Origin of the sequence: Rhizobium sp. MHM7A (genome assembly GCF_005862215.1) — a bacterium.
GTDB lineage: Bacteria > Pseudomonadota > Alphaproteobacteria > Rhizobiales > Rhizobiaceae > Rhizobium > Rhizobium bangladeshense.
This window is the reverse complement of sequence record NZ_VCHT01000010.1, coordinates 168,412-224,400: the sequence shown is the minus strand read 5'-3', so window position 1 is coordinate 224,400 and position 55,989 is coordinate 168,412. Positions and strand designations below refer to the sequence as shown.

The 55,989-nt window shown below is 61.1% G+C and carries 56 protein-coding genes and 3 pseudogenes (2 of these 59 cut by a window edge); 27 read left to right on the top strand and 32 right to left on the bottom strand.

The annotated features are described in order from the left end of the window. From FFR93_RS27855 to flgF, 9 genes are all read right to left on the bottom strand, one after another. On the bottom strand, positions 1 to 325 hold the beginning of the coding sequence (locus FFR93_RS27855; RefSeq protein WP_138395523.1) for a flagellar basal body P-ring protein FlgI. 797 nt of this gene lie to the left of the window's left edge; 325 of the gene's 1,122 nt are visible here — the first part of the coding sequence; it begins with the start codon at positions 323 to 325; its stop codon lies off the left edge, out of view. Continuing rightward, on the bottom strand, positions 322 to 804 hold the full coding sequence (gene flgA / locus FFR93_RS27850; RefSeq protein ID WP_138395522.1) for a flagellar basal body P-ring formation chaperone FlgA: 483 nt from the start codon (positions 802 to 804) through the stop codon (positions 322 to 324). The genes FFR93_RS27855 and flgA overlap by 4 nt, the downstream gene beginning before the upstream one ends. 15 nt (positions 805 to 819) lie before the next feature. Then, on the bottom strand, positions 820 to 1,608 hold the full coding sequence (gene flgG, locus FFR93_RS27845; RefSeq protein ID WP_064709865.1) for a flagellar basal-body rod protein FlgG: 789 nt from the start codon (positions 1,606 to 1,608) through the stop codon (positions 820 to 822). Between the two features lie 19 nt (positions 1,609 to 1,627). Beyond that, the gene (locus FFR93_RS27840) at positions 1,628 to 1,969 is read right to left on the bottom strand and encodes a flagellar hook-basal body complex protein FliE (RefSeq protein WP_138395521.1); all 342 of its coding nucleotides are present in this window, start codon (positions 1,967 to 1,969) and stop codon (positions 1,628 to 1,630) included. A 3-nt stretch (positions 1,970 to 1,972) separates the two neighbouring features. Then, positions 1,973 to 2,389 (bottom strand): flagellar basal body rod protein FlgC, encoded by a 417-nt coding sequence (flgC, locus tag FFR93_RS27835; protein ID WP_064693821.1) that lies wholly within the window; start codon positions 2,387 to 2,389, stop codon positions 1,973 to 1,975. A 5-nt stretch (positions 2,390 to 2,394) separates the two neighbouring features. Further along, complete coding sequence (flgB, locus tag FFR93_RS27830) at positions 2,395 to 2,787, bottom strand: flagellar basal body rod protein FlgB (RefSeq protein WP_064709863.1); 393 nt, start codon at positions 2,785 to 2,787, stop codon at positions 2,395 to 2,397. A gap of 159 nt (positions 2,788 to 2,946) precedes the next feature. Next, on the bottom strand, positions 2,947 to 3,489 hold the full coding sequence (locus tag FFR93_RS27825) for a flagellar protein (protein WP_138395520.1): 543 nt from the start codon (positions 3,487 to 3,489) through the stop codon (positions 2,947 to 2,949). Between the two features lie 2 nt (positions 3,490 to 3,491). Continuing rightward, entirely contained in the window at positions 3,492 to 4,889 is a 1,398-nt protein-coding gene (gene fliI, locus FFR93_RS27820) for a flagellar protein export ATPase FliI (protein ID WP_064709861.1), read from the bottom strand. 95 nt (positions 4,890 to 4,984) lie between these two features. Further along, positions 4,985 to 5,719 (bottom strand): flagellar basal-body rod protein FlgF, encoded by a 735-nt coding sequence (gene flgF / locus FFR93_RS27815; protein WP_138395519.1) that lies wholly within the window; start codon positions 5,717 to 5,719, stop codon positions 4,985 to 4,987. Between the two features lie 254 nt (positions 5,720 to 5,973). On the opposite strand from flgF, the gene motA reads away from it, so the two are divergent. The 6 genes from motA (at position 5,974) to FFR93_RS27785 (ending at position 11,265) form a co-directional block, all read left to right on the top strand. Next, entirely contained in the window at positions 5,974 to 6,846 is an 873-nt protein-coding gene (gene motA, locus FFR93_RS27810) for a flagellar motor stator protein MotA (RefSeq protein WP_064709943.1), read from the top strand. 5 nt (positions 6,847 to 6,851) lie between these two features. Continuing rightward, positions 6,852 to 7,796 carry a FliM/FliN family flagellar motor switch protein gene (locus FFR93_RS27805; RefSeq protein WP_138395518.1) on the top strand — a complete coding sequence of 315 codons (945 nt, stop codon included), beginning with the start codon at positions 6,852 to 6,854 and terminating at the stop codon, positions 7,794 to 7,796. 54 nt (positions 7,797 to 7,850) lie between these two features. Then, entirely contained in the window at positions 7,851 to 8,438 is a 588-nt protein-coding gene (gene fliN, locus FFR93_RS27800; protein ID WP_064710777.1) for a flagellar motor switch protein FliN, read from the top strand. A 27-nt stretch (positions 8,439 to 8,465) separates the two neighbouring features. After that, positions 8,466 to 9,506: a flagellar motor switch protein FliG gene (gene fliG / locus FFR93_RS27795; protein WP_064709857.1), complete on the top strand. Its 1,041-nt coding sequence runs from the start codon at positions 8,466 to 8,468 to the stop codon at positions 9,504 to 9,506. Positions 9,507 to 9,739: 233 nt separating this feature from the next. Continuing rightward, the gene (gene flhB, locus FFR93_RS27790; protein WP_138395517.1) at positions 9,740 to 10,819 is read left to right on the top strand and encodes a flagellar biosynthesis protein FlhB; all 1,080 of its coding nucleotides are present in this window, start codon (positions 9,740 to 9,742) and stop codon (positions 10,817 to 10,819) included. 5 nt (positions 10,820 to 10,824) lie between these two features. Beyond that, positions 10,825 to 11,265: a hypothetical protein gene (locus FFR93_RS27785; RefSeq protein ID WP_064710776.1), complete on the top strand. Its 441-nt coding sequence runs from the start codon at positions 10,825 to 10,827 to the stop codon at positions 11,263 to 11,265. 59 nt (positions 11,266 to 11,324) lie between these two features. Here the strand turns inward: FFR93_RS27785 and FFR93_RS27780 are convergent, their stop codons facing one another. The 13 genes from FFR93_RS27780 to FFR93_RS27720 form a co-directional block, all read right to left on the bottom strand. Then, complete coding sequence (locus FFR93_RS27780; protein ID WP_064709854.1) at positions 11,325 to 12,071, bottom strand: helix-turn-helix transcriptional regulator; 747 nt, start codon at positions 12,069 to 12,071, stop codon at positions 11,325 to 11,327. 8 nt (positions 12,072 to 12,079) lie between these two features. Further along, positions 12,080 to 12,826 carry a helix-turn-helix transcriptional regulator gene (locus FFR93_RS27775; RefSeq protein WP_064710775.1) on the bottom strand — a complete coding sequence of 249 codons (747 nt, stop codon included), beginning with the start codon at positions 12,824 to 12,826 and terminating at the stop codon, positions 12,080 to 12,082. Positions 12,827 to 13,232: 406 nt separating this feature from the next. Then, a complete protein-coding gene (fliF, locus tag FFR93_RS27770; RefSeq protein WP_138395516.1) occupies positions 13,233 to 14,918 on the bottom strand; it encodes a flagellar basal-body MS-ring/collar protein FliF in 1,686 nt (561 codons plus the stop codon). A 201-nt stretch (positions 14,919 to 15,119) separates the two neighbouring features. After that, entirely contained in the window at positions 15,120 to 15,509 is a 390-nt protein-coding gene (locus FFR93_RS27765; protein WP_064709851.1) for a hypothetical protein, read from the bottom strand. 16 nt (positions 15,510 to 15,525) lie between these two features. Continuing rightward, positions 15,526 to 16,080 (bottom strand): chemoreceptor glutamine deamidase CheD, encoded by a 555-nt coding sequence (cheD, locus tag FFR93_RS27760; RefSeq protein WP_064709850.1) that lies wholly within the window; start codon positions 16,078 to 16,080, stop codon positions 15,526 to 15,528. Further along, positions 16,077 to 16,466, bottom strand: a complete 390-nt coding sequence (locus FFR93_RS27755) for a response regulator (RefSeq protein WP_004672258.1) — start codon at positions 16,464 to 16,466, stop codon at positions 16,077 to 16,079. The genes cheD and FFR93_RS27755 overlap by 4 nt, the downstream gene beginning before the upstream one ends. After that, complete coding sequence (gene cheB, locus FFR93_RS27750) at positions 16,467 to 17,510, bottom strand: protein-glutamate O-methylesterase CheB (protein ID WP_138395515.1); 1,044 nt, start codon at positions 17,508 to 17,510, stop codon at positions 16,467 to 16,469. Continuing rightward, positions 17,507 to 18,415: a protein-glutamate O-methyltransferase CheR gene (gene cheR / locus FFR93_RS27745; protein ID WP_138395514.1), complete on the bottom strand. Its 909-nt coding sequence runs from the start codon at positions 18,413 to 18,415 to the stop codon at positions 17,507 to 17,509. The genes cheB and cheR overlap by 4 nt, the downstream gene beginning before the upstream one ends. Continuing rightward, the gene (locus tag FFR93_RS27740) at positions 18,412 to 18,879 is read right to left on the bottom strand and encodes a chemotaxis protein CheW (RefSeq protein WP_138395513.1); all 468 of its coding nucleotides are present in this window, start codon (positions 18,877 to 18,879) and stop codon (positions 18,412 to 18,414) included. The genes cheR and FFR93_RS27740 overlap by 4 nt, the downstream gene beginning before the upstream one ends. Positions 18,880 to 18,883: 4 nt before the next feature. Then, entirely contained in the window at positions 18,884 to 21,166 is a 2,283-nt protein-coding gene (locus FFR93_RS27735; RefSeq protein ID WP_138395512.1) for a chemotaxis protein CheA, read from the bottom strand. 17 nt (positions 21,167 to 21,183) lie between these two features. After that, the gene (cheY1, locus tag FFR93_RS27730) at positions 21,184 to 21,549 is read right to left on the bottom strand and encodes a chemotaxis response regulator CheY1 (RefSeq protein ID WP_003570362.1); all 366 of its coding nucleotides are present in this window, start codon (positions 21,547 to 21,549) and stop codon (positions 21,184 to 21,186) included. Next, positions 21,546 to 21,842: an STAS domain-containing protein gene (locus FFR93_RS27725; protein WP_064709845.1), complete on the bottom strand. Its 297-nt coding sequence runs from the start codon at positions 21,840 to 21,842 to the stop codon at positions 21,546 to 21,548. Before FFR93_RS27725 ends, cheY1 begins: the two co-directional genes overlap by 4 nt. Positions 21,843 to 21,905: 63 nt before the next feature. Beyond that, complete coding sequence (locus FFR93_RS27720; RefSeq protein ID WP_138395511.1) at positions 21,906 to 23,537, bottom strand: globin-coupled sensor protein; 1,632 nt, start codon at positions 23,535 to 23,537, stop codon at positions 21,906 to 21,908. 645 nt (positions 23,538 to 24,182) lie between these two features. On the opposite strand from FFR93_RS27720, the gene FFR93_RS27715 reads away from it, so the two are divergent. Next, a complete protein-coding gene (locus FFR93_RS27715) occupies positions 24,183 to 25,604 on the top strand; it encodes a glycosyltransferase family 39 protein (protein WP_138395510.1) in 1,422 nt (473 codons plus the stop codon). A gap of 6 nt (positions 25,605 to 25,610) precedes the next feature. Here the strand turns inward: FFR93_RS27715 and FFR93_RS41610 are convergent. After that, positions 25,611 to 25,742 (bottom strand): annotated as a pseudogene (locus FFR93_RS41610) (transcriptional regulator); the annotation flags it as partial. Between FFR93_RS41610 and FFR93_RS27705 the strand changes: the two are divergent. From FFR93_RS27705 to FFR93_RS27690, 4 genes and pseudogenes are all read left to right on the top strand, one after another. Further along, a pseudogene (locus tag FFR93_RS27705) lies at positions 25,735 to 26,176 on the top strand (NAD-binding protein); the annotation flags it as partial. The pseudogenes FFR93_RS41610 and FFR93_RS27705 sit on opposite strands and share 8 nt — an antisense overlap. Before the next feature lie 54 nt (positions 26,177 to 26,230). Further along, entirely contained in the window at positions 26,231 to 26,611 is a 381-nt protein-coding gene (locus FFR93_RS27700; RefSeq protein ID WP_138395509.1) for a hypothetical protein, read from the top strand. 86 nt (positions 26,612 to 26,697) lie between these two features. Continuing rightward, positions 26,698 to 29,247 (top strand): protein translocase subunit SecD, encoded by a 2,550-nt coding sequence (gene secD / locus FFR93_RS27695; protein WP_138395508.1) that lies wholly within the window; start codon positions 26,698 to 26,700, stop codon positions 29,245 to 29,247. A 173-nt stretch (positions 29,248 to 29,420) separates the two neighbouring features. Next, complete coding sequence (locus tag FFR93_RS27690) at positions 29,421 to 30,137, top strand: ATP-binding protein (RefSeq protein WP_138395507.1); 717 nt, start codon at positions 29,421 to 29,423, stop codon at positions 30,135 to 30,137. Positions 30,138 to 30,232: 95 nt separating this feature from the next. On the opposite strand, the gene FFR93_RS27685 is transcribed toward FFR93_RS27690, so the two are convergent. The 3 genes from FFR93_RS27685 to FFR93_RS27675 form a co-directional block, all read right to left on the bottom strand. After that, complete coding sequence (locus FFR93_RS27685) at positions 30,233 to 30,670, bottom strand: response regulator (RefSeq protein ID WP_064709838.1); 438 nt, start codon at positions 30,668 to 30,670, stop codon at positions 30,233 to 30,235. 29 nt (positions 30,671 to 30,699) lie between these two features. Beyond that, a complete protein-coding gene (locus FFR93_RS27680) occupies positions 30,700 to 31,404 on the bottom strand; it encodes a helix-turn-helix transcriptional regulator (protein WP_138395506.1) in 705 nt (234 codons plus the stop codon). A 478-nt stretch (positions 31,405 to 31,882) separates the two neighbouring features. Next, positions 31,883 to 32,260, bottom strand: coding sequence for a response regulator (locus FFR93_RS27675; protein WP_064710768.1), 378 nt, complete (start codon positions 32,258 to 32,260; stop codon positions 31,883 to 31,885). A gap of 195 nt (positions 32,261 to 32,455) precedes the next feature. Here FFR93_RS27675 and FFR93_RS27670 point away from each other — a divergent pair, with 195 nt between their 5' ends. Genes FFR93_RS27670 through FFR93_RS27655 form a run of 4 tightly spaced genes read left to right on the top strand, consistent with a single transcriptional unit; the run spans position 32,456 to position 38,313 of the window. Then, positions 32,456 to 34,600 (top strand): PAS domain-containing sensor histidine kinase, encoded by a 2,145-nt coding sequence (locus tag FFR93_RS27670; protein WP_064710767.1) that lies wholly within the window; start codon positions 32,456 to 32,458, stop codon positions 34,598 to 34,600. Then, complete coding sequence (locus FFR93_RS27665) at positions 34,587 to 35,012, top strand: response regulator (RefSeq protein WP_064709834.1); 426 nt, start codon at positions 34,587 to 34,589, stop codon at positions 35,010 to 35,012. Before FFR93_RS27670 ends, FFR93_RS27665 begins: the two co-directional genes overlap by 14 nt. Before the next feature lie 4 nt (positions 35,013 to 35,016). After that, positions 35,017 to 36,612, top strand: coding sequence for a response regulator (locus FFR93_RS27660; RefSeq protein WP_138395505.1), 1,596 nt, complete (start codon positions 35,017 to 35,019; stop codon positions 36,610 to 36,612). Between the two features lie 21 nt (positions 36,613 to 36,633). After that, positions 36,634 to 38,313, top strand: a complete 1,680-nt coding sequence (locus tag FFR93_RS27655) for a VOC family protein (protein ID WP_246661366.1) — start codon at positions 36,634 to 36,636, stop codon at positions 38,311 to 38,313. Here the strand turns inward: FFR93_RS27655 and FFR93_RS27650 are convergent. The 3 genes and pseudogenes from FFR93_RS27650 to FFR93_RS27640 form a co-directional block, all read right to left on the bottom strand. Continuing rightward, positions 38,279 to 39,184 (bottom strand): DMT family transporter, encoded by a 906-nt coding sequence (locus FFR93_RS27650; protein ID WP_138395503.1) that lies wholly within the window; start codon positions 39,182 to 39,184, stop codon positions 38,279 to 38,281. The two genes, FFR93_RS27655 and FFR93_RS27650, sit on opposite strands and share 35 nt — an antisense overlap. A gap of 111 nt (positions 39,185 to 39,295) precedes the next feature. After that, positions 39,296 to 40,779 (bottom strand): annotated as a pseudogene (locus FFR93_RS27645) (FAD/NAD(P)-binding protein). 47 nt (positions 40,780 to 40,826) lie between these two features. After that, positions 40,827 to 41,261 carry an OsmC family protein gene (locus FFR93_RS27640; RefSeq protein WP_138395502.1) on the bottom strand — a complete coding sequence of 145 codons (435 nt, stop codon included), beginning with the start codon at positions 41,259 to 41,261 and terminating at the stop codon, positions 40,827 to 40,829. A gap of 138 nt (positions 41,262 to 41,399) precedes the next feature. Here FFR93_RS27640 and FFR93_RS27635 point away from each other — a divergent pair, with 138 nt between their 5' ends. The 4 genes from FFR93_RS27635 to ligD all read left to right on the top strand — a co-directional run bounded on the left by FFR93_RS27635 (position 41,400) and on the right by ligD (position 45,342). Then, positions 41,400 to 41,660: a hypothetical protein gene (locus FFR93_RS27635; RefSeq protein ID WP_138395501.1), complete on the top strand. Its 261-nt coding sequence runs from the start codon at positions 41,400 to 41,402 to the stop codon at positions 41,658 to 41,660. A gap of 72 nt (positions 41,661 to 41,732) precedes the next feature. Beyond that, positions 41,733 to 41,963 (top strand): DUF2188 domain-containing protein, encoded by a 231-nt coding sequence (locus FFR93_RS27630; RefSeq protein WP_138395500.1) that lies wholly within the window; start codon positions 41,733 to 41,735, stop codon positions 41,961 to 41,963. An 18-nt stretch (positions 41,964 to 41,981) separates the two neighbouring features. Beyond that, positions 41,982 to 42,830: a Ku protein gene (locus FFR93_RS27625; protein ID WP_138395499.1), complete on the top strand. Its 849-nt coding sequence runs from the start codon at positions 41,982 to 41,984 to the stop codon at positions 42,828 to 42,830. Between the two features lies 1 nt (position 42,831). After that, positions 42,832 to 45,342, top strand: a complete 2,511-nt coding sequence (gene ligD, locus FFR93_RS27620) for a DNA ligase D (protein ID WP_138395498.1) — start codon at positions 42,832 to 42,834, stop codon at positions 45,340 to 45,342. A 17-nt stretch (positions 45,343 to 45,359) separates the two neighbouring features. Here ligD and FFR93_RS27615 read toward each other — a convergent pair whose 3' ends face one another. Beyond that, positions 45,360 to 46,163: a Ku protein gene (locus tag FFR93_RS27615; protein ID WP_138395497.1), complete on the bottom strand. Its 804-nt coding sequence runs from the start codon at positions 46,161 to 46,163 to the stop codon at positions 45,360 to 45,362. Positions 46,164 to 46,254: 91 nt separating this feature from the next. Beyond that, positions 46,255 to 47,400: a right-handed parallel beta-helix repeat-containing protein gene (locus FFR93_RS27610; protein ID WP_138395496.1), complete on the bottom strand. Its 1,146-nt coding sequence runs from the start codon at positions 47,398 to 47,400 to the stop codon at positions 46,255 to 46,257. A gap of 390 nt (positions 47,401 to 47,790) precedes the next feature. On the opposite strand from FFR93_RS27610, the gene FFR93_RS27605 reads away from it, so the two are divergent. The 8 genes from FFR93_RS27605 to FFR93_RS27570 all read left to right on the top strand — a co-directional run bounded on the left by FFR93_RS27605 (position 47,791) and on the right by FFR93_RS27570 (position 55,880). Then, positions 47,791 to 48,522, top strand: a complete 732-nt coding sequence (locus FFR93_RS27605) for a FadR/GntR family transcriptional regulator (protein WP_138395495.1) — start codon at positions 47,791 to 47,793, stop codon at positions 48,520 to 48,522. After that, positions 48,519 to 50,105, top strand: a complete 1,587-nt coding sequence (locus FFR93_RS27600; protein WP_138395494.1) for an ABC transporter substrate-binding protein — start codon at positions 48,519 to 48,521, stop codon at positions 50,103 to 50,105. The genes FFR93_RS27605 and FFR93_RS27600 overlap by 4 nt, the downstream gene beginning before the upstream one ends. A 73-nt stretch (positions 50,106 to 50,178) precedes the next feature. After that, positions 50,179 to 51,138 (top strand): ABC transporter permease, encoded by a 960-nt coding sequence (locus FFR93_RS27595; RefSeq protein WP_138395493.1) that lies wholly within the window; start codon positions 50,179 to 50,181, stop codon positions 51,136 to 51,138. A 3-nt stretch (positions 51,139 to 51,141) separates the two neighbouring features. Then, positions 51,142 to 52,017, top strand: coding sequence for an ABC transporter permease (locus tag FFR93_RS27590; RefSeq protein WP_138395492.1), 876 nt, complete (start codon positions 51,142 to 51,144; stop codon positions 52,015 to 52,017). Positions 52,018 to 52,035: 18 nt separating this feature from the next. Next, positions 52,036 to 52,953 (top strand): dihydrodipicolinate synthase family protein, encoded by a 918-nt coding sequence (locus FFR93_RS27585; RefSeq protein WP_138395491.1) that lies wholly within the window; start codon positions 52,036 to 52,038, stop codon positions 52,951 to 52,953. An 8-nt stretch (positions 52,954 to 52,961) separates the two neighbouring features. Beyond that, positions 52,962 to 53,981, top strand: coding sequence for an ABC transporter ATP-binding protein (locus FFR93_RS27580; RefSeq protein WP_138395490.1), 1,020 nt, complete (start codon positions 52,962 to 52,964; stop codon positions 53,979 to 53,981). Continuing rightward, positions 53,978 to 54,931 carry an oligopeptide/dipeptide ABC transporter ATP-binding protein gene (locus tag FFR93_RS27575; protein ID WP_138395489.1) on the top strand — a complete coding sequence of 318 codons (954 nt, stop codon included), beginning with the start codon at positions 53,978 to 53,980 and terminating at the stop codon, positions 54,929 to 54,931. The genes FFR93_RS27580 and FFR93_RS27575 overlap by 4 nt, the downstream gene beginning before the upstream one ends. 10 nt (positions 54,932 to 54,941) lie before the next feature. After that, positions 54,942 to 55,880: a dihydrodipicolinate synthase family protein gene (locus FFR93_RS27570; protein ID WP_138395488.1), complete on the top strand. Its 939-nt coding sequence runs from the start codon at positions 54,942 to 54,944 to the stop codon at positions 55,878 to 55,880. A gap of 28 nt (positions 55,881 to 55,908) precedes the next feature. Here the strand turns inward: FFR93_RS27570 and FFR93_RS27565 are convergent, their stop codons facing one another. Then, positions 55,909 to 55,989, bottom strand: partial view of a RidA family protein gene (locus FFR93_RS27565; protein WP_138395570.1) — the 3' end only. It continues 318 nt past the right edge of the window; the window shows 81 of its 399 coding nt (coding positions 319-399); the start codon falls outside the window, past its right edge; its stop codon occupies positions 55,909 to 55,911.

The following is a 55,989-nucleotide window of genomic DNA, read 5'->3' as shown; positions in this document are numbered from 1 at the left end:
TGCCGGGACTTGCGAAAGGCGGCAGGTTGGCGGTGACCATCACGGCCGCGGTGTTCTTGGCGCTGGACTGGCCGCCCTGTGTCGAGATGCCGAGATTCTGGAGCATCGCCCGCATCGACTGCTCGGTGAAAGGCGAGGAACGGAAGCCGTCGCCGGTTCCCTGCAGACCGACGATGAGACCATACCCGATCAGCTGGTTATCGCGGCCGGCCTGAAGCGAAGCAATATCCTTGATGCGGGACGTCAGCGCCCAAGCGGGCGCCACGTCGGCCAAAATCATGGCGACAACCGCAACACAGGTGACGATACGGAAGAACAATTTCATTTTGCCCTCACATGGATCGTGCCATCCGCAAGCACCGTGCCGCTGACGATGACGCCGGAATCCATATTGCGTGCACGGACCACTTGCCCCGTAGCGCCGTCTTCGAGCGGCGTACCGGCGGCGGAGATCGTCATTGCACCGAGAGAGAAGACCAGGCGGATCGAAGAGCCGCGCGTCACGGTATAGGGTTCGCGCAGGGCTGAAACTGAAATTGTGCGCCCCGGCAGCAGCGTGCGCTTGGAAACCAAACCTTCGACCTGCGAAATCGATTTGGCATAATCACCGGCGAGGTTGGGATTGGTGACCTCAACCTCCTGAAGCTGGCTGCCCGACAATGTGTCGCCGGGGTAGATGATCGTCGTGGGAACGACGGCATAACCCATGCCGGCATTCGCGTCCGCGGGCAAAATAACGCCCGCGAGTGCGATCGTGGCTGCCGCCACCCATCCTGAGATGCGTCCTGCCCGGCAAAACATCATGTTTCGGCCCTCCCTTTACTTCAGGTTCTTGCTGACGATGGAGGCCATTTCATCAGCGGTGGTGATCACCTTCGAATTCATTTCATAAGCACGCTGGGCCGATATCAGCTCGGTGATTTCCTTCACAGGATCGACGTTCGAGGATTCCAGATAGCCCTGCTTCATGAAGCCAAAGCCTTCCTCGTCGGGGTTGCCGACGACGGCCTCGCCCGAGGCCGGCGTTTCCTGGAAGAGATTGTCGCCGATGGGCTGAAGGCCAGCCTCGTTGACGAAATCGGCAAGTGTAAGCTGGCCAAGCACGGTCGGATCGGTCTGGCCCGGCAACTTGGCCGAGACTTCGCCCGAGCGACTGATAGTCAATTGGGTCGAACCCTGCGGGATGGTGATGCCCGGAAGGACTTCATAGCCGTCGATGGTGACGAGCTGCCCCTGGTCATTCTTGTTGAAGGCGCCGGCGCGGGTATAGAGCGTGGTGCCATCGGTCGACTGGATCTGGAAGAAACCCTTGCCGATCAGCGCCACATCGAGATCGTTGCCGGTCTGAGTGAGCTCGCCCTGGAGGTGCAGATTGCGGACCGCCGAAGTCTGGACGCCGAGGCCGATATTCGCGCCTTCCGGAACGACTGCCTGATTGGCGCGGTTGGCAACGCCCTTTGCTCGTTCGGTCTGGTAGAGAAGGTCGGTGAACTCGGCCCGGGCCCGCTTGAAGCCCGTCGTGTTGATGTTGGCGATGTTGTTCGCGATGACTTCCAGATTGGTCTGCTGGGCATCCATGCCCGTTGCTGCAATGGCGAGCGCTCTCATGTGTTCGTCCTCAAATCAGTTACATCTGCATCCTGGTAACTTCGAGAAAGGCGGTGACGACCTTGTCGCGGATGGCGATCGCGGTCTGCAGCGCCTGCTCGGCCTGAAGCATCGAATCGACGACTTCACGGGTCGTCGCCGTGCCCTTGATGCCGGCGAAGGACATGCTTTCGGCACTCTTCAGGCTGTTGACCGTGTCGGTCGCCATGCTGCCCATGACCGAGGCGAAGCTCAGGCCGTTGGCCGCACCCGCAGTGCCCGGCATGGTCGTTGCGGAAGAGGAGACGGAATTCTCGGTGTCGACGGCGCCGAGCGCGCGGGTCATCGAAAGATTGCTGACATTCTGGACACTGTTGATCATTTATTATTGGCTCTTCAGAAGATCGATCGTGGAGGAGATGAGGTCACGGGTCTGCTTGATGGTCTGCAGGTTGGCGTCATAGGAGCGATTGGCTTCACGCATGTCGGCCATCTCGACCAGGATGTTGACGTTCGGCAATTTGACGACGCCCTTGGCGTCCGCCGCGGGATTGCTGGGGTCGAATTCGGTGCTGAAATCGCCTTCATCAACGCCGACCTTCTTGACGTTGACCGTCTCGACGCCGCTCGTGCGGTCCATCTGCTGGCCAAAGGTGATCGTCTTGCGGCGATAGGGATCGGCGCCGGGTGTATCGCCAGTCGAGCGGGCGTTGGCAATGTTTTCCGAAACGATGCGCAGGCGCGTCGATTGCGCCTCGAGCCCCGAACCGGCGATTTTCATAGCTGCGGAAAGCGGATCCATGACAATTACTTCCTGACGGTCATCAACATCATGCGGTTGAAGGAGCTGATCAGCGAGGTATTGAGCTCGTACTGGCGCTTGATCTCGCCTGACTTGGAGAGTTCCTCTGCCAAACCGACGGTGTTGCCGGATTCCTGGATACCGATCTCCTGGTCGAGTGCGGCCTCCTTGATGTCGATATCGCCGCTGTCGCTGAAATCGTTACCGCTCAGATGCGCCGGATTGGTGCGCGCCATCGTGATGTCGGATCTTTCCAGCACGGCATCGAAGGGTGTGACATCCTTGGCGCGAAACTTCGGGGTATTAGCATTCGCGATATTGCCGGCAACAACCTGCTGACGGATCGTCAGCCATTCCGCCTGTCGCGAAGCCAAGTCGAAAAGTTGGATCGGTTGCATGAGAACTCTCCGTTTTTACTGTCCGGAAGCTAGTGCTGTAATCTTGCGTGGGACTTACGGGAATTCAGCTCCGACACGCTTCGCCGAAGGCCGCCGTAAAAAAGGGCTCCTGCCAGTTCGCGGCGGAGCCCTCGTTGTCTTCTGCTTCTGCGAAGGCGTTCAATTGTTCTTGTAGATTTCGCCCCTGGAGGTAATGATCACCCACTTACCATCGCGCTGCTCGATCGTCGCGAGCCGGCTTTCGTCGGGAAGGACCGAGCCGATGCGCACGACATACATGCCCGAAGGATCCTCTATCAGCGCCCGGCCGTTGGACACATGCAGCAGGCGGAAGGATGACTTCCCCGGAAAGGGCTGATCTTCCAGCATGGCGCCGCCATCACGCTCCTTGCCAAGATTGGAGACCGTCGCCGTCGTCAGCTGATCGACCGGCGGAACCTTTTTGGTTGCCTCGTTCTTGTTGGCCATAGCCAGCGGTGACACGCTGAAGACGTTGCGGGCGGGCCAATCCGGCAGCTCACGCGAATCGCTGCTGCTGGCGACGTTGATGCCGAACTTGTCCGCGTTGAAGAAGACGTACCAGGGGAAAAAGGCGGAGGCCCCCGCAAGCGCCAGACCGGCGAAAGTGAGGAGTCGATCCAGTGTGGCGGCCTTCCTTCGCTGCTTCAGGGACGCGATGCGTTCGTCGTCGAATTCAGCCACTTCTATCTCCTCTGGATGGATGCGCCCGGGTTGCCCATGCCGGCTGCAGCCTTGAGCGCGCCGGCGAGATCGGCAAAGGCGTCGACCGAGTCACGATCGCCGGGAGACTGTTTCAGGACGTCGTAAATGATCGGGACCTGCTTGACCGCCATGTCGAGATCTGGATCAGCGCCCTGGCGGTAACCGCCGATCAGCCGCAGGTCCCTCGTTTCCTCGAAGCGGTGGATCAATACCTTCAATCGCGAAACCAGCTTTTCCTGATCCGGCGTCCACGCCTTGCGGGCAAGACGCGAGATCGAGGCGAGCGGATCGATCGGAGGATAGCGCCCCTCTTCGGCGAGACTGCGCTGTAAGACGATGTGGCCGTCGAGGATGCCGCGCGTCGAATCGGCGATCGGATCGTTGTGGTTGTCGCCATCGACGAGGATCGAGATGATTGCCGTGATCGTGCCGGCGCCCTCGGCGCCAGGACCGGCGCGTTCGAGCAGGCGCGGCAGTTCGGTGAAGACGGAAGCGGGATAACCGCGAGCGATCGGCGGCTCCCCGGAGGCCGTCGCCACCTCACGGATGGCATGGGCGAAACGGGTGACGCTGTCGACGACAAAGAGGACGTTCTCGCCCTTGTCGCGGAAATGCTCGGCGATGGTGACAGCCGTCAGCGGCGCCATCTTGCGCAGCATCGGGCTTTCGTCGCTGGTTGCAACGACGGCAATCGCCTTCTTCATATTGCTGCCGAGCGTATCCTCGATGAACTCGCGCACCTCGCGGCCGCGTTCGCCGACGAGCGCAATGACCACCTTGTCGAAGGCGTCGGCGCGGGCGAGCATGGAGAGAAGCGTCGACTTGCCGACGCCGGAGCCTGCGAAGATGCCGAGGCGCTGGCCGAGGCAGAGCGGCGAAAAGATGTCGATTGCGCGCACGCCGGTCTTGAAGCCGGTCCCGACCCGCTGGCGGGTCATCGACGGCGGTGCTGTGTTGGAGATCGAGCGGCGATCGAGGCCCTCGGCGATTGGACCCAGCCCGTCGATCGGCTCACAGAGCGAATTGAGGGTGCGCCCGCACCAGCTATCGGAGGGCGAAATGCGGAAGGCGCCCTTGCGGATGACGGTGTCATGGATGCCGATCGGCTCGCCGGGCTCGATCGGGCAGACGTAGATCAGTTCCGGTTCGACACGAACGACCTCGCCGAGATGGACGCCGGAGGCGGATTTATGAGCGACGAACTCGCCGAGACGAACATGGCGCGAAAGACCGTGGACGGTGTAATGACCGGCCGCAATGGTCTGGACGCGACCGCCATGGGCAACCGCGAATTCCGGCGATGCATATTGCTCGACGAGACCTGCCAGATGCGCCAGCTTCGGGGAAAGGCCGTCCTCGGCCAGTAGCGTGCTGCTCATGCTTCAATCCCGTCCGAAGATCTGTCGCTTTTTCGATGTGCGTTCTTGTGCACGTCGTCCTGCCAAAACCGCGGCAAACTTTCGGGCGACATGCATTAGCGGCTGCCCCCAAGCGTCTGGACGGCCTGCTTGAACGAGTCCTCGCTGTCGCGCATCAGCGACGAAATGCTTTCAAAGGCACGGTTCACCTCAATCAGCTGGGTGATCTCGCGCATGGCATTGACGTTGGAGTTTTCGAGGTATCCCTGCTCGACGCCGATATTGAAGCGGTCGACGACGGCGCGCGGCTGGTCGGTGGTCATGATGCCGCTGTTTTCGTAGCGCAGGTAGCCCTTGCTGATATCGGCCTCGAACAGGCCGAGGGAGCCGACCTGCCGGCCGCTCTGATAAATGATCCCATCGGTGCCGACAGCCGGCTCGCCAGCCTTCGTGTCGAGCTGGATCGGTGCACCGCCGGCATCGAGAACGGGATATCCCCTGACGGAGACGAGTTCGCCGGTTTCCCTGATGGTGAAACGGCCGTCTCTCGTGAGCACCCGGCCGGCCGGCGTCTCGAGCGCAAACCAGGCATCACCCTTGACGGCAAAATCCAGCATGTTGCCGGTGTGCTGCAGTTCGCCGGTCTGCTCATTCAGATAGTCGTTGCCCTGGGAGACGAAGGCGACCTTGGTGTTCAGCTTGTTCTTGGTGGCCGCCACCATCTCGTCGAACTTCACCTCGGTGGCGCGAAAACCGGTGGTGTTCACATTTGCCATGTTGTCCGCGATGGTGCTCAGGCGCTTTTCAAGCGCCATCTGCGACGACAGAGAAACGTAAAGACCGGATTGCATGTCGGTAAGCTCCAAGCATTGGCGATGAACGGAACGAAAAGCCGGGCGTCGTCTGATCTGTTTCGGCCGGAATTTCGCTGAGGCGGCATCTCAGAAACGGGCGCGAGCGCCCATTCGTCTCCTTTAGATTGGCGGCAGATGCTTGCGCGAAACTGGCAGGTTGAAATGCCCTCATGCGGGCCTTTTCATCAGCCTCACGCAAGGCAGAAACCCTATCCGTCTCAAAGAAAAGCAACGTTCAGATTGGGCTGACGATGAACATCATTATCGGATTTATAGTGACTTGCGGCTGCGTCATCGGCGGCTTCATGGCAATGGGCGGCCATGTGGACGCTCTGTTCCAGCCCTTCGAGTTCGTCATCATCGGCGGCGCCGGCATCGGCAGTTTCATCATGGCAAACCCGATGAAGGTGGTGAAGGATTCCGGCAAGGCGCTCGGCGAAGCCTTCAAACATGCCGTGCCGAAAGAACGCAATTACCTCGACACCCTCGGCGTGCTCTATTCGCTAATGCGCGACCTGCGCACCAAGTCCCGAAACGAAATCGAAGCCCACATCGACAATCCGGCCGAATCGACCATCTTCCAGCAGGCCCCGACCGTTCTGAAGAACAAGGAACTGACGGCGTTCATCTGCGACTACGTGCGCCTGATCATCATCGGCAACGCCCGCAGCCACGAAATCGAGGCGCTGATGGACGAAGAGCTCAACACCATCATGCATGACAAGATGAAGCCCTACCACGCGATCCAGATCATGGGCGATTCCTTTCCGGCGATCGGTATCGTCGCGGCGGTTCTCGGCGTCATCAAGGCGATGGCTTCGATCAACGAATCGCCTGAAGTGCTCGGTCACCTGATCGGCTCGGCGCTCGTGGGCACCTTCCTCGGCATCCTCTTGTCCTACTGCCTCTGCTCGCCGCTGGTCTCCCAGATCAAGATCGTGCGCAGCAAGCAGCACCGCCTCTACGTTATCGTCAAGCAGACGCTGCTTGCCTATATGAACGGATCGGTGCCGCAGGTCGCTCTCGAATACGGCCGCAAGACAATTTCGGCCTACGAACGTCCTTCCATCGATGCAGTCGAACAGGAAATGATGAACCCCGGCGGCGAAAACAAGGCGGCTTAAAGACCATGGGCGATGCTTCGCATGACAAACCGGCAATGGATCCTGCCCTTCTCGCCAAACTGACTGGCGGGCTTGGCGACAGAGGCAGAGTCTCGAAGATCTGCAGCTCCTTTGGGGCCGTCTACACCGAGTTCTTTCCCGATGTCATCAAAAGCGAGACCGGCCTCGACGTGACGGTCAACTATCTCGGCTGCGAAATCGGCTACAAGAACCACCTTATCGACGACCTGAGCGCCAACGTCACGCTGGTCGATGCGGCCTTGCGCAACTGGTCGCAGAACATCACCCTTGCCTGCGGCAACGGTTTCGTCATCACGCTGATGGAGCACCTGCTCGGCGCCACCGCCGATACGATCGAGGAACCGGCCGACCGGCTGCTCTCGGTCATCGAGCTCGACCTTGCCGTCATGGTCTTTGACAAGATCGCCAAGGTGCTGCGCTCGGCGGTCAATGCACCTGGCGGATTCGAACCAAGCCTTTCGGTCCTGCATGCGCACGAGATGCGCGCCCGGCCGGCAGAGGACAAGCCGGACGAATTCGCCGCCGCCATCAACATGTCGATCACACTAGCCGGCATCGTCTCGGAATTCTCGCTGATCGTTCCTCAGACGGCACTGCTCAAGACCAAAGTGACGCCGCCGAAGGCGAAGCGCCAGGCCGGCGGCAGCTCGCCGGAATGGACCGAACAGCTCGGCGATCAGGTCCGCCGCTCGCATGTCACACTCGAGGCCAAGATCAGGCTGCAGGACCTGACGCTGCGTACCATATCGAAGCTGATGGTCGGCGACGTGATCCCCTTCCGCGACAGTGGCGACGTACGCGTCGAGGTCAGCGCCAACAGCAAGGAATTGTATATCTGCGAGTTCGGACGTTCCGGCGAAAACTACATGGTCCGGGTCAAGGATACGATGAACTCGGATGACGAACTCATCCGTCATTTGATGAACTAATCTTTTGGGCTGCAAAGGCAGTTTGAGGCAAGTTTCAACTGGAATAGTGATTTCATGGCTACGAAGAAGACACAGCAGGACAGCGACCTCTCCCTGGATATGCCGGGCAGCGAAGCCGATCTCGACCAGGCGATCGACGATCTGCGCGGCGTGCTGAAGAAGGATGCCGATGGCGACCTGTCACAGTTTGGCGGCGACCTGGGAAATGATGGCTTTGCAGCAGGAACGGACCTGGCCGCCTTCGGCGGCGAGATTTCGGATTCCCCTTTCGGCGGCGATGATTTCGGCGGCGACTTCGGTGCTGGCAATGCCAGCCCGGCTGCCGGCATGGATTTCGGCGGCAGCACTTCGTTCGAGACCTCGCCGGCACCGCTCGGCAGCGCACTGACCTCGAACTTCGAGCTGATCATGGACATTCCGATCGATGTCCAGATCATGCTCGGGACCAGCCGGATGCAGGTCTCCGGCCTGATGAATCTCAACGAAGGAGCGACGATCGCTCTTGACAAGAAGATCGGCGAACCCGTCGAGATCATGGTCAACGGCCGCCGGATTGCGCGCGGCGAGATTACGGTGCTCGATAACGACGACACCCGATTCGGCGTAAAACTGATAGAAGTTTTGAGTACGAAAAAAGCCTGATCCCTGTGGGGACGGAGAGGTTAGACCATGATGGACTTTGACGATTTCGGCGGCGCGCTAGCCGGGAAACCGTTGACCCAGGCTGAAAAAGCGGCGGCGGTCCTTCTCGCCATGGGAAAGGGTGTCGCCGGCCGGCTGTTGAAATATTTCACCCAGGCCGAACTGCAGACCATTATCTCATCTGCCCAGTCGCTGCGCGCCATTCCGCCGGACGAGCTCCTGTCGCTCGTCTCCGAGTTCGAGGACCTCTTTACCGAGGGCGCCGGACTGATGGACAACGCCAAGGCGATCGAGGCCATTTTGGAAGAAGGCCTGACCCCCGACGAGGTTGACAGCCTACTCGGCCGCCGCACGGCCTTCCAGGCCTACGAGACCTCGATCTGGGATCGGCTCAGCGAAGCCGAGCCGGCATTCGTCGCGCAGTTCCTGCTGCGCGAACATCCGCAGACCGTCGCCTATATCCTTTCGATGATGCCCTCCTCATTCGGCGCCAAGGTGCTGCTGCAGCTTCCCGACAATCGTCGCGCCGACATCATGAACCGAACGGTCAACATGAAGGCTGTCAGTCCGAAGGCTGCGCAGATCATCGAGAATCAGGTGATGACGCTGCTTGCCGAGGTCGAGGCAGAGCGCAATGCGGCCGGCTCGACGAAGGTCGCCGATCTCATGAACGAGCTCGACAAACCGCAGGTCGACACGCTGCTGACCTCGCTCGAATCGATCAGCCGCGAGTCGGTCAACAAGGTTCGGCCGAAGATCTTCCTCTTCGAGGACCTCATGTTCATGCCGCAGCGCAGCCGCGTCCTGCTGCTCAACGACATTTCAAGCGACGTGCTGACCGTCGCGCTGCGCGGCTCGCCGGCCGAGATCCGCGAAGCGGTTCTCTCCGCCATCAGTCCACGCCAGCGCCGCATGATCGAATCGGATCTGCAGAGCGGCATGGGTGGCGTCAACCCGCGCGAAATCGCCATCGCCCGGCGCGCCGTGGCGCAGGAAGCGATTCGCCTGGCCAATTCCGGCCAGATCGAACTCAAGGAAAAGGAAGGCGAAGCTTCGGCTGCCGCCTGACCTTCTGAGACTGTTGACAAATCCAGGCGGCAAACAGGCCGCTGTTGATCGTCGCGCCACGGGCGACTACCCTTTCATCGATAGGCCGCGCTCTATGGCGCGTCGCAGAACACTCGGTTTCTGCGGCGCGCCTCAGGTTTTTGTTTTGACGCATCTCGTCATCCCAAAATCGCTGCCCAGCTTGGGGTGGCATGCATTCGCTGCGGCCTGTTTCTTCAACGGAGGGCCGCGACTTGGCAGACGATGACAAGGACAGCAAAACAGAAGCCCCGACCGCGAAAAAGCAAAGCGACGCCGCGGAAAAAGGCAATGTGCCGTTTTCGCGCGAGCTTTCGATCTTCGCGACCATTCTCGCCACCTTTATCTATCTGGTGTTCTTCCTTCCCGATAGCGTCGGCCGCATGAGTGAAACGCTGCGCGACATTTTCGAGCAGCCCGACCAATGGAAAATCGAGACGGGACCGGATATTCTGGCGCTCTTCGTCAAGCTCGGCTGGGCCTGTGCGGCGCTGCTGGCGCCCGCCTTCATCCTGTTAATGGTCTTCGGCATCGCCTCCTCGATCTTCCAGAACCTGCCGACGCCTGTGCTTGAACGCATCAGGCCGCAGGCCTCGCGCGTCTCTCTGATCAAGGGCTGGTCACGGCTCTTCAGCTTGCCCGGTCTCATCGAGTTCGGAAAGTCGCTGTTCAAGGTCGTGGTCGTGGGGGTGATTCTATTCTTCGTGCTCCGGAGCGAATATCTCGGCTCGATCGACGCGATGTTCTCCGATCCGCAGACGATCCTCATGCGAATGATGGCAGCGATGCGCAAGATCATCATCGTCATGCTGATCGCCACCGCGATCGTTGCGATCGCCGATCTTTTCTGGACACGCCATCACTGGTTCACCGAGCTCAAGATGACGCGCCACGAGGTGAAGGAAGAAAACAAGCAGGCGCAGGGCGACCCATTCGTCAAAAGCCGGCAGCGCTCGCTGATGCGCGACCGCGCGCGCCGGCGCATGATCGCCAACGTACACCGCGCCACGCTTGTCATCGCCAACCCGACGCACTACGCCGTGGCGCTGCGCTATGCGCGTGAAGAGAACGACGCGCCGGTGGTTCTGGCAAAGGGCCAGGACCTCATCGCGCTCAAAATCAGGGAGATTGCCGAGCAGAACGGCATCCCGGTGTTCGAGGATCCGCCGCTTGCGCGCTCCATGTTTGCGCAAGTCTCGGTCGATAGTGTCATACCGTCAGTCTTCTATAAGGCCGTTGCGGAGCTCATACACAGGGTCTACGCCGCAGAAGCCAAGAACAAACGGGTAAGATAAGCCGAATGAAAAAATGCCCTCACTCTGCCCAGCGTGAAAAGATCCTCGCAGACGCGATCAGCCCGGTCGCCACCGAACTGCGCCTTCTGGATGCCTCTGACCTCATTTCACTGCTGCGCTTCGAGTATTACGGCAGTCTGGCCGATCTCGTCGCTTCGGCGGCGGAGCTCTTCTTTCATCCGGGCACGGTCAATTTCGGCCTGGGCGGAAACTATACGCTGGAGTGGGGCGGCAAGCCCGAAGTCGTTCTCGACCTGGAAATCAAGCCGCAGGGCGTCACCGTCTACGCCCAGCTTACCCTTGCCGAAAATCATGCCGGCATCGAAATCAACCACATCGCCTTCCAGAAGCCCTCGGACGACCCCGACGAGAATACCGCATTCCTGGAAAAGAGCCTTCGACAAGCCCGCTACAGCGTTAAGCCGCCACGCGCGCTAGCCAGCTGATTTGCCCTCAGCAAAGCCAGGCTTTTACTCTGTCTTTCTGAAGGGCGGCAGGCGCCGGTTCAGCTGATATAGCCGAGCCGGATTGCCTTCGCGATTGCTTGGATGCGGTTGACCGAATCGAGCTTGATGGTCGCCGAACCGAGATAGGCATTGACGGTGTGCACGGACAAGCCGAGTTTTTCGGCTATCTCTTCGCTGATACGGCCATCGCCGGCAAGCTGGAGGCAGGCGATTTCGCGTTCGCTCAGCGCTTCGGCGGCGGTCGAGCGGCGTTCGTCGAGAGAGAGCAGATCCATCATGACGTGGCAGCAGCGACCATGCAACTCGACGATGGTGTCGCTTGAAGGATCGATATCATCGCCAGTGAAAAGGATGAAGCCATTGCCGACGGCGCCGAGCCGCACCGGAAAGGCAAGGCCGGAGAAAGGCAGGATGCCATCCTTCAGGCGCGTCATGAAGGGCGAAAAATCGGACGGACCGGGGGCCGCCCGGTCGTGAGCGCCGGCCCATGAAAGCGGCAGCAGCGACTTTTCGATATGGTCGAGAAGGATGTCTCCATAGGCATCGGTGAACGCCTTGCCGAAGCCGGCATTGGAGGGACCCCAGTTCTCGAGCTCGCAGACAAGCCGCTGTTTTGCGGGAAGCCCTGAGCCAGTGAGGCGGTAGATCGCAAAGCCCTGAGCATCAGCGAGCTTCTGCATCGCGATCAGCCGCGGGAAAAGATCGGAACGGCTGGAAATCCTGTTCACCCGCACCATGCGCAGCGGATCGGCACCGTTCATCGCCCTGCTTGATGGTTGCCCCATGGATCCCCCTATACGAGATTGTTGCGGACCGCGAAGGCAATAGCCTCCGACCTGGTCTTGGTCGCGGTCTTGCGCATCACGCTGGTGATGTAGTTGTTGATCGTGTTGCGGGAAATTCCGAGAATCATCGCGATCTCGTCGCTGGTCTTGCCCTCGGCAATCCAGAACAGGCATTCCAGCTCGCGGTCGGTCAGTTCGAAATCTCGGTCGACCCTTGCGCCCCCGCAGCGAAGGAAGCTCGCGACATAACCGGCAAGCAGCCCTACATCCCGCAGGCGCTCCGGCGACAGGATGAAGCCTTCGCCGAACAGGAACATCAGAGCGAGCCGCGAGCGGCCGACATTGAAGGTCAATGAACAGTATTGGCGGCTGGCGCCCTCCGGCACTTCGGCGCCTTCGGGCAGAAGCGCAAAGTTCGGCTGGAAGACCTGCATGCATCTTTCCAGCTCGGTCGAACGGGCATAGCCGCTGACGAGATCATTGGCGACCTCCTTGACCAGATCGAAGGGCCAATCCGAGGAAACGATGAAATCGAGGCCGCTTTCCTGGATGAGATCGCAACGCGCCAGAAGATAGTGCGAGGCACCGACATATTCCGTCAGTGCACGCAGTCCGGACTGCAACCTGCCAGTGCTGGCGACGCCGTGCAGGCGCTGTATCAGCTCGTCGCGCGGCAACAGAGCCGGCGCCACTGCGCCTGCGAAATTCATCATCTGCCTCTCGCCTTTGCTCGCCAGAACTATGTTCATATCCATTGGCAACGTCCTGCGGCTGAGAGGCGATCACACCCTGTGCAACTGCTATTTATCTGCAAAGGATTCAATTCAAGTCCCGCTCGAATCCCATTTCGAATCACCCAAGGGTAATCCAGCCGATGTAAAGTACCATCTCCGACTTCTGGGGATTTACTTTCGCCGACGTCCATGCCCTGATTCGAATGCCGATTTTGCCCCTCAACCTATTGGGAGGCTAAGGTGATTCTGGCTGTGCCGCAACGTGATTCGCGTATTACGCGAGTGAAGCTCAACAGATTTATTAGCCTCTGGTAAAGCGCGTCGCGGCCTTTCAGATCCAGCGGGCGTTTTGCCGGAAGCCGGCACTGTTCCGTTACCCGATGAAGTCAAGTGCCGACGTGAAAAGGGCCGGTTTCCCGGCCCTATCTTATGCTGCGTCGTCGATCGCCCATTTCCTGAGGATTTTGGCGGCGCGCTCCTCGTTGATCTCCACCATGCGGGCAAGCTTGCGTTCCGGACCTTCCTTGACACGGCGGTTGAAGTTGCCGTCGTCGTCGCCGAGGCTGAGCAGATCCTCGGTGCTGTCGAAGCCGAAGTCGGATCCGAAGCCATCCATGAGGGCGCCTCCAGGGGCGCCGGGCGCCGGGGCGAAGTCCGGAAGTTCGAGGCCTGCCGCTTCGGGCGTGGCATCGCCGAGAACCGCGCCGTTGCCGCTGACGCTGCGTACCAGCGGCCGCAGACCCATCCAGACTACCACGAAGGCGACCGCGACGAAGGCGAGCGAGTTGATGATGCCGGCAAGGTTGCGGCTCAGCATGTCCATGACGCGGACACCGCCGGCGGCCTCTTCGAGCAGCTGATTCTCGAGGAAGTCCATGGCCGTGACGGTGACGACATCGCCGCGTTTGGCGTCGATGCCGGCCGCCGAAGCGACGATCTTCTGCATTTCGGCGAGATAGGCGTCGATCTTGGCCTGGTCGGCGGGCTCGCCGACCATCTTGGCGATACGGCCCTTGTTGACCACGACGGCGATCGAAAGCTTCTCGACCTTATAGCTGTTGCGTGTCGTCGCCGTCGTCTTGCTGTTGATTTCGTAGTTTGTCTGCTCTTCGCGCTTGTCGGACTTGTCCTGCGATTCCGGGCCGCCGGAGCCGCCGGCATCGGGCGCCGCCTGGGGAATGTTCTGTTCGACAGTCGTCGCATTGTCGGACTGCCTCTGCTGCGACTGCTGGGCTTCCTTGGTCGAGCGGACCGAACGTTCGACCTTGGACTCGGGATCGTAGACCGTTTCCTGGATCTGCTGGGCGTCGGTGTTGAGGTCGGCGGTGACACTGGAGCGGAAGTTGTCCATGCCGAGGAAGGGCGCCAGCGCCTTGTCGATGTTGGACTCGACTTCCTGCTGAACGTTCTGGACGATGTTGAGCGAGCGGTTCAGCGAGCTATTGCTGGTCTCGTCGCCGGAGGCAAGCAGCTGGCCGGCGGAATCGAGAATCGTGACGTCATCGACGTCGAGCCCCGGCACGGCCGAGGCGACGAGGTGGCGGATCGAGGTCGCTGCGCCTCGCCCGGTGGCGGCGCTTGCGCGAATCATCACGGAGGCGGTTGGCTTCTGCTCCGCCTTCCGGAAGTTTCCGACCTCGGGCATGACGATATGGACGCGCGCGGCTGTTATGCCCGAGATCGACTGGATAGTGCGGGCAATTTCCCCTTCAAGCGCACGAACCCGCGTCACTTCCTGCATGAAGGAGGTCAGGCCGAGCGAGCCGACATTGTCGAAGAGTTCGTAACCGGCATTGGCGCTGTTCGGCAGGCCGCGCTCGGCAAGCATCAGGCGGGCTTTGCCCGTCATGCCCGCCGGAACGGTGATGCTGGAACCGTCCGTGCCGACCTGGAAATCGATGTTCGCTTCGGCAAGGGCCATGCTGATCTGGTTGAGATCGGGAGCCTCGAGGCCGACGTAGAGCGTTTCTTGTGCGGGTTTGTTGACGAAAAGGGCAGCCGCAAGGATGATCGCGATGGAAACGGCGCCAACACCCCCCAGAATCATCAGGCGTGTCCGGCCCAGGGCACCTAAGTTCTTAAAGATCTGAACTAATTGATTTAACAGATTCATTCTGTTCTCGCACGATCCGTCAAAGACAAAGCAGGCTTATTGCCTCATCTGACGAATAATCGGCGAAACTTGTGCGAGCGTTTCGTGAGGAGCGCGCCGGAGCGAAAGGCTGAAGCATGTCGCGCAGTGATTTTTGCGAGAACGACATGGTTCAAACGAGGACTTCAGGCGCTAGAAGCGAGGCTGAAGAGATCGCGCGCTTCAGAAGAAGTCGAAGTCTCCCGCCGCCTTGCTCAGCGGCTGGGAATGGCCATGGCGGGTGGCGCCGCCCAGCGCCTTCTGCATCTCAGCCAGCTTGACAAGACTGAGCGCGGTCGCGACGTCGACCGTCCAGCCGAGCGGAATTTCGCCGGTGATGGTATCGATGAATTCGGCAAGGCCGCGCGACTTCTGCACTGCCAGATCGATGCCCTGCATGACCTTCATGGCGTCAGGCGAATTGAGGATTTCGGCGCCACCGAGTTCGAGGAGCTGCGGTTCGATGCGCTCGATCAGATAGGCCACGTCGTGCAATTCCGAAACGATGCGCATCAGAATGTCGCTCAGCGCTTCGACAGGCGCGGGCGGCTCCATCACCGGAGTAAATGTCATATCAAAATCCTCGCCATCAAAAAAATTCGATACTGGTTTCGGCGGGCTTCTGCGGAGCGGCGGGACGCTGCTCGAGAGCGACCGTTCTCTGCGTTTCGGCGCCGGTCAACGGATATTGCCGGGCACGGCCGGAGACCGGCCAATATTCGAGCTTGCGCCCGTGCTCCCCACCGGTGGAGGAGCCGACAACAGGTATGCCTTCATCCCTCAGGAACTGCATGGCGAAGGCCGCGTTCTGCTCACCGACATTGGAGAAAGTCGAGATCGTCTTCGCGCCGCCGAAGATCTTTGCCTCCAGCCGGTCGCGCCGGGCGCCCTGCTTCAGGAGACCGTTGATCAGCAGTTCCATCAGATGCACGCCGTAGCGCGTGGCATCGCCGCCTGATGTCGGCGAATTCGCCGAACCGGGCAGCAGAAAGTGGTTCATGCCGCCGACACCGGCGACGGGATCTCTGAGGCACGCAGCCACGCACGAGCCGAGAATGGTCGAGAGCACCGCATTCGGATCGCTCAGAACCTTGTACTCGCCTTGAATGATGTGCACGCGGCGGGCTGCACCCTCGGTGATCATTTCAGAGCTCCAAACACGGCTTCGATGGCCGCTTTCATCTTCTCGATCGTGAACGGCTTGGCGAGCACGTTGTTGGCGCCGAGCTGGGCTGCCTTCTGCACCAGTGCACGATCGCCCTGGGCGGTGAGGATGATGAAGGCCGCCTTCTTGGTGTTCGGGTTGGTGCGCACGGCCTGAAGGAAGCCGATGCCGTCCATCTTCGGCATGTTGAAGTCCGAGATCACGAGGTGGTGCGGCTGTTCGGTCATGATCTTCATGCCCTGCTCGCCGTCGCCTGCGGATGTGATCTGCTTGAAACCGAGCTGGGTCAGCGCATCGCTGAGCAGCAACCGGCTCGTTACCTGATCATCGACGATCAGAACTTTGATTTTCTCCGCGATCGACATTTATTCGGTCCCTTCCTTTCGGGCGGCTGTCAATTTCAAGATTTCTTCACCGATGGCAGTCAGTGGCAGCTGCTGCTCGACGGCGCCAAGTTCGTGAGCAACCCTTGGCATTCCGTAAACGACGCATGTTTTTTCGTTCTGGCCGAGCGTTCTGGCGCCCGCGTGACGCATTTTCAACAATCCGGCCGCGCCGTCGCGGCCCATTCCAGTCAGAATCACGCCGACGGCGTTGCGGCCTGCAAGTTCCGCGACCGAATCAAAGAGCACGTCCACCGAGGGGCGGTGACCGTTGACGGGCGCCCGGTCGACGAGACGGCAGCACGGCGCCGAGCCGCCGCCAACCTGCAGGTGACGTTCGCCGCCCGGCGCCAGATAGATCTTGCCGATTTCGAGGCGGGCGCCGTCGGTCGCTTCCTGCACCACCGGCGCGCAGAGACGGTTGAGCCGCTCGGCGAAACTCTTGGTGAAGGTCGGCGGCATATGCTGGGTGATGACTGTCGGCGGGCAATTTGCCGGGAATTTCTGCAGCACGGCGATCAGCGCCTCGACGCCGCCTGTGGACGAACCGATCGCGACGATCTTCCGGCCGACGCGGAAATCGGCGACGGAGGGCGGAGGCGTGACGGCAGCCGCCGGCTGGGAGAACTGGCGCTGCGTGCGCGCCGCCGCCTTGACCTTCTCGGCGAGATCGCCGAAGGGCCTGGGTTCACCGGGGCCAGGCTTGCCGACGCAGTCGAAAGCTCCGATCTCAAGTGCCGCAAGCGTCGCCTCGGCGCCGCGATGCGTCATCGTGGATACCATGATGACCGGCATCGGCCGCAGCGTCATGATCTTTTCCAGGAAATCGAGGCCGTTCATGTTCGGCATCTCGATGTCGAGCGTCAAGACGTCCGGATTCAGCCGCTTGATCGCCTCGCGCGCTTCCAGTGCGTCGCCGGCCTGGCCGATGACGTTGACCTCCGGGTCGGAGCTCAGCACGGCGGTAATCAGCCCCCGCATGGTCGGCGAGTCGTCAACAACGAGAACTCGTGCCGGAGCGCTCATGCCTTCCTCCCGAGACCTTTGGTCGTGTAGCGATAGGTCGTGATGCCGATATTGTCGAAGACGTGCTTCGCCTCGCCGGAGACGCGCTCGGAATGGCCGATATAGAGATGGCCGCCTTCCGGCAGCAGGCCGGCGAAACGCTGCCAGATCTTCATCTGCGTCGGCTCGTCGAAATAGATGACGACGTTGCGGCAGAAGATGACGTCGAACTTGCCCTTGAAGGGCCATTGCGCCATCAGGTTCAGCTCGTTGTAGGTGATCAGCCGCTTGACGCGGTCGTCGACCTGGAACTTGCGGCGGCCCTGCACCTCGACTTCGCTGAACCATTGCTTGCGCATGGCGGGCGAGACCGTTTCGAGCGCGCTCTCGTCATAAGCGCCGGCGCGGGCGATGGCGAGGATTTTCGGGTCGATGTCAGTCGCCAGGATCTTAAAGTCGTAATCGGCGACATTCGGCATCAGCGACAGCACGGTCAGCGCGATCGAATAGGGTTCCTGCCCATCGGAGGAAGCGGCCGACCAGATGCGAACCCTGCCGCCCGACCTTGCCCGCTGCAGAAGCTCCGGCAGGACGTGGTCGCGCAGATGCTCGAAATGATGGTTTTCCCTGAAAAAGCGGGTGAAATTGGTCGTCAGATGCGAGAGCATTTCGCGGCGCGCCGCGGCGCCGGCCGGCGAAGCAACGAGTTCACAATATTCCCGGAAACCCGACAAACCAAGATTTCGGATGTGCTTGGACAGACGCGAATAGACAAGCGAGGCCTTCGTCTCGTTGAGGAAGATGCCGGCATCCGAGTAGATCATAGCGGCAATCTCCGTGAGGTCGCGGCGCGTCAGCGGATATTCTCCGCTTGCCAGCACCTCATCGGCTCCCTGCCTCTGATCTTTTGCACCCATTGCATTCATGCGGCTTCGCTTTCGGTCTCGGGAAAGAGGGCTTCAAGTTCGATCAGGCAGATCATGCGCCGGTCGATGGCGAGAATGCCTCGGGCAAATTGGCGCTCGAGGTCGGAGGAGATTTCCGGCGTCGGCTGGATGATCTCATCGGTCACCGTCAGAATGTCGGAGACGGCGTCGACCAGGAGGCCGACAACTTTGCGGCGGACCTGGGCGACGATGATGACATGACGGGCTGTGGGATCGGCCGGCTTCATGCCGAGCCGGGCAGCGAGATCAATGATCGGCAGTACCGCGCCGCGCAGGTTGATGACCCCCAGCATATAGGCAGGTGAGTGCGGCATCGTGGTCGCCGGGGTCCAACCCCGGATTTCACGAACCGACATGATGTTCACGCAAAATTCCTGATCTCCAATGCGGAACGCGATCAGCTCGCGGTCCCCTTGGTTCAGACTTTTTACAGCGTACGACATTCCCTTACCCTACCGCTGCCAACGACATTTCCGCTTTGAGCGACTGACCGCGCGAGGCGCCGACCACCGCATCGACATCGAGGATGAGAGCCACGCGCCCGTCGCCGAGAATGGTTGCGGCGGCAATGCCGGGCACATGGGTGTAGTTGGCTTCCAGGCTCTTGATCACCACCTGGCGCTGACCCTGGATGGCATCGACCATCAGCGCGCGCTGGCCGCCGCCTTCGGATTCCACCAGGAGCGCCACGCCCTCGACGGGGTTGGCCTGAGTTGCACGGAAGTTCAGGATGCGGCCGACATCGACCAGCGGGCAGAAACTGTTGCGGATCGAGATCAGGCGGTGGTTGGCGCCGAAGGAGTGGATCGCGGAAGCTTCCGGCTGGAGGGTTTCGACGATCGCAGTCAGTGGCACGACCAGCGTCTGACCGGCGACGGTGACCACCATGCCGTCGAGAACAGCGAGCGTCAGCGGCAAGCTCATGGTAAAGACCGAGCCGTGGCCCGGCTTGGACGTGATGTTGATGCGGCCGCCGAGCGCCTGGATCGAGCGCTTGACGACATCCATGCCGACGCCGCGGCCCGATATGTCGGAAATCTTGTCCGCCGTCGAGAAGCCTGGAAGGAAGATCAGGTTATCGATTTCCTCGTCAGACAGGTTCGCGTCGGCCGGGATGAGGTCGTTGTCGATGGCTTTCTGGCGGACCTTCTCGCGGTTGATACCGGCGCCGTCGTCGGCAAGCTCGATCAGGATGCGTCCCGAGCGGTGCTTGGCGGTGAGGCGAACCGTGCCTTCGGTGTTCTTGCCGGCGGCTGCGCGTTTTTCGGGGGTTTCGATGCCGTGGTCCACGGCATTGCGGATCATGTGGGTCAGCGGCTCGGCCAGCTTGTCGATGACAGTCTTGTCGACTTCGGTATTTTCACCTTCAGTGATGAGGCGGATCGACTTGCCGGTCATATCGGCGATTTCGCGGACGATACGCGACATGCGCTGGAAGACCGGCTTTACCGGTTGCGCGCGGATCGCCATGACCGAGTCCTGGATTTCGCGGGTGAGCTGCTGCAGCTCCTCGAGGCCCATATTGATCGAGGAGGTGCCCGTTGTGTCGTTCTCGATGACGCTCTGCGACAGCATCGCCTGGTTGATGACCAGCTCGCCGACGAGATTGATGAGGCGGTCGACGCGATCGAGATCGACGCGGATCGTCTGGCCGGCGCCGGCCGCATTGTTCTGGGCGGCGGCGTTTGCGGCGGCCGCAGCGGCGGCTGCCGATTCCTTCTTCTCGACTCGGGCGGCGGCTGCCGCCATCTGCGTGACATTGGAAGCAGTCTCGGCGGCGGCAACGGCAGCAGCGGTATCTTCGGACCGCGCACCGGCGGGCCCCTCTTCCGACGAGCCGGTCTCATCGAGGATCGACAGGTCGAAGGGAACCGGTACCATCGGCAGTTCCTCGTTGCTCGACGCGTCGCCACTTGCCTCCTCGACCGACTTCACCGACAGCTCGCAATCCCATTCGGCGAATTCGAAGACGGCGCGGATGGCATCCTCGCCCTTGTCCGTCTTGAGCGTGACGTTCCAGAAGAAATAGGCAGCCTCCGGATCGAGCTCCTCTAGGCCCGGCAGCTCATCCATATTGCAATAGATCGTCATTTCGCCGAGGCGCGAGAGGTCGCGCAGCAGCAGGGTCGCGTCATTACCCTTGGAATAGAGTTCGTGGCGCGGCTTGAAGGTGATCTCGTATGCCGGCAGTTCGCCCCCCTCGTCGCCGAAATCATCGAAGGAAAAGGGAATCGGCTGAAAGCCGCTGTCATCTGTCGGCTTGGGGGCTGGCGCCGGGGCGGCCGGGGCAGCCTTGGCAGCCGCCTTCGGCGCCGGAGCATCGGCAGTTGCCGAAGGAGACGGCAATTCGCCGTTGGCCAAAGCCTCGAGCTCCTTGACCAGGCCGCGGCTGCGGCTTTCATCGACGCTGCCGCCGTCGCGCGCAGCATTGGTCAGGTCGGCGAGCACGTCGGCCGACTTCAGCATCACCTTCAGGACGTCCTGGGTCGGCTCGAGCTTGTTGGAACGAACGCAATCGAGAGTGGTCTCGAAAACATGGGCGAAGGCGACCAGATCGTCGAGGCCGAAGGCGCCGGCGCCGCCCTTGATCGAATGCACGGCACGGAACACCGCATTGACGGTTTCCGGGTCGCGATCGCCATCATTCATTTTCAGGAGACCGGATTCCAGTTCGGCGAGCTGTTCCTCGCACTCCTGGAAGAAGATCTCTTTGATTTCGTTCATATCCATAGGAGCAAATCCTGGGTTTAAGCGGTTACACGCTCAATGGCATCGATCAGCTTGGCCGGGTCGAAAGGCTTGACGATCCAGCCCGTGGCACCAGCCTGGCGGGCGCGGTTCTTTTTTTCCGCGTCGCTTTCGGTGGTCAGGACCAGGATCGGGATCGCCCGATATTTCTCGTTGCGGCGGACACCTTCGATGAAGCCGAAACCATCGAGACGCGGCATGTTGATGTCGGTCACGATGACGTCAGGATTGGATTCTTCGAGAACCTCGAGGCCCTCGACGCCATCTTCCGCTTGGATCGTCTCGAAGCCGGCATTGTTCAGCGTCACGAGCAGCATGTTTCGGATGGTGCGGGAATCATCCACGGTAAGCACTTTTTTCTTCATTGCCGAATCTCCTTGGCAAGCAGGTGGTCTATATCGAGGCCAACCAGCTGCATGGTTTTCTGAAATGCATCGGACACCTTTGAGAAGGTGAACGGCTGCTTGTCCTGCTCCCAGGTCTTCTCGGCGGACATCAGAACCTGGGCACAAAGAGCGCCGATCCGTTCGACGTCGGAGGCGTCGATCGAAAGACCGCTGCCCCTGAAGGAGAGGAGTTTGTCGCGCAAGGCGGAAGCCTCGTTGAGGTCGAGCACCGCTGTCAAATTCAGCGTCTTGCCACTCTTCTTTGCTACCATCAGCTTTTCCTTGTCCCCTTCTCCCCGGCCCCGAAAGACGAGCTGGGGCGATAATCCGATAGGTTAGTAAACATTCCGCCCACCTCCGGTGCCCGCGACGGGGCGAGGAAGGTCAAAATCGTCATTTTCATATTCGTCCGTTGCCAGTACAGGCCGGGCGATCTCGACCGCGCGCGGCGGCGTCACGCGAGCCGGCGCTGGAGGCGCTGGATGAGCCTTTTCGCGGGCAATGCGGAATTCGCGGATCGTCTGGCCGAGCTCGACGATGACCGTGTGAAGATGATCGGCGCCTTCGGCGGAACGCTCCGCAAAACCGGCGCTGCTTGCCACCTCCGCACCAAGGCCCTTGACGTCTGATGTCACGCCGTCGAGGCTTGCGGCATGTTCGCCGGTCCTCGTGGCGATACCTGCAATAGCGGCGTTGATGTCGGTGACCTGGCGTACAATGTTGCCGATCGAATCCTGTGTGCGGCCGACCATCTGCACGCCGGCATCAACCTGCGCCTTGGTCGTCGTAACCAGCGTCTTGATCTCACGGGCGGCTTCGGCCGAGCGTTGGGCAAGGGCGCGGACTTCCTGGGCGACGACGGCAAAACCGCGGCCGGAATCGCCGGCGCGAGCCGCCTCGATGCCGGCATTCAGCGCCAGAAGATTGGTCTGAAAGGCGATCTCGTCGATCGCGCCGATGATCTGGCCGATCTTTTCGGCCGACTGCTCGATATCGGCCATGGCGCTGATCGCGCGTCCGACGACCTCACCGCTTTCCTCGACCGCAACACGCGTCGAGGCGACCGCCTGTTCGGCAGCGCGGCTGTCGGCGGCGCCGTCGCGCACGCTTCCGGCGATGCCGGCAAGGGCCGCGGCGGAAAGCTGCAGCCGGCCCGCCTGGCCGGACGCCGTGCCGGCGAACTGCCGCGACAGGCCGGCAAGCGACGTGGTCACCGCCTCGGCCTTGGCTGTGCGTTCGGTAATGGCGGCGAATTCGGCCTGTAGTCCATCCAGGGCACCGTTCAGGGCGACGGCAATCCCGGCATAGCCGCCGTCGGCGTCGACAGGCGCGCGCCGTGTCAGGTCGCGGGCCGACAGGCCTTCGATGACATCGCCGAAGATCCGGGCGATCTCCGCTTCACTTTCGGCGCGCTGATCGGCGAGCGCGCGGCTCTGGGCAGCCCGTAGCGCATTGAAGCGGAGCGAAACGGCGATTTCCACGTCGACCATGACAATGCGGACGATAGCCGTCATCAGATCGGAAATTTCGCGCGTGCGGCGCTTGCCCGAGGGCAGCAAAGGGCGGCCGGCGATCTCTTCGGCGAGGCCGGAAAGGACATGTTCCAGCATGACGCCGTGGCCGGCTACGTGCCAGCGCGGGTCGAGGCCCATCTTGCTTTCGGTATCGGAGAGAACCTTGACGCGTTCGGCATAGAGGCTGTCGAAGCGCGCATCCGTCAGCACGTCCCAATGCGAGGACTGCAGATCATGCAGACGATCGATCTGTCTGTCGCTCTCGAAATTGCGCGCAGCGTCGGGATAGGACTGGAACCTGTGGAAGAGATCGCGCAGCCCGGCTTTCAGATGCGCTTCGAGGGCCGGACGGTTACGGCGCACCAGTTCGCACTGATCGGTATCGAGACCGGCAAAACGCAAGCGGTCGCGCAAGCTGCCTGCCTGCGCTCCACGAGCCTGATCTGATGGCATATCCTGCCTCAACGCCTGTCCCCGACCCACTTTCCAGGCGAATGCCCGGCAAAAAGCTTTGCAGCATTCGATGAACGCAAACGCGGAGCCGGTCTTCACCACCGGCGATGACCGGCAGGTAAAAGCCCCTGATCAGCTATGTTTCGAAGCTGTATGAAGAGATGGATACCGGATCGACCCGGTACGGCGGTACGGCGTCATGCCTGGTGGGAACGAGCACATCTTCCCATTCCGACGTGTAGTCCAATGTTTATGGTTAATTCCTTGCCCGAAAGTTAATAAGCCTTTCGCGACGCGGGCTTTTGCAGCAATTCGAGGCAGTTCCCAGGAAATACTTCCGCGGAGTTGCACGGCTGCTACAAGGCACACGCAAGCTCCGTGTTATATCCCGGTCGATAACCAGACATGACGTCGCAAGGACAGAGCAATGATTGTTCTCGGATTGGGTTCCTGCTTGATCGCAATGGGCGTACTTGTCGCCATCGCCCGCCTCGATTTCCTCGCCGCACATCGCGACATCGGCATGCTTCGGGTGTTCTAACACCGTTCTTGGCCGAAAGCCGGCCGATCCCATTCCCCGTTGGCAGTCCGGCGCCTTTGGTGTAATCGCACTCGCGCCTTTCATGTCAGCGGAACACTCGGTTCATGTCCCCCAGATCTGGTCTCCTCATCGTTCTCGGCTTCACGCTCTGGCGCGTCGTCACGCTGCATTTCGATGCGACGGATCTGTTTGTTGACGAGGCGCAATACTGGTTCTGGTCGCAAAATCTCGATCTCGGCTACTATTCCAAGCCGCCGATGATCGCTTGGGTGATCCGGGCGATGACCGAACTCTCCGGCTCCAACACCATTTATTTCATCAGGCTCGCGGGGCCGCTGATCCATATGGCCGCAGCATTGGTGCTGATGAAGGTGGCGAAGCGCTTCGTCGGGCCGGAGATCGAGGGCTGGACGGGCGCCACCTACATCACGCTGCCCGGCGTGGCGCTTTCCTCGGTGTTCTTCTCGACCGACGTCATACTGCTGTTCTTCATCGCGATCGCCTTGTTTGCCTATTTCGGCCTGACGCAGCGGCGCTCAATCGGACTGGCGCTCGTCATGGGCCTCGGGGTCGGCCTCGCCTTCCTGACGAAATATGCCGTGTTGTTCGTCGTACCGGGCGGCGCGATCGCTCTCCTCCTCATTCCTTCGGCGCGCATCTCCATTCGGGATTTCATCGTCGCGGTCGCGGTCGCGGCGGTCGTCGCCCTGCCGAACCTTTGGTGGAACCTGCAGCACGACAATACGACGGTACGCCATACGCAGGACATCGCTCATTGGAGCGACCTCGGCATCAATCTCCGCCGCGGACTGGAGTTCTTCGCCGCCCAATTCGGCGTCGTCGGCCCGATCGTATTTTTCGCCATGCTCTGGGCGGTCTTTCGCATGATAAAGCGCAGGAGCGACGATCGGGAGAAGATGCTGATCTGGCTGTCGATGCCGGTGGTGGTGCTGATCACCCTGCAGGCGACGGTTGCCAAAGCCTACGCCAACTGGGCCGTCACCGCTTATGTCGCCGGAACCCTGCTTGCCGTCTGGTTGCTTTACCGCCTCTGGCCTAAGGGGCTCAGGCTGTCGCTGACCATCAACGGCATCGCAAGCCTGCTCTTCCCGCTGGCGACGATCTTTGCGCAGCAATTGTTGCTGCCGAACGGCGACGAATTGATGAAGCGCTATCTCGGCCGCGCCGAGGTCAGCCGCGAAGCGGGAGCGCTTGCAAGCCAAACGGGCACCGACATCATCGTCACCGACAACCGCGATATGGTTGCAGACCTCTTCTATACGCTGCGCGATTCATCCTACAGGATCTACGCGCGGGCGCCCGCGGGCCTTCCGGAGAGTTATTACGAGCAGGAATTCGCCTTGCCCGCCGACATTGCCGGAAAGGTGCTTTTCCTGACGGATGGCCCACTTACCTGCGCCAACGAAACGCCCGAAGTGCTGAGGGACTGGCGGCCCACGAAGGGCTATTACAAGGGCAAGACGCTCTACATCTACAGAGTCTCTGCTGCCTGCCTGACGCCCTGAGCCGGCTCAGCCTGGCCGTTCGGGCAGGCTGAGTCCGGTGCCCGCACCTGCTATCTCCACGAACCTGAAGCTGCCTTGCTCGAAGGCGAGGTGCAGCTGCGCCTCCGTCGCACGACGGATGCCGTGATGCATGCGACCGCTTCTCGAAGGTGCAAGGCACGAGGAAACGGCAGCGTCCGCGCTTCGGCAGCGGATGCGGGTGCCACTCAGGAGGACGACGGCGTCCGAGCGCGCTTACCGGCCACGCAATCCTCATCGCTTACGGCCGGGTCGGCAAGATCGTCGCACAGAATCTCAAATCGTCAGGCACGCCCTTCCTCGTCATCGAGGATTCCGACAAGCGCATCGGCGAATTGAAAGCGCATGGGATCGAAGCCTGCGCCCATTCCGACGCCAAGGTCGATGAACTGAAGCAATACGGCGCCGACACCGTCATCATGGGCGAACGCGAAATCGCGCTTGGCATGGTTGACCGGCTGGCTCAAGTGCATCATGAGAGTGTTTCCTATGAAGACAGGCGGGAGCCTGATACAATTATCCCGACGGGCACTGCTCCGCCGGAACGAGAATGAGAGATTGGCGCGCTTTTGAGCCGATACAGGAGTGACATCGCCGGGACGGAGGAGATGGAGCTGGATCAGCACCGTCTGACGAGCAGTATCGCCGCTTCCCTTCTCTTCGCCATCCTTGCCTATATGGGTCTGCTTTTCGGCGGCAATCTCATCGTCTCGCCGGCCACTGCCGTCAATACGCTTTCCTCTTCCGGCCGCGATCCGCAGCCGCAGCAGCTGAGCGCGCGCGATGCCGTGCGCGGTGTGCTCGCCGCCGAACGCAAGCTTGCGACGAAGCAGACCGCCTACGACGCCGGAACGCCTACCCTTGCCGCCGCCCCTGCCATCGATTTTGCCGTCTGGTGCATCGGCGCTCCTCTCACGGCATTCGAACCTCCGCTTCATCGAGCGGTATCCAGGGCACATCAAGCGCGCGCACCGCCGATCGTCGCCTGAGGCCTGCGCCGAGCGGCGCTTCCGATATTGACACGACATGCCGCCAGCGCCCGGGCGCCGGCCCTGGATTATCTAAGGAATACAACATGCGCAATTCACCATGGCTGGTGTTCACCTATACGGTGATCATCGTGATCGGCCTATTGATCGCCCTGCCGAACGTCCTGCCGCAGTCCGTCCTCCAGCGCATCCCCGCATGGCTGCCGCATGAGCAGGTGTCACTCGGCCTCGACCTTCGCGGGGGTTCGCACCTCGTTCTGGAAGTCGACGAGGCGGACCTGACCAAGGAGCGGCTGCAATCGCTGCTTCAGGACGCCCGCCGCGTCCTGCGCGAAAAGGGCATCCAGCCGAAAGCCGTCGTGCGCAGTCAGAACCAGATCGTCGTGACGCTCGCCGATGCCGCGCAGAGCGATGCGGCCGTCACCGAACTCAGGACGCTCGCCAACCCGATCAGCACCGGCCTCAGCGCCGGCCAGGCGGATCTCAATGTCACAGCGAACGGAGCGACCATCACCGTCGGCTTCTCGCCGGCCGGCATCTCCGCCAATGTCGACAACGCCGTCCAGCAGAGCCTTGAAGTCATCCGCCAGCGCGTCGACCAGGTCGGCGTCTCCGAGCCGACCATTCAGCGCATCGGCGCCAATCGCGTGCTCGTGCAACTGCCCGGCGCGCAGGATCCGACGCGGCTGCGCCAACTTCTCGGCTCCACGGCGAAGATGTCGTTCCACATGCTGTCGCCGAACAACCAGCCCGGCCCCGGCGTCACCATGCTGAAGGACGATGAAGGCAACTCCTATCCGGTTCTCGACCGTGTCGAAATATCAGGCGACCGCCTTTCGGATGCCCGCGTCAGCTTCGACCCCAACACGCGCGAACCGATCGTCAGCTTCCGCTTTGACAGCGCTGGCTCCACCCGCTTTGCCGAGATCACCCGTCAGAACGTCGGTAGCCCCTTTGCCATAGTCCTCGACAACAAGGTGCTGAGCGCGCCCGTCATCCGCGAGCCGATCACCGGCGGTTCCGGCCAGATTTCCGGCAACTTCTCGGCCGACAGCGCCACGACGCTTGCCGCCATGCTGCGCGCCGGCGCCCTGCCCGCCAAGCTGACTGTTATCGAGGAGCGCACGGTCGGCGCCGATCTCGGCGCTGATGCCATCAAGATGGGTCTCTACTCCGGCATCGTCGGCTTCGCCCTTGTCGCAGCCTTCATCTTCGTGCTCTACGGCAGCTGGGGCATCCTGGCGAATGTGGCGCTGCTGATCCACACGATCCTGACCCTCTCGGCCCTGACGCTGGTCGGCGCAACACTGACGCTGCCCGGCATTGCCGGTGTCGTTCTCGGCATCGGCCTCGCGGTCGACGCGAACGTTCTCATCAATGAGCGTATCCGTGAAGAGACCCGCAAGGGCAGAGGCGCCTTTGCCGCCATCGATACGGGCTTCAACCGTGCCTATTCGACCATTATCGACGGCAATATGACGGCCCTGATCGCGGCAAGCATCCTGTTCTTTTTCGGTTCCGGGCCGGTTCGCGGCTTTGCGGTGACCATGGCGCTCGGCCTCATCATCTCGATGTTCACCTCGGTCGCCTTCGTTCGCGTCGCCATGATCGAGATTACCCGCCGCCGCAAGTTCAAGGTGCTGAACATCCGGCCGTTGATCCCCTTCAGCCCTTACGACAAGCATATCCAGTTCATGAAGGCGCGCTTCTTCGGCGTCACCGTTTCGGCGCTGCTTTCGATCGCCTCCGTCGCGCTCTTCATCTATCCCGGCCTCAACTACGGCGTCGACTTCCGCGGCGGCATCCAGATGTCGGTCAAGACCCAAGGGACCGCCGATCTCGCGAAATTCCGCGAAGGTCTGGACAGTCTCGGCCTCGGCGAAATCACGCTGCAATCCTTTGGCGGCAACAACAGCATTCTCGTTCGCGCGCAGCGCCAGGAGGGCGGCGAAGAGGCGCAGACCGCGGCAGTCACCAAGCTGAAGGCGGAAGTCGCCAAGATCGATCCGACCGCCACCGTCGAAGGCACCGACGTCATTGGCCCGAAAGTCAGCGGCGAGCTTGCCTCGGCCGGCATTCTGTCGGTGGTGATCGCGAGCTTGGCGATGCTCCTATATATCTGGGCGCGTTTCGAATGGCCGTTTGCCGTCGGCGCCATCGTTACGCTGGTGCTCGACGTCACCAAGGCGATCGGCTTCTTCGCAATCACCGGCCTCGACTTCAACCTCACGGCCATCGCCGCCATCCTGACGCTCGTCGGTTACTCCGTGAACGACAAGGTCGTGGTGTATGACCGCATGCGCGAAAACATGCGGCTCTACAAGTCGATGCCGCTGCGCGAGATCATCGACAAGTCGATCAACGAGACCCTGGCGCGAAGCCTTTACACCAATGCGACGGCCTTCCTCGCCCTGGTGCCGATGGCGATTTGGGGCGGCAGTGCAGTCTCGAGCTTTGCAATCCCGATGGTCTTCGGCATTCTGGTGGCCGGCGCCTCGTCGATCTTCATCGCCGCACCTATCCTGCTCTTCCTCGGCGACTGGCGCCGCCGCCACGCCAAGGCGGTACCGGCAACCGATGCGGCTGCCGAAATCATCCCGCCGGAAGAGGGCCGCTCGCGCAAGTCAGCGACCTGAAAAACGGGTTGTTAACGCATCCTTGAAGAGGGCGCCGGTTGCAGAGCCGGCGCCCTCTTTTTATTGTTGCCTATTGCCAGGATGAAATTATGCAGCAATTCAAGATATTACAGCGTCCGTCGCGCGGCTGAAAGCCGCCGCGAGGCCGCAGCAGAGATCGGGGAAACCGCGAGATGTCACCCAACCCGACGAAACCGCTTGAAACCAATATTGCCGGCGACAACGAGGAGCGCATCAAGCGCTTTCTCGCAACCGCCTCGCACGACCTGCAATCGCCGCTCCGCCATATCGCCATGTATGCCGAGCTGCTGCTCGACGATCTCGAGGAGGCGCTTGAGGACGAACAGCTTCAGAGCCTCAGGATGATCATCGAAAAGGCGCAAGCCGCGCAGCGACTCACCAAGGCACTGATGAGCCTTGCCGGTGGAGCGCCGCAGGTGACGCCTGAATTGGTCGACCTGACGGCCCTGGCCGAAAAAATCTGGAGCGAGCTCATCGAGGAGACGGGGGCTCGGGACGCGACACTCGCAAGCCAGAGACTTCCCTCGATCCGTACCGACCCCACGCTGTTCGGTCTGGTGCTGCGGCAGCTCATTTCCAACGCCCTCACCTATCGGAGCTCGTCGCCGCCGCATGTGGCCATGACGGCGGAGCGAGAGGGGGCGAGCTGGTTGATCCGGATTTCCGATAACGGCATGGGCATCGATCCCGCTTATCGAGAGCGGATCTTTGACCCGTTCTGGAAATTGCCGAACGCGGGGGCAGCCTCCGGCGCCGGCCTTGGACTGACGACGGCACAGGAGCTTCTGAAGGCGCTTGGCGGGGATATAAGTCTCGAACATTCTGACGAAAGCGGCAGCCGCTTCATCATCCGCCTTCCCGCCGGCTGAAAGCGCGTTGGCATTTTCAGATTTGCTGGACGTGCTTTAAGTCCCAGTCTTTGCGTATGTTTTTACCGCAGAACCGACGTGCAATTTTGCGCGGTTTAAATGCTGTAATCGTCCTTCCAGAAATCCGGAACATCGTAGTTCACATATTCGCGGATGATGTGCTGCAGCGTCTGAACGTCGATCTCGTCCTTGCCGATGCGGAAATCGACGCCGTAATCCGGGAATTCCTGAAAATAGCCGCCCGATATGTCGGTGGAGACGACGCCGATGGGGCCGGTATAGCCGATGCCGCGCAGTTCCGGCACCGTCTCTCGGAAGTCGGCATTTGGCAGAAGGCGATTGTCGAGCAGGATGAGATCGAAGCGCGCCGCGCGGATCTTTTCCAGTGCGTCACCGAGCGACGGCGAATATTCGACATCGACCGCCGGCTCGGAGAGATCGGCGATCTTCTTCTTGAGCGCACGGAATTCGATGAACTCGTCGTCGACGAAAAGAACCTTTACGGCATTCTGTCGGACCGTTTTGGTTATCATTTCATCTTCCTCAGTCCCGAAGCCAATTTTCACGAAACCAACCCATTCCTCAAGGCGATTGCCACCATGTGGACGCGGTTCACGGCGTCGAGCTTACGCGCGGCCGCAGTGATATGCGAATTGACCGTATGTTCGGACAAACCCAGAATGATGGCGATTTCGGCCGAAGTCTTGCCTTCGCTGGTCCATTTGACGATTTCTGATTCGCGCTGGGTCAACCGTCCGGACATTTCCTGCGTCAGGATTTCCTCGTAGAGCTTGTCAAAAATGCGCATGGCATCAAGAAGTATGTCGGCGATCTCGCCCTGATCCGGCTCCTCACGCTCGCCGCTGAGCACGAGGCAATATCGCCGCCCTTCCGGCGTGAACAGCGGGATGAAGAGGAAGACGCCGCTGCGGAACTCGTTGAAAAGCAGATCGGAGGGATAGGCTTCCGGCTGCACGCTCCTGCCGTGGACAGGCGTTGCCAGAAACTGTGCGCTTTTTGCCCGGACGGTCCCAAGCGCCTCCTTGAGCGTCGCAATGAAAAGGCCGACACTTCGCTCGGCGACATTGGTGATGACGATATCGCGTTCACCGAACGGAGCCGAGGCCTCGGAAATGCGGGCAAGAGCGAAATTGTCGAAGCGGTAATGCTGCGCCGCCGCTTTCAGCAGACGGAAAAAATCGGTGCGGTTGATCGCCCGGCTAAGCTCCGGCCCGGCATGAAAAGGAGTTGCCGCGGCATTGCTCATTCCCACTCTTCCTCTCCTCCCGCCATGCCCGCGATCCCGAAATCTTGGGATATACGTCTTAAACGCGAACAGCTACAAAAATTGCGAGACGGTTGATGAGAGATATCGAAACGGGGACTTTCGGTATGTAAGGCGGATATCATCAAATGTCTCAACTACAGGTGATGCACGGGCAGATATACTGAGGGGCAGTAGTTCTTACCTGGGTGTCGTAAATCTTCCCGCATTCAACATCCATGAATGCGAGAAGGCAGTGCCAGACGTAAGCGCGAGAGAGCCGATAGGCCTATCAGCTAAGGGGTTGGCTGAAGTTCGTGGCGGCGAACGCGGGCCATTCGGTTCTCTCAGCGCTTATCTTTACGTTCCGTCCTCTACGTTTCGGTTGCATCTTGGGATGCACACTCGGCCTTGTCAATCGCGGCTTGTCATATCGCCCGAACGACCGCCAGGAAACGCGCCATTCTGCCTTCGCAGTTTCCTACACTTCCAGATTGAGAACGATCGCTGCGAGGTCAAGCGGCTTCTCGAGGTAAAAATCGGCGCCGGCTTCGAACGCGCGCGTGCGGTCCTCATCCGCATCCGATCCGCTGCAGATGGCGAGACGCATGGTTCTGAAACGATCGTCCGCGCGCAGGCTGCTTACCAGGCCGATGCCGCTGTCGAGGGGCATGTAGAGATCGGCGACCAGCAGCTCCGGCGGGGCCCAGCCTTCCGCGACTCGCTGCTTCAGCGCCTCCAGTGCCGTCTCGGCGGTCGAAAAACAGAATAGATCGACGTCAATCTGCTGCTTCTTGCGGATATAGTCGAGATAGAAGAGATCATCCCTGCTGTCGTCGACGTAAACTATCGTAGGCATCCGGCACCGTGATCTGGGGTATTGTTCGAATGAACCTCTCTGTCCTTGGACGTCACGATATCGCGATTTCACGAAAATTCGATCCATCCGCTCGAAAAATCATTTCGGAAAAAGCGCGGAGGCGGCGCCGGCTGCCTATTGAGTATTCCTTGATTTCGGAAAAAATGGCCGCGCGAACCGAGAGAGGATACGCGGGTGCAGGATAAGGGCAACGTGGACCTGCAGGACCAGCGGAGGCGATGGCGCTACCGGGCCTTCGCGATCGCGGTCGGCTGCCTGATGTCCCTTCTTGGGGTGAGTGCCCTTGCCGGCTGGCTGCTGCAGATCAAGCTCATCATTTCGCTCTTCCCCGGCTTTCCATCGATGGCCTTCAACACGGGGCTCTGCTTTGTGCTTTCAGGCCTTGGGCTCGCCGCTTCGACGCTTGCTGCCCGTCGCTTTCGCATAGCGGCAACGATCATGACGGGGCTCGCAGCGGCGATCGCGGCGGCGCGGCTCGTGGAAATCGCGACGGTCGGCCGGGCCGTCCATCATGTCGACCAGCTGATCACCCGCTTGGTGATTCCACCCGATTTCATTGCAGAGATCGGCGGCGGCATGGGGCCGAATACGGCGCTGATCTTTCTGATTGCCAATCTTTCGCTGCTGCTCTCGCTCCATGTGGGCAAGTCGAGAAACCAAGTGGTGCAGGAGCTGACGAGCTATGTCGTCGTCACGCTCGGCATGATCGCGCTCGCCGGCTATCTCACCGACGCCGAACAGGGCTACCGCTGGGGGCGCTATGCGGCAATGGCGTTGCACACGGCGATAGGCTTGGTGCTCTTCGGCTCGGGCCTGCTGGCCCGCTCCTGGTGGATGCAGCCGGCAAACAGGGCACAGATTCCGCTCTGGATTCCTGCGGCAGTCTGCTTCACCGGGCTTGTCGTCGATCTCTATACCCCGCTTGGCCTTGCCAACGGTATTCTTTACGTGCCGCTGGTGCTGACGGCGCTCTGGTTCGGCAACAGGAATGCGCCGCTCTTCTTCGCCTTTGCCTGCACAGTGCTCCTCATGCTCGGCTTCTTCGCCGTCAGACACGACGAGGCGACATTCTGGCAAGAGATAGCCAACCGCATCATCACGACCGCCACCCTCTGGCTGATCGCCATTCTCGTCTTCTATTTCCTGCGCAACAACCACAATCTGGAAGCCGAACGCGTCCGTTTCGGCGCGCTGGTGCGCAGCACGCCGGATGCCGTCATCGTCATCGACGAGCGTGGGACGATCAAGAGTTTCAATCCGGCGGCCGAGAGCATGTTCGGCTACTCCCCGCAGGAAACGATCGGCCGAAACATCAAGATGCTGATGCCCGAGCCCTATCACTCCGAACATGACGGCTATCTCGCCCACTACCATCAGACCGGCGAGGAGCGCATCATCGGCACGACGCGGATGGTCTCGGGGCGGCGCAAGAACGGCATCGTCTTTCCAATCGAGGTTTCCATCAGCGTCGTCGTCAGCGGCCAGACCAAGACCTTCGTCGGCATCGTGCGCGACATCAGCGAGCGCGTGCGGCAGGAAGAACGGATGAAAACGACGCTTTCGCAGCTCGAGGCGTACACGGCCGAGCTCGAGCGCAGCAATCACGACCTCGACGAATTCGCCTATATTGCTTCGCATGATCTGAAGGAACCGCTGCGCGGCCTGCACAACCACTCTCGCTTCCTTCTCGAGGATTATGAGGACAAGATCGACGAGGACGGCGTGCGGCGGCTGAACCGGCTCGTGCGTCTCAGCCAGCGGATGGAGAAGCTCGTCAACGACCTGCTCTACTTCTCCCGGCTCGGGCGTCAGCAGCTGGCGGTCAAACGCACCGATATCGGCCTGATCGTCAAGGACGTTGTCGCGACGATGGAGCTTCTGCTGGAAGAGCGGCATGCCAAGGTCGTCACCGATGGCCGGCTGCCGGAGGTGGTCTGCGACGCGCCGCGGCTGACCGAAGTGTTCCGCAATCTCATCACCAATGCAGTCAAATACAACGACAAGTCGGCGCCGCTGATCTCGATCGGCTATCTCGACCGGTACGTCGGCAAAGACGGCACGGTTGCCCGCAACGTGTTTTTCGTTAGGGATAACGGCAAGGGGATACCCCAGGAATTCCATGAGGATATTTTCCGCATTTTCAAACGTCTCGAAAAATCGCAAGATTCCGAGGACGGGACCGGGGCAGGCCTCACCTTCGTCCGCAAGATCATCGCGCGGCACAACGGCGATATCTGGCTGGAGTCCGAAGTCGGCGTCGGCACCACATTCTATTTCACCTTGGGAAAGAAGCGCGAGGGCCAGAATGCAGCAGCGTGACACGCAACCGATCCTGATCGTGGAAGACAGCGAAGACGACTTCGAAGCGACGATGCGCGCCTTCAAACGCACCAATCTGCGCAACTCGATCCGCTGGGCGGCTTCGGGCCAGGAAGCGCTCGACATGCTCGCCGCGATGGTGCCGAAACCAGGGCTGATCCTGCTCGATCTCAACATGCCCGGACTCGACGGTCGCAAGACGCTCCAGGCGATCAAGTCGAACGACGGCTGGCGCAAGATCCCGGTGGTGATCCTGACGACATCGGACGATGAACGCGACATTGAGGGCTGCTACGCGCTCGGCGCCAACACCTATGTGCAGAAGCCGGTCGATCTGGACGGCCTCTTCGCCGCGATCCAGCGGCTGAAGGAATACTGGTTCGAAATCGCGATCCTGCCGCTCGAGGACTGACAGTTTGGCGGAAGACTGCTGCATTCTCATCATCGACGACAACATCGACGACCGCGAGCTCTACCGGCGCATACTGGGCCGCGTCTCGAGCACGGCGTATACGGTCCTGGAGGCGGAGACGGGTGAAGAGGGTCGTGCGCTCAACCGCCGGAAACGGCCGAACTGCATCCTCCTCGATTACTCGCTGCCGGGACGCGACGGACTCGGCGTACTTGCCGACTTATTGGAGGACGATCCGGTCGCCAACGTCATCATGCTGACCGGCCAGGGCAGCGAGACCATCGCCGTAGAGGTGATGAAGAGCGGCGCGCGCGACTATCTCACCAAGGATTCCCTTTCACCCGAAACGCTGCATCGCTGCATCCAGAATGCCATCATGCACGGCATGCTGGAAGCGCAGCTGGAGCAGAAGCGGCAATCGCTCGAGATATTCACACGCGCCATGGCGCATGATCTCAAGGAGCCTCTACGGACGATCAAATCCTTCAGCCGGATCCTGCACGGTTCTGCAGTGCTTCCGGCCGAAGACCGCGAGCTGCTCGATTACGTGCTGAGCGCCGCCGAGCACATGGAAGATCTGATCGTCAAGGTCTCGAACTTCACCAAGCTCGAAGCCTATGGTGGGCCGGAGCTGAAGCCGATTTCACTGTCTGACGTGCTCGGCCAGGTGGAGGACAACCTGCGCCAGCAGACGGAGAGCCGCGGGGCCGTCATCATCCGCGGGCCGCTGCCGGAGGTGATGGGCGATGCAACGCTGCTGACCCAGCTTTTGCAGAACCTGGTGTCGAATGCCATCCGCTATTGCGATCAAAAGGTTCCGGAGATCAGAATCGCCGGCGAAGCGCGGGGAGATACCTGCCGCCTGACCGTGCGTGACAACGGACCGGGCATCGATCCCCAGCACCGCGAGCTGATCTTCCAGCCGTTCAAACGGCTGGTCGGGCGCGGCATCGAGGGCACCGGGCTCGGCCTTGCCATCTGCCGCCGTATCGCGCAGCTGCATGGTGGTTCTATCTGGTGCGAACCGGACAAGGGGCCTGGTGCCACCTTCATCGTCGAAATGCCGCTCGCCGAGGCGCGGCCCGCACCGCCTATCGCATCAGCGGTTGCGCCCGGCGTGAAGCCGGCGGAGCAGCCGGGCGAAGGTTCCGGCAGGCTTGCCGAAGTGCTGCTGGTCGAAGACAGCCCCGCCGACATCCAGATTCTGAAGATCAAGCTGATGCGGCGAGAGAAGGTAACCTTCAACCTGCATGTCGCCACCAATGGACGCGAGGCGATGCGGCTGCTCGAAGAACGCGCAGGCATAGCCGACGTGCCGCAGATCGACCTGATGCTGCTCGACATCAACATGCCGATCATGGACGGCTTCGAGGTGCTGCACGCGCTTTCGGCCGATGCTCGTCTGAAACGGATTCCCGTCTGCATTCTCAGCACCTCAAGCGATGAGACCGACGTGCAGCGGGCCAGAAATCTCGGCGCGCGCGCCTATATGGTGAAGCCGCCGACCCTGCAGCAACTGGAAGAGGCGCTCGAAGATGTCGATCATCTGGAATTGCTGCAGCGCGGCGATTCGCTTGCACTTTGTGCGGAACAAAACTAAGCGGTGGTCATTGGCAACGGTATGACTTTCGCAGCTCTCATACTCGCGCTCCTGACGACGCATCAATCAGGACTGCTCTCGATGGTATCAGGCATACATCACGTTACGGCCATCACTCGAAAGGTGCAGGCGAACGTGGATTTTTACGCCGGCTTTCTCGGCATGCGGCTCGTCAAGCAGACGGCCGGCTACGAAGATGCGACACAGCTCCATCTCTTTTACGGCGATTCGGCAGGCACGCCGGGTTCGCTCGTCAGCTTCCTCGTCTGGGAGGACGGCGCGCCCGGCCGGGCGGGCTACGGCCAGATCAGCGAAATTTCGCTGGCGATCGATCCGGCGAGCATCGGCTACTGGCTGACGCGCGCCATGAGCTTCGGCCTGCGCTCGGAAGGACCCGCCGACGAATTCGGCGAGCCTGTTCTCAGGCTGAAAGACCCAGACAATATCATTCTCAAGCTCGCGGGTGCAAAGGCCCTGACATCACAGGCCGTCTGGGACGGCGCCTCCATCCCGGTTGAGCATGCCGTCAAGCGTGTGCGCGGCGCAACCATGCTGACGGAAAAGCCGGCCGAGAGCCGCAGCTTCCTCGAGCGCCATTTCGGCTACCGCTTCCAGGCCAACCGCGGCACGATCGACAGGCTGGTTTCGCAGTCGGGCGACGTTATGGACGTGCGCGATGCTCGCGGTTTCTGGTCCGGCGCGCCGGGAACCGGCACCGTCGATCATGTCGCCTTCCGGGCTCCCGATGAGGACACATTGCGTTCGGTATCCAAGGCGCTGGAGGCAAGTGATGCATCGCCGACCAACATGCACGACCGCAAGTATTTCCACTCGCTGTATGCCCGCGAGCCCGGCGGCACGCTGGTGGAGCTTGCAACCGACAAGCCCGGCATGATTGTCGACGAGGAGCATGCAGCCCTCGGCACCAAGCTGTTCGCGCCGCCCGAAGCGATCACCAATCTCAAGGACCTGAAGGTGGTGCTGCCGCAGTTTTCGATGCCCGGCGAGCCGCGCATCAATTACCGCGAGCTGCCATTCGTCCATCGCTTCTACACGCCGCCGAATCCTGACGGCAGCGTCTTCGTGCTCCTCCACGGTTCGGGCGGCAATGAGACGACGCTGATGCCGCTCCTGAACAAAGCGGCACCGCGAGCAACACTGATGGGCGTACGGGGCCGCGCGACTGAAGAAGGTTTCCCGCGCTGGTACAAGCGCATTACACCCTTCTCCTTCGACCAGGACGACATCAAGACCGAGGCCGAAGCCTTTGCGGCCTTCATCGAAGGCGCCGTCAAGTCCTACGGTCTCGATCCAAAGAAGGTCGTTTATGTCGGCTATTCCAACGGCGCCAACCTCCTGAACTCGCTGCTTTACCTGCACCCGAACCTCGTTCACAAGGCCGTGCTGCTGCGCTCCATGCCGGTTCTCAGCGACTATCCGCATGCCGATCTGAAGGGTACGGACCTGCTCGTCATCAGCGGTAAGACGGATGCCTACGGCAAATATGCGAGCGAGCTGGAGGAAAGGCTGAAAAGTTCGGGCGCCACAGTCGATTCCGACGTCATCCCCGGCGGCCACGATCTCGGCGATGCCGATGTGCCGATCATCCAAAAGTGGCTGTTACAGAATATGGGCGATGATCCACCGCCGCTGGAGCAGCAAGCGGTCAAACCGACGAGCGAGACGTTCGGGCAACCATGATGCCGGCGAGCACCACCGCGGCACCCAGCGCCTGCATCGTCCCTATCGCTTCATCGAGCAGCGCCCAGGCGAGAATGGCGGCGACGACCGGCTGCAGCAGCAGCGTAAGCGATGAAAAGGCTGGTGGCAGATAGGCCAGCGCATAGGTGATCGCCACCTGTCCGCCGGCATGGCTGACAAAGGCGAGGCCGAAGAGGATCGACCACCCATAGAGGCTCGCCGGCAACATCTGGTCTTCAAAGAAGAAGGCTATCGGGAAGATGCAGACGGCAGCCGATGCCGTGCTCCACAGCATGATGCGGATCGTATCGAACCGGCTGCGTAGCCTGCCGATCGCCAAGATATAGCAGGCATAGAAGAAGGCGGCGATCATCGCGGCACCATCGCCGCGCAAATCGCCATTGCCGAGCCCTGCCGGTCCGCCCTTCAGAATAACGACACCGGCGAGTGCCAAGACCAGCCCCAACAGGAAGACGCCGCCGGTTCTCGCCTTGAAAAACAGGACGGCGATCAGTGTGACAAAAACAGGCGCGAGGTTTGCCAGCAGCGTCGCGTTGGCGACTGAAGTCATGGTGAGCGAAAGATGCCAGGCGGCCAAGTCAAGCGCCAGCATCAGGCCGGGAAGAGTCAGCAGACCGTAATCGGAAAGATTTCGCGGCTTCGGCCCCGCATCCTTTTTCATGAGAGAGACGATGAAGATCGGGATCAGCGCCAGCGCCACGCGCCAGAAGGCAGTGGCCATGGGCCCGGCTTCGGACAGCCGGACGAAGATTGGCGAGCCGCCGATCGCCGCGCCGCCAAGAACGAGCGCAGCAAGGGCCAGACGATTGGCAGGCGAGGCTTCGGAGAGTGTGGAAGCAGTCTGCGACATGATTTCGATATTTCTGATTGCCTGAAAGACCGGCGGCGGGCCATTGACTGCCGAGTGCGTAGCAGAAGTCGATCGCCGGCGACAGTCGAAGAACGACATCGGAACGGAAAATCAGACCGGCTGGATGTTCGTCGCCGCCAGCCGCAGCTTTGCGGCGATTTCTCCTGCGACGAAGAAGGCATGCTCGGTCACCTGCGGCAGCCCCATCAGTTCGCCGAAAGTGCCGCGGGCCAGGGGACCGGAAATCAATAGGGAAGGTTCCGCCTTCCCCGACGGGCCAATCGCCTCCGAACGCTCAGTGCAGGCAAGGCCGAGGCCTGTGGGATCAAGCGACAGGTGGCCGCGCGCCGCAAGTGCCGCGAGCCAGGGCTGGGTTTCGAGAATGCCGCCATGCGCCGGGCCGGTGGTGACGACGACGGCATCATAGCTCTGCTCCAGCGACTGTCGCCGATGGCGCGGCTGCAGGGTGCAAACAACTAGCTCGCCTTCAATGCGCGCATCGGCGACCAACCCGGCAAGAATTTCCAGGCGACCGGCAGCAATCGCTGCGTCGAGCACAGCTTCCACCTGTGGCGCGATGCGGAAGCGATGCACATCCCAATAGGGGCGCAGATGGCGGACGAGACGGCAACGTTCGGCAACCGGCATCGCCTGCCAGAGATCGTATCCCTGCGCCCGCACCTGATCGATCACGCCATGCCAGCTTATGCCCTGTGCCTCCGCAGCTCTTATGGCCGCGCGGATTTCTGTCAGCAGCGAAACGGCGGAATGTGCCGCGTCGGAGAGGAAATCGCCGAAGAGCGGCTGCGGAACCGGCGCATGCCCGCGCGAGCGCAGACCACGGCGCGAGATTGCCGTCACCTGACCGGGATGACCGCGTTCGGCAAGCGAGGCAATGACATCGGCTGCGGTCAAGCCATTGCCGATGACCAGCACCCGGTCGTGGGAACGGATCACCTGGAGCGCGCCCGGCTTCGTAGTGTCTGCGACGAACCGGGGATGGGCGGCAAGGCGGGTCGCAAGCCGGCCCGGTGCCGCCGGCGGCGGGTGGCTGGTGGCGATGGCGACGATGTCGGCCTGTGTCACGCCGCCGCTTTCGTCGCGGATCAGCCATCGGCCGGTCCGGCGCTCGACATGGGTGACCGAGGTGCGGCAATGACGCACGCTGCCGTCTTGCAGCAGGGGTTTCAGAAGCGAGGCGACATAGTCGCCGAAGAGTCGGCGTTGGGGAAAGAGGAGGCCATCGGGGCGTTTTGCCTGCGGGTCGCAGGCGACGGCATCTCGGGCCTCGATCCAGGCCTGGAACTCGCCATGGTCGTCGGGCTGCAGGCTCATTTTGGCGGCGGGAACATTGATTCGGTGGGCAGGGTCGTCCGTGTCATAGGCAAGACCGCGGCCGAGCTCCGCGCGCGGCTCGAAGACCACGATGACGGGACGCTCGCAACCGTTTGCACGGGCGAGATGATAGGCGACACCCGCGCCGGAGACGCCACCGCCGATGATGGCGACGACGGGCTGGTCGGACATCGACAGAGGATTGGGCTGCATGATGGCCGACACCGTTAGTTCGATGCTCGAGCATAGAAGCCAGACAGGACTCACGCAATCCTCCGGCCACAATTGTCTATAATATTTGTGAAGATCAGCCTTGTTCCACTATCGTGGTCGAGAATTCGGGAGTGCCACGGATGGTGTTGCTGACCGTGCAGATCTCGTCTTCGGCGGCATCGACGATCTTGCGGCGGGTCTCTTCGTCGAGATCGCCGGTGATCGAGAAGACGATGTTGAATTTTGCAACGCGTGAGAGCCCTTCCGCCGCCTTTTCGCCAGTGACGTCGACCGTGATCTCGCTGATCCTGTCGAGAACCCCCATCTGACTGGCTGCAATGCGGGCGCTGAGCACGAGACAGGCCGAGAGCGAGGCATAGAGCAGATCGAGCGGGCTGAAGCCCGGCTGAGAGGGCGCGGTGACGATATCGATCTCACCCCTGGTGGTGGAAGTGACATGCGGAAAGCCGGTGCGACCGAGGGTGGCGGTAGCGCCTGTCGGACGGGGGCGTCCCTTGAGATCGGCCATGAAAAATCCTCTGACAAAGGTCTCGCAGAGATAGCGACTTGCGCCTCGGCCCGCAACGGCACCGCTTGATAACGGAACCTTTCAATCCGCCATCAGTTGATTACACCTGAACGAAATCAGTGACAAAGGTGCATAGCGATGCCGCATGTCCGCAACATGCATCGTCAGGACCGGCGAATGGACGCTCGCGACCGGCTGATCGTCGCTCTCTATGCACAGCTGAAGGCCGAGCGGGAAACACGCGAGACCTTGGAATGGGCGATCCGCAACGGCGCCATCTCGAAGGAGGTGCTGGAGGCGATCGCCGCCGATCCGGTCCCCGTCATCACCAGCGAGGACATCGCCTCCCTGGAAAAAATCATCGCGCTCGACGAAAGGCGCAAACCAAATCGGAACTAGAGCGTGATGCCGAAACCGTTCGCGATTCGGCGGCATCATGCCCGCTATCGAATTGAAAAGAGGAGATTCGAAATGGCCGATATCACCTATCAGGTCGTGCCGCATGACAATGGCTGGGCATACAAGCTCGGCGACACGCTGTCGGAAACCTATGCAACGGCTGAGGAAGCGATAGTCCGCGCCAAGGATGCCGCGTCGCGTCAGAAAATCGGCGACGGCGACGCATTGCTCGCCTATCCTTCACCCGACGGCGGCTGGGCATTCCAGGAGCTCGAAACCGACAAGAGCAGCAGTCGGCTCTGACTTGCGACGGAGGATGGAATGGCCGCGCGGGCAAGCTGGAAAGGTCATCTCAAGGTAGGCGACCTTGCTTGCGCCGTCGGACTATATACCGCCATCTCCTCCTCCGACCGCGTTTCCTTCAACATCATCAACCGCAGGACCGGTCACCGGGTGGAACGGCGATTCGTCGACAGCGATACCGGCAAACCGGTCGAGCGGGACGATCAGGTCAAGGGTTACCAGATGGAGAATGGCGACTACATCGTCATTGAAGGCGAGGAGATCGCCGAGATCGTGCCGGAAAGCGACAAGGTGCTCAATGTCAAAGCTTTCATCGCCTACGACGATATCGACAAGCTCTATTTCGACCGTCCCTATTACCTTGCGCCCGTCGACGAACATGATGAAGAAGCGCTGTCGCTCATGGTCCGCGGCATGCGCGACGGCAAGGTCGCGGCGCTGGCCGAAGCCGTGCTTTTCCGGCGCAACCGAACGCTGCTGATCCGGCCGCATGATAGTCACATCATCGCGACCATGCTGAACTTCGACTATGAGGTGCGCTCGGCCGATACGGTCTTCAAGGATATTCCCGATATCAAATTCGACAAGGAGATGCTCGAGCTCGCCGGTCACATCATTGAAACAAAACGCGGCAGCTTCGATCCGAGCGCCTACGAGGACCGCTACGAAGCGGCCCTCGTCGAATTGGTGAGAGCAAAGATAGAGGGCCGGGCGCCGCCGAAGAAGAAACCGGCACCCGAAAACAAGGTCGTCGACCTGATGGAGGCGCTGCGCCAGAGCGCCAAGATGAGCGGCAAGGCGAAGAAGGCGCCGGCAAAAAAGAAGGCGCCAGCGCGCAGCGACAGCCAAAGGACGAAGGCAGGCTGAGATGGCTCTCGAAACCTATCAGGCGAAGCGCAATTTCAAACTCACGCCGGAGCCGCGCGGCGGCAAGGGCCGCAGCAGCGGCAACAGTTTCGTCATCCAGAAGCATGACGCAACGAGGCTGCACTATGACTTCCGCCTGGAGATGGACGGGGTGCTGAAGAGCTGGGCGGTGACGAAAGGGCCGAGCCTCAACCCTGAGGACAGACGCCTTGCCGTACATGTGGAAGACCACCCGCTTTCCTATGGCGATTTCGAAGGCATCATTCCAAAAGGACAATATGGCGGCGGCACTGTTATCGTCTGGGATCGCGGCAACTGGACGCCGGTCGGCGATGCGCAACAGGCCTATCGCGAAGGCCATTTGGAATTCGAGCTCGACGGCGAAAAGCTGAAGGGCCGCTGGCATCTCGTGCGCATGCATGGGCGGCCTGGGGAAAAGCGGGAGAACTGGCTGTTGATCAAGGGAGACGACGCCGAGGCGCGTCACGACGGCGACATTCTCAAGGAGAGGCCGGAATCGGCAAAGACCGGCCGCCAGCTCGAAGAGGTGGCGGAAAATCCGGATGCCACCTGGAAGTCCAACTCGAAAGACGGCAAGGCAGCTGCAGCCGAAGGGCCGGTGTCAAGGGCCGAAGCCGCCGCACCACGAGAACGCGAGTGGCCGAAGGGTGCGCGCAAGGGCGCAATGCCCGATTTCATCGAACCGGCGCTTGCCAAGCTGAAGCCGAAGCCGCCGGCTGGTGATCGCTGGATCCACGAAATCAAGTTCGACGGCTACCGGCTGCAGGTCAGGATCGAGAACGGCGAGGTCAGGATGTTGACCCGCAGCGGACTCGACTGGACGGAGAAATTCGGCAACGACGTACTCGAGGCCTTTGCCGCCCTGCCGGTACAATCGGCGGTGATCGACGGCGAAATCGTCGTCGAGCGCGATAGCGGCGCCTCAGACTTCTCGGCACTGCAGCACGATCTGAGTGAAGGCCGCGATGATCGCTTCGTCTTCTATGCCTTCGATCTTCTTCACCTCGACGGCTATAATCTGGTGAATGCGGCGCTCCTCGATCGCAAGCAACTGCTCGAAAGCCTGCTGCCCGGCGATCATGACAAGCTGCGCTACAGCGGGCATTTCAACGAAAGCGGCGGCCTGGTGCTCGACCATGCCTGCCGGCTCAGCCTCGAAGGGGTGATTTCCAAACTCCGCGACAGCAAATACACGTCGGGACGCAAAGGCGACTGGATCAAATCGAAATGCTCGCACCGGCAGGAATTCGTCATCGGCGGCTACGTGCCGTCGACATCGATGAAGAATGCGATCGGCTCGCTGGCGATGGGCTATTACCAGGCCGGCGAACTCAAGCATGTCGGGCGCGTCGGGACCGGATATACGGCAGCAACCGCGCAAATGCTCTATGAGAAACTGTCGCGTCTGACGCAGAACGAGAATTCATTCGACGACAAGCTGACATCAGAGGAGCGGCGCGGATTGATTTATGTGAAGCCGCAGCTGGTCGGCGAGGTCGAGTTCCGCGCCTGGTCGGCCGACGGCAATCTGCGCCACGCGGCTTTCCGTGGCCTGCGAGAAGACAAGCCTGCAAAAGACGTGACGCGCGAGACGGAAAAGACCATGGCCCCTCCCCTGCCGAAATCAGCGGTGACGCTCACCCACCCCGACCGCATCTACTGGCCGGACGACGGCGTCACCAAGGAGGGGCTGGCAAATTATTATGCCCAGGTCTGGCGCTTCATGGCGCCCTATGTCGTCAACCGGCCGCTGGCGCTCTTGCGCCTGCCGGACGGAATCAGCGGTCGGCAGCGGTTTTTCCAGAAACATGCCTGGAAGGGCATGAATCCGCATATTGAGGAGATCACCGATCCCAAGGACAAGCAGGGAGAGAAGCTGCTGCGCATTACCGATTTCGACGGCATCGTTGCGCTCGTGCAATCGGCAGCGCTGGAAATCCACCCCTGGGGTACGACGACCAACAATTGGGAAAGGCCAGATATGATCACGATGGACCTCGATCCCGATGACGAGGTGGAGTGGAAGGATGTGATCGCCGCTGCTTACCAATTGAAGGAACGGTTGGAGGCCGAGGGACTTGCCGCCTTCGTCAAGACCTCAGGCGGCAAGGGGCTGCATGTGGTGACGCCACTCACGCCGAAGGCCGGCTGGGTCGAGGTGAAGGCTTTTGCCAAATGGCTCGCCGACAGCATGTCCGCCGACCATCCCGACCGCTATCTGGCGACGGCAACGAAGGCAAAGCGCAAGGGGAAGATTTTCATCGACTATCTCCGCAACGGTCGCGGTAACACGGCGGTCGCGCCATATTCAACACGAGCACGGCCGGGCGCAGCGGTCTCGATGCCGCTGGAATGGAGCGAGCTGACCCCCGACGTCGGACCGGCCTACTTCACCGTGGACACCACGCCGACCCGGCTCGACGCGCTGCCGCGAGATCCCTGGGAAGGTTTTTTCGCGGCGGCGAAACCATTGGAAAAGAAGAAGCGGTAGGCGAAAACCTGCCAGCGCTAACGCAACTTGCGCCCGCCTTCCGAAGTCAGACTCTTCTTCAGCGCATCCATGATGTTGATGACGTTGCCGGTCGATTTCACAGGCGCGGGTTTTTTGGCCGGCGGCGCCTTCTTCAGGCTCTTCTGTTTGCCGCGGATCATCGATTTCAGGCGCTTCTGGATCGGGTCCTGCACCATGGTCGGACTCCAATCCCTGGTCTCTTCCTTCACCAGCCGCTTCATCAGCGTCAGGAGCTTGCTGTCTATCTTTGCCTTGTCGTCGATTTCTGCCGAGGGTTCGCGCACCTCGTCGCCATAGCGCAGGGTCCAGAGCACGATTCCCTTGCCTAACGGCTCCAAGAGCACGGCACGCTCGCGGCGATAAAGTACAAGGCGGGCAATGCCGACGACGTCGTTAGCCTTCATCGCCTCGCGGATGACGCAGAAGGCTTCCACTCCGACCTTATCCTCCGGCGCCAGGAAATGCGGCTTGTCGTACCAGATCCAATCGATCGAGCCGCGCGGGACGAAACTGTCGATATCGATGGTGCGGGTGCTTTCGAGCCTGACCTCCTCGATCTCGTCGTCTTCGAGAATGACATAGTCGTCCTCGCCGCGCGGATAGCCCTTAACCTGGTCCCGGTCATCTACCGGTTTATGGGTAACGCTGTCGACATAGCGGCTTTCGACGCGGTTTTTCGTCTGGCGATTGAGGACGTGGAAACGCACCTTGTTGCTCTCGGTCGTCGCCGGCGTCAGCGAGACGGAGGCGGTGACGAGAGAGAGCTTGAGATAGCCTTTCCAGAATGTCTGGCGTGCCATGACTGTCCTTCCCCCGGACGCGGTGAGACATGGCAGTCAACGGTAAAACCGGCCTTCGGTTCCAGGCCGGGCATGACCGGCGGCACCCGACTCAAATCGACAGATACCGCTTCCGCCACGGCAGCTCCTTTTCGTCCCATGCCCGCGGCGTGAACTCGTCGTAGGCGGTTTCGGCGATCGCGAGCATCCAGTTGCGGCCCTTGCGGGCCAACAGCACGCAAGACAATTCCATGCCGGGCGCGACGGCAATGGATGGCCGGTTGGCGCCGGGAATATCCACTCCCTTGTCACGCCACTGGATGACGATCTCGTCGGGCTCGGATGTCCATTCCCCCGAAGCAACAGATGCCTTGCCGTCGGGATTGAAACGGAGCGGCGGCGCCACGACGTTCAAGAAGCTGCCGTCATTGCGATAATTGCCGGTGATCCGACCGGCGGTGGCTTTGCCCTTTCCCGACAGAACCATGTCCTGCCCGCATCGCATGAATATGTTGCGCCGGAAGCTCCCCGACCATTGGCGATTGGCGAAGAAGGCAATGTCGCATCCGCTGATGACGTTGTCGTGGATGTCGATATCCTTGCGAAAGGCGAGTTCCTGGTCGGAAAAGCCGCTCAGACTGATGCCCCGATTATTGTTCTCGATCCAATTGTCGTAGACATGATGGCCGGCATGGTCTGCCTTGTCGCCGATGCCGTAGCCGAAGGAATAGTCGTTCATCCTGCCGTCGCGCATGACGTTGCTGCGCACCACGGCATCGTCGCCGATCGATGAAAAAGAAAAGTTCTTGCCGCCGATGAAGTTGTATTCGACGAGATATTTCCGCGTTCTGTCGCAGACCAGCGCACCCTTGTTCGAGGCGCTCGTCGGCGACTGCAGGAACAGGTTGCCGCGGATCACCACGTCCGAGCTGATATTGTCGTCACTGTTCTGATAGGCGAACTGGCAGCAGTCCGCGCCTTCGCCCGGCGCCGCCCCCATGCGGTTATTTTCCAGAAGAACGTTTTTCGTCTTCGTCAGATAGATGCCGTCGCCCCTGACATTCTCCGTTTCGCAGCGCCTGACGACGAGGTTGCTGCCATTGTGAAACTTGAATCCGCGAGGCGAGTTCTTGACGATGACGTCTTCGACCACCGTATCGGAGAACACCTGATAGGCGACGCCGATATCCTCTGCGCCGTCGATAACCTCGCCCCGCGTGGACACGCCGTGAGCTTTTTTTCGCATAATTGCGGGCATCGGATCTCCATCGACGCGGTTGCTGCAGCGCCGGCGCATCTTACGAGACGCGCAAAGGCTGCGGCAATGCTTTGAGCTGCTGCATGTTTATCTAAATCGATTCCGATTTAAGAAATACGCAGTCGTCCAAATTAATGCAGGGCATGTGGCAGGAGTTTGACCGCCTGCCTTAACTTCGTACACCGCCACGAGACCTCCGATCGGTCAAACGCGCTTCCGGTCCGCATCACCATTCCGCTGACGCTGGCTGTTCCGAGTGGTTTCAACCCGCACACGATGTCGGCGACCGAACTCCCGTCCAGTCCGCGCGGCAGATGATTTCATTTGACGGATATCCTACAAGTGGATATGTCTCTTCCATCTTCTCTTTGCAGACGGAAATGAGAACGCATGTCGCTGAAATCCATGAAGCCCCTCGCCCGTGCGCCTCTCCTTCACGTGTCCGTGCAGGAAAGTCTGCGGGCCTACATCAGCGACAACGGATTGAAGCCGGGCACGTTGCTTCCGGCTGAATCCGAGCTGGCGAACCAGCTCGGCGTCAGCCGCAATTCCCTGCGTGAAGGCATCAAGGCGCTGGAATCGCTGGGCGTGTTGGAATCGCGCCGAGGCGTCGGCATCTTCGTAAAGGCATTCTCATTCGAGCCGCTGCTCGACAATCTCGCTTATGGGCTCGGCGGCGCGTTGCGCCAGATCGAAGAAGTGATCGAGATTCGCCGGACGCTCGAAGTCGGCCTGATCGGCAAGACGCTTGAAATGATCGGCGACGACGACATTGCAGAGCTACGCGCGACGGTCGACCGCATGCGGGTCCATGCCGAGCGGGGTCAATCCTTTGCCGACGAAGATCAGCTCTTTCATACCCTGCTCTTTCGCTGCCAGCACAACGAGACCCTTGCCCGGCTGATCGATGTGTTCTGGCTTGCCTTCTACAAGGCGTCGGATTTCGTCAACCTCGACAATGTCGACCCCGTCGCCACCTGGAGGGATCACGCGGCGATCGTCGATGCAATCGAGGCGAAGGACGTCGCGGAAGCGCAGAAGCGCCTGGATCGCCATTATGACGGCATTTCCCGGGTGATCGCAGCCAACAAGAAAAGTGCAAATGTGGGAGGAGCACAATGAAACGACTGCAGAGACTATCATCCGCCATCGCGCTCAGTGCGATGATGGCGACGACCGTCGTCCCGGCCTTTGCCGGCCCCGTTCAGGCAGCAACGCTGTCGGGCGGGTTCGACGTCGGGCCCGGCGGTTTCCAGGGCAATTTCAATCCGCTCGCCGCGACAAGCGGCTTCACATGGCTCAGCGTCTATTTCGAGCCGCTGCTGACCTATGACGAGAAGCTCGAGAAGGTCGTCGGCCAGCTCGCCTCGTCCTACCAGGTCAGTTCCGACCAATTGGCCTACACCTTCACGCTCGCCGATGCGAAGTGGCATGACGGCAAGCCCTTCACGGCGAAGGATGCCAAGTTCACCATTGAGCTGGCCAAGAACGCCAAGACCGGCTCCGTTCTGGCGGCACGACTGAATGCCGTTTCCTCGGTCGAGGCCAAGGACGACAAGACCCTTGTCATCAAACTCTCGGCCCCATCCGCAAGCCTGATGGACACGCTGACGAAGGTGATGATGCTGCCGGAGCACGCGCTTTCGCAGATCCCTGCCGATCAGCTTGCGAAGAACACATGGTGGTCCACCGCGCCGATCGGCACCGGGCCGTTCAAGTTCAGCAAATATGTGACCGATCAATATGTTGAACTTGTCGCCAACACCGACTACCGAGGCGGCAAGCCGGCGCTCGAGAAGATCATCAACCGCTATTTCGCCAATCCGGCTGCTGCGATTGCCGCGCTGCGCGCCGGCGAAATCCAGTTTACCTACGTCGATTCCAACGATCTGAAAGCCCTCAATGACAACAAGGATTTCCGCGTCATCGAAGGCAACTCTTTCGTCGTCAACTATCTCGGCTTCAACCACGACTCGCCGATCTGGAAGGATGTTCGGGTCCGTCAGGCGGTGATGTACGCAATCAATCGCGACGCGATCATCCAGAGCCTCTACGGCGGCGCTGCGAAACCTGCAAACTGCGCATATGTCGCCGATCAGGTGGTGCCGAAGGACATTGAGGCCTACGCCTATGATCCCGAAAAGGCCAAGCAACTGCTGAAGGAGGCCGGCTGGGACCAGATCAACGGTGACAAGCCGATAACCCTTCTGACCTATTACACGACGCCACTTGCCGCCAATGTCATGGCGGCGGTCCAGGCGATGCTCGCTCAGGTGGGCATCAACGTAACGCCGCGCGCCGTCGATACCCCGACCTATAACAGCATCGTGCTCAACCCGACGCCTGACGTCGCACAGTTTCAGATGGTCTATGCCGGCCTTCAGAACGGCCCGGATCCGGGCAGCATCAATGTCGGCCTCAACGAAAAGCAGATCCCGCCGGCCGGCCCGAACGTTGCGCGTGTGCGCATGCCGATGCTGACGGCCGCTCTCGACGCGGCGCTTGGCGAAACGGATGCCGCAAAGCGCGACGACCGCTATCAGGAGGTCTGCAAGGTGATGAACAAGGAACTGCCGTGGGGTCCGCTATGGGTGGCCAAACGCTATGGCGTCGCCTCCGCCAAGCTGAAGGACTTCATCTGGACGCCTGCCCCAGGGGGCGGCCCTTACCAAGCGCATCCTGAGAAATGGGCTATCGCCGAATAGGGCGAGGACATCCTGAGTAGCAAAGGGTGGCTAGGTTGGCGAACCTAGCCGCCCGCACAGGAACGGATTTTCCATGCTGAGATACAGTCTCCGGCGCCTGCTGATCGGAGTGGCCATGCTGCTTGCCTTGAGCGTGCTGATCTTCGCGATGCTGCGCCTCACACCCGGCGATCCGATCGACGCCTACATCGACCCCAATATTCCGATGTCATCGTCGGATCTTGCAGAGCTGCGCACCACGCTCGGGCTCGATCAGCCGCTGCCGATCCAGTATGTCGCCTGGCTGCGACAGGCGCTGACGGGTAATCTGGGCTATTCGATCAAGCGGCCGGACCAGCCCGTACTCGGCCTCGTGCTCTCGCGCGTCGGCCCGACAGTCCTGCTGATGGGATCGGCGATCGCGATCGCGATCGTTGCAGGCATCGCCACCGGCATCGTCGGTGCGGTCCGGCGCAATTCCATCGCCGATCTGTCATTATCGGTCTTCGCAGTCGCCGGTATTTCCAGCCCGCCGTTCCTCAGCGCTCTTGTCGGTCTCTACTTCTTTTCGGTGTATTTCAACTGGATGCCCTCCGGCGGCATGCTGACACCGGGCCAGGAATTTTCCGTCGCCGACCTTCTCCATCACCTCATTCTGCCCGCCACATTGCTGGCCGTTGCGCAAACGGCGCTGATCATGCGCTACATGCGCGCTTCCATGCTGGAGGTCCTGAACCAGGACTATGTGCGCACCGCGCGCGCCAAAGGCGTCTTCGAATTCTGGGTCATCACCAAGCACGCCCTGCGCAATGCGCTGCTTCCCGTCGTCACCCTGATCGGCTCGACCATCGGCCTTGCGATCGGTGGCGCGATCTTTATCGAAAGCGTGTTCAACTGGCCCGGCATGGGCCTGCTTATGGTCGATGCGGTGGAGGGCCGCGACTATCCTGTTATCATGGGCTCGACGCTCGTGATCGGCGCCTGCGTCATTCTCGTCAATCTTCTGACCGACCTTGCCTATGCGGTGGTCGATCCGCGGATCAAGGTGGGCTGAGCGATGCTGGCACGAAGCCCTGCCCGCAGCCCGGGCCCGATCATCCGCTCCCTGCATCGCTTCCTGCTCAACCGAACCGCCTTGTTCGGCCTGGGCATGATCGCGCTGATGATCATGGCGATCCTTTCCTATCCGCTGTGGTGGAGCTTCAAACCCAACGACATCGATCTGCTGGCAATGAATGCTGAGCCGGGGCCGGCACACTGGTTCGGCACCGATGGGGTCGGCCGCGACATTCTTGCCCGGGTCATGGACGGCGGCCGCATTTCGCTGCTTGTGGCCCTCACCTCGACCGTCATTTCCGCCATCATTGGCTTCCTGGTCGGCGCCGTCTCGGCGCTTGCAGGTCGCTTTGCCGATGCGGTGACGATGCGTTTGGTCGATCTTGTCATGACGCTGCCGCCGGTCATCTTCCTGCTGGTGCTCGCCTCAATCGCCGGCACTGGCATCTGGCCGACTGTCTTCGTCATCTCGCTCCTCTCCTGGCCTCTGCTGGCGCGCATGGTGCGCTCGCGGCTGCTCGAACTTCGCGAACGTGACTTCGTGATGGCGGCAAGAGGCATGGGGGCGGGTCTGCCGCACCTCCTCTTCCGTCATGGCCTGCCGAACTCGATCGACATCCTCGTCGTCTTCGCGACGCTGCAGATCGCCAACGCCATCCTGCTCGAGGCCGGCCTTTCCTTCCTCGGGCTTGGCATTGCGCCGCCGGCGGCAAGCTGGGGCAATATGCTGAATGCCGCCCGCTCCACCGCCGTGCTCGAACAATACCCCTGGCAGTGGCTTTTTCCCGGCGGGTTCCTGGTGCTTACCGTCCTTGCAATCAATTTCATTGGCGATGGTCTTCGCGATGCCTTCGACCCTCGCGCCGAATTAAACTGACGATCGAAAGAAGCGAAAATGAGCAAATTCAAGGGTGTCGTTCCTCCCGTCATAACCCCGCTGAACAAGGATTACACCGTCGACTACCCGTCCTACACGCGGGTGCTGGAAAACCTAATCGAGGCCGGATGCCACGGCCTCTTCGTACTCGGCTCGACCAGCGAGGTGATCTTCCACGACGAAAAAACCCGGCAGCAAATCATCGAGCATTCGGCCGAGGTCATCAACCGTCGCGTACCGCTGATCGTCGGCGTCATCGATCCCACCACCGACCGGGTCATCAATCATGCCAGAACAGCGAAATCGGCCGGCGCCGATGCAGTTGTCGTGACGGCGCCGTTCTACACGGTCACCAGCCAGGCCGAGATCATCGATCACTTCCGCTATGTCCGCGATGCCGTCGATGTGCCGCTGATCGCCTATGATATTCCCGTCTGCGTGCATGTGAAACTGCAGCGCCAGACCAGCGTGACGCTTGCGAAAGAGGGAACGATCGTCGGCATCAAGGATTCGAGCGGCGACGACGGCAATTTCCGATATGTGCTGCTCGATCTCGCCGACAACAAGGACGTCTTCCTGATGACCGGCTCCGAAATCGTCGTCGACACGGCGCTGCAGATGGGCGCCCATGGCGTCGTGCCCGGCATCGCGAACGTCGATCCGCACGGTTACGTCAGGCTGTGGAATGCCGCCCAACGCGGCGACTGGGCCGCGGCCCGAAAAGAACAGGAGCGGCTCTGCCGGCTCTTCGAGATCGTCTGGGTCGGTACAGGCCGTGTCAGCGGCGGCGCCGCCGGCATCGGAGCCTTCAAGGCGGCGATGAAGAGCCTCGGCATCATCGACACAGCGCTGATGCCGCGTCCGCGGGCAGCCCTCAACGAGGCTGAGACGGCAAGGATCGACGACATCCTCCGCGCGACCGGCCTGCTTTCCTGATGGATGCCATGCAACAGACCGCCGACACCATTCTCGACGTCAAGGGGCTGCGGACCGTCTTCCGTATCCGCTCGGGCGAGGTGACGGCGGTCAACGGCATCGATCTGAGGGTGGCTGCCGGCGAGACGCTTGCTCTCGTCGGCGAGTCCGGTTCTGGCAAATCGGTTACCAGCCTTTCGGTGATGCGGCTTCTGACCCGCAATATCGGTGCGATCGCCGCTGGCAGCATCCATTTGAAGCGCAAGAACGGCAAGGTCAGCAATCTTGTCTCGGTCGCCGAACCGGACATGCGCGCCGTCCGCGGCAATGATATCGGCATGGTCTTTCAGGAGCCGATGTCGAGCCTCAACCCCGTCTACACGATCGGCGACCAGATTTCGGAGCCGATCCGCATTCATCGCGGGGCCGACCGGAAGGCCGCGATGGCTGCGGCCGTCTCGCTGCTCGACAGCGTCGGCATTCCCGATGCCAGGCGCCGCGCCGGTCAATATCCGCACGAGCTCTCCGGCGGCATGCGCCAGCGCGCCACGATAGCCATGGCCCTTGCCTGCGACCCGACGCTGCTGATCGCCGACGAGCCGACGACGGCGCTCGACGTCACCATCCAGGCGCAGATCCTGGCTCTCCTGCAGAAGCTGCAGCGCGAACGCGGCATGGCCATGCTCTTCGTCACCCATAATCTCGGCGTCGTCGCCGAAATCGCGCATCGGGTGGCGGTGATGTATGCCGGCCGGATCGTCGAGACCGGGCCTGTGGCCGAGGTCTTCCGCAACCCGAGACATCCCTATACGATCGGCCTGCTGGCCTCGATGCCGAAGCTCGGAGATGCCAGCCGGATGAAGCAGGCGGGTGAGAGGCTCGCGGCCATTCCCGGCGTCGTGCCGAGCCTGTTGAACATGCCGGCAGGCTGCGCCTTCCAGCCGCGCTGCAAATTTGCCATCGACGCCTGCCGCGTGGCTGTGCCGCCGCTTGCCGAGGTCAATCCGCGCCACAAGAGCCGCTGCATTCGCTGGCAGGAGATCAGATGAGCGAACCCCTTCTCTCCGTCCGCGGCCTGGGGAAGAATTATAAGTCCCGCGGGACCAGGCTGACCATCCTGCAGGACATATCCTTCGATATCGGCAAGGGCGAGGTGGTCGGGCTGGTCGGCGAATCAGGCAGCGGCAAGACCACGATAGGCCGATCGGTCCTGCGCCTGGTCGAGCCCTCCGCCGGCAGCGTCCGCTTCGACGGCACCGAACTCACGACGTTGTCCTCATCGACAATGCGGCGCGTGCGGCCGCGGATGCAATATATTTTTCAAGATCCGTTCGCGAGCCTATCGCCGCGCATGACGGTCGGCGAAATCCTGACCGAGGGATTGAAGATCCAGGGCCTGGGTACGGCAAGAGAAAGATTGGATCGTGCCCGTGAGGCTCTCGAACAGGTCGATCTTCCGCCGGAAGCCGTCAACCGGTACGCGCATGAGTTCTCGGGCGGCCAGCGGCAGCGGATCGGCGTCGCCCGCGCGCTGACGCTCGCGCCGGAATTCATCGTCGCCGACGAGCCGGTCTCGGCGCTCGATGTCTCGATCCAAGCGCAGGTGATCAATCTTCTGCGCGACCTGCAGCAGCGTCTTGGCCTGACCATGCTGTTCATCAGTCACGACCTTGCCGTGGTCGAATATATATGCGACCGGGTGATCGTGCTCTATCTCGGCCGGATCATGGAAATCGCGCCAAGTGCCGCGCTTTATGCCAGGCCGCTGCATCCCTATACGCGGGCCCTTCTTTCTGCGATTCCCTCGCCCGATCCCGATGCGCCGCGCGACCGCCAGATCTTGAGGGGCGATATTCCCAGCCCCGCCAATCCGCCGAGCGGTTGCGTCTTCCGCACGCGCTGTCCGAATGCCCTGCCCGCCTGCGGCGAGACCGTACCGGAGCTGCGTGAAATGCAGCCCGGGCATTTCAAGGCCTGCATCCGGGATGACCTGAACTGAAGGACGTGCGATGACCACCACAACCCGGCGCCACCCGATCGCGGGCAACTGGGCAAGCCTGCTCCTACCGATCGCCGAAGACGACAGCATCGATTTCGTAAAGCTCGCCGAGGAAATCGACATACTGATCGCCGCCGGGGTCGACGGCATTTATTCAAACGGCACGGCCGGAGAATTCCACAATCAGAGCGAAGCTGAGTACGAGCGAATTCAGGACGTGCTGGCGTCGCGATGCCGCGCGGCCGAAATGCCGTTCGTCATCGGCGCCTGCCAGTCCGATCCGATCATCATGCTCGATCGGCTGCGCCGTGCAACGGTGCATAGGCCATTGGCGATTCAGGTGATCTTTCCCGACTGGTGGCCGCTCACCAATCTCGAAGCCATCGATTTTCTGAACCGCGCGTCGGAGACGGCCGAAGGGATCCCGCTTATCCTTTACAATCCGCCGCATGCGAAGCGTGTTTTGTCGCCAGCCGAGCTCAGTGACGTGTGCGGCCCCTGCCCGTCGGTGGTCGGGATGAAGATCGCCGATGGAGACGATGCCTGGTACGCGCAGGCGCGAGCGCATCTTGCCGAATTTTCGTTGTTCATTCCCGGCCACCATCTCGCAACCGGCATGAAGCAGGGCGTTGCTGCGGGGGCTTTTTCGAATGTTGCCTGTCTTAATCCGCGCGGCGCCCAGGCCTGGACAGAGCTGATTCACAGGGATCTCGACGCCGCGCTGGATATCGAAAGCCGCATCTGCGCCTTCATGGACGATCACATCGTCCCGTTTCGCCGTGACCGCGGCTATTCAAATGCCGCGCTCGACAAACTGCTCGCTGCGATCGGCAACTGGGGTCCGGTCAGCACCAGGCTGAGATGGCCTTATCGCTTTATCGACGAGCAAGAAGCGGCAAGTCTGCGCGATCGTGCGCGCACCATCATCCCGGAGCTCTTCGCTCAGTAAGTGACACGACGCAGACCGACTTGTGGAATCAGGCCTTAGAAGGGATCCGGGCGATGACCTTGATCTCGAAATCGAAGCCTGCCAGCCAGTTCACGCCGACCGCGGTCCA

Coding starts and splice junctions, on each gene's coding strand:
- FFR93_RS27650 (WP_138395503.1), bottom strand. CDS start 39,184: ATGTCGCAGACTGCTTCCACACTCTCCGAAGCCTCGCCTGCCAATCGT.
- FFR93_RS27725 (WP_064709845.1), bottom strand. CDS start 21,842: ATGGTAGCAAAGAAGAGTGGCAAGACGCTGAATTTGACAGCGGTGCTC.
- ligD (WP_138395498.1), top strand. CDS start 42,832: ATGGCTCTCGAAACCTATCAGGCGAAGCGCAATTTCAAACTCACGCCG.
- FFR93_RS27605 (WP_138395495.1), top strand. CDS start 47,791: ATGTCGCTGAAATCCATGAAGCCCCTCGCCCGTGCGCCTCTCCTTCAC.
- FFR93_RS27805 (WP_138395518.1), top strand. CDS start 6,852: ATGGGCGATGCTTCGCATGACAAACCGGCAATGGATCCTGCCCTTCTC.
- FFR93_RS27765 (WP_064709851.1), bottom strand. CDS start 15,509: ATGACATTTACTCCGGTGATGGAGCCGCCCGCGCCTGTCGAAGCGCTG.
- fliN (WP_064710777.1), top strand. CDS start 7,851: ATGGCTACGAAGAAGACACAGCAGGACAGCGACCTCTCCCTGGATATG.
- motA (WP_064709943.1), top strand. CDS start 5,974: ATGAACATCATTATCGGATTTATAGTGACTTGCGGCTGCGTCATCGGC.
- flgF (WP_138395519.1), bottom strand. CDS start 5,719: ATGCAATCCGGTCTTTACGTTTCTCTGTCGTCGCAGATGGCGCTTGAA.
- FFR93_RS27575 (WP_138395489.1), top strand. CDS start 53,978: ATGAGCGAACCCCTTCTCTCCGTCCGCGGCCTGGGGAAGAATTATAAG.
- flgC (WP_064693821.1), bottom strand. CDS start 2,389: ATGGATCCGCTTTCCGCAGCTATGAAAATCGCCGGTTCGGGGCTCGAG.
- cheB (WP_138395515.1), bottom strand. CDS start 17,510: ATGAGCGCTCCGGCACGAGTTCTCGTTGTTGACGACTCGCCGACCATG.
- flgG (WP_064709865.1), bottom strand. CDS start 1,608: ATGAGAGCGCTCGCCATTGCAGCAACGGGCATGGATGCCCAGCAGACC.
- FFR93_RS27780 (WP_064709854.1), bottom strand. CDS start 12,071: ATGGGGCAACCATCAAGCAGGGCGATGAACGGTGCCGATCCGCTGCGC.
- FFR93_RS27655 (WP_246661366.1), top strand. CDS start 36,634: ATGACTTTCGCAGCTCTCATACTCGCGCTCCTGACGACGCATCAATCA.
- FFR93_RS27690 (WP_138395507.1), top strand. CDS start 29,421: ATGTCACCCAACCCGACGAAACCGCTTGAAACCAATATTGCCGGCGAC.
- flgB (WP_064709863.1), bottom strand. CDS start 2,787: ATGCAACCGATCCAACTTTTCGACTTGGCTTCGCGACAGGCGGAATGG.
- FFR93_RS27630 (WP_138395500.1), top strand. CDS start 41,733: ATGGCCGATATCACCTATCAGGTCGTGCCGCATGACAATGGCTGGGCA.
- FFR93_RS27740 (WP_138395513.1), bottom strand. CDS start 18,879: ATGTCGTACGCTGTAAAAAGTCTGAACCAAGGGGACCGCGAGCTGATC.
- FFR93_RS27735 (WP_138395512.1), bottom strand. CDS start 21,166: ATGGATATGAACGAAATCAAAGAGATCTTCTTCCAGGAGTGCGAGGAA.
- flgA (WP_138395522.1), bottom strand. CDS start 804: ATGATGTTTTGCCGGGCAGGACGCATCTCAGGATGGGTGGCGGCAGCC.
- FFR93_RS27600 (WP_138395494.1), top strand. CDS start 48,519: ATGAAACGACTGCAGAGACTATCATCCGCCATCGCGCTCAGTGCGATG.
- fliI (WP_064709861.1), bottom strand. CDS start 4,889: ATGAGCAGCACGCTACTGGCCGAGGACGGCCTTTCCCCGAAGCTGGCG.
- FFR93_RS27615 (WP_138395497.1), bottom strand. CDS start 46,163: ATGGCACGCCAGACATTCTGGAAAGGCTATCTCAAGCTCTCTCTCGTC.
- FFR93_RS27665 (WP_064709834.1), top strand. CDS start 34,587: ATGCAGCAGCGTGACACGCAACCGATCCTGATCGTGGAAGACAGCGAA.
- cheY1 (WP_003570362.1), bottom strand. CDS start 21,549: ATGAAGAAAAAAGTGCTTACCGTGGATGATTCCCGCACCATCCGAAAC.
- FFR93_RS27715 (WP_138395510.1), top strand. CDS start 24,183: ATGTCCCCCAGATCTGGTCTCCTCATCGTTCTCGGCTTCACGCTCTGG.
- cheD (WP_064709850.1), bottom strand. CDS start 16,080: ATGATCACCGAGGGTGCAGCCCGCCGCGTGCACATCATTCAAGGCGAG.
- FFR93_RS27590 (WP_138395492.1), top strand. CDS start 51,142: ATGCTGGCACGAAGCCCTGCCCGCAGCCCGGGCCCGATCATCCGCTCC.
- FFR93_RS27610 (WP_138395496.1), bottom strand. CDS start 47,400: ATGCCCGCAATTATGCGAAAAAAAGCTCACGGCGTGTCCACGCGGGGC.
- FFR93_RS27755 (WP_004672258.1), bottom strand. CDS start 16,466: ATGTCGATCGCGGAGAAAATCAAAGTTCTGATCGTCGATGATCAGGTA.
- FFR93_RS27570 (WP_138395488.1), top strand. CDS start 54,942: ATGACCACCACAACCCGGCGCCACCCGATCGCGGGCAACTGGGCAAGC.
- fliG (WP_064709857.1), top strand. CDS start 8,466: ATGATGGACTTTGACGATTTCGGCGGCGCGCTAGCCGGGAAACCGTTG.
- FFR93_RS27625 (WP_138395499.1), top strand. CDS start 41,982: ATGGCCGCGCGGGCAAGCTGGAAAGGTCATCTCAAGGTAGGCGACCTT.
- FFR93_RS27685 (WP_064709838.1), bottom strand. CDS start 30,670: ATGATAACCAAAACGGTCCGACAGAATGCCGTAAAGGTTCTTTTCGTC.
- FFR93_RS27840 (WP_138395521.1), bottom strand. CDS start 1,969: ATGATCAACAGTGTCCAGAATGTCAGCAATCTTTCGATGACCCGCGCG.
- FFR93_RS27635 (WP_138395501.1), top strand. CDS start 41,400: ATGCCGCATGTCCGCAACATGCATCGTCAGGACCGGCGAATGGACGCT.
- fliF (WP_138395516.1), bottom strand. CDS start 14,918: ATGAATCTGTTAAATCAATTAGTTCAGATCTTTAAGAACTTAGGTGCC.
- FFR93_RS27585 (WP_138395491.1), top strand. CDS start 52,036: ATGAGCAAATTCAAGGGTGTCGTTCCTCCCGTCATAACCCCGCTGAAC.
- FFR93_RS27640 (WP_138395502.1), bottom strand. CDS start 41,261: ATGGCCGATCTCAAGGGACGCCCCCGTCCGACAGGCGCTACCGCCACC.
- secD (WP_138395508.1), top strand. CDS start 26,698: ATGCGCAATTCACCATGGCTGGTGTTCACCTATACGGTGATCATCGTG.
- FFR93_RS27680 (WP_138395506.1), bottom strand. CDS start 31,404: ATGAGCAATGCCGCGGCAACTCCTTTTCATGCCGGGCCGGAGCTTAGC.
- FFR93_RS27720 (WP_138395511.1), bottom strand. CDS start 23,537: ATGCCATCAGATCAGGCTCGTGGAGCGCAGGCAGGCAGCTTGCGCGAC.
- FFR93_RS27775 (WP_064710775.1), bottom strand. CDS start 12,826: ATGGATATGAACATAGTTCTGGCGAGCAAAGGCGAGAGGCAGATGATG.
- FFR93_RS27700 (WP_138395509.1), top strand. CDS start 26,231: ATGGAGCTGGATCAGCACCGTCTGACGAGCAGTATCGCCGCTTCCCTT.
- FFR93_RS27595 (WP_138395493.1), top strand. CDS start 50,179: ATGCTGAGATACAGTCTCCGGCGCCTGCTGATCGGAGTGGCCATGCTG.
- FFR93_RS27580 (WP_138395490.1), top strand. CDS start 52,962: ATGCAACAGACCGCCGACACCATTCTCGACGTCAAGGGGCTGCGGACC.
- cheR (WP_138395514.1), bottom strand. CDS start 18,415: ATGAATGCAATGGGTGCAAAAGATCAGAGGCAGGGAGCCGATGAGGTG.
- FFR93_RS27675 (WP_064710768.1), bottom strand. CDS start 32,260: ATGCCTACGATAGTTTACGTCGACGACAGCAGGGATGATCTCTTCTAT.
- FFR93_RS27785 (WP_064710776.1), top strand. CDS start 10,825: ATGAAAAAATGCCCTCACTCTGCCCAGCGTGAAAAGATCCTCGCAGAC.